49 protein-coding genes are annotated in these 48,619 nt (G+C 59.5%); 22 read left to right on the top strand and 27 right to left on the bottom strand.

Annotated features, from left to right (window positions below):
* Nucleotides 1-387 precede the first annotated feature (387 nt).
* Nucleotides 388-771 carry a DUF3461 family protein gene (locus LG30_RS0118320; RefSeq protein ID WP_033132132.1) on the top strand — a complete coding sequence of 128 codons (384 nt, stop codon included), beginning with the start codon at nt 388-390 and terminating at the stop codon, nt 769-771.
* Nucleotides 772-1,021: 250 nt separating this feature from the next.
* On the opposite strand, the gene ptsG is transcribed toward LG30_RS0118320, so the two are convergent.
* The 6 genes from ptsG to LG30_RS0118290 form a co-directional block, all read right to left on the bottom strand.
* Nucleotides 1,022-2,452, bottom strand: a complete 1,431-nt coding sequence (gene ptsG, locus LG30_RS0118315) for a PTS glucose transporter subunit IIBC (protein WP_033132131.1) — start codon at nt 2,450-2,452, stop codon at nt 1,022-1,024.
* 425 nt (nt 2,453-2,877) lie between these two features.
* Nucleotides 2,878-3,852 (bottom strand): MalM family protein, encoded by a 975-nt coding sequence (locus LG30_RS0118310; protein ID WP_033132130.1) that lies wholly within the window; start codon nt 3,850-3,852, stop codon nt 2,878-2,880.
* A gap of 90 nt (nt 3,853-3,942) precedes the next feature.
* Nucleotides 3,943-5,265 (bottom strand): maltoporin, encoded by a 1,323-nt coding sequence (locus LG30_RS0118305; protein ID WP_033132129.1) that lies wholly within the window; start codon nt 5,263-5,265, stop codon nt 3,943-3,945.
* A 522-nt stretch (nt 5,266-5,787) separates the two neighbouring features.
* Complete coding sequence (locus LG30_RS0118300) at nt 5,788-6,228, bottom strand: flavodoxin (RefSeq protein WP_033132128.1); 441 nt, start codon at nt 6,226-6,228, stop codon at nt 5,788-5,790.
* Between the two features lie 175 nt (nt 6,229-6,403).
* Nucleotides 6,404-7,150: a tRNA pseudouridine(65) synthase TruC gene (gene truC / locus LG30_RS0118295; protein WP_033132127.1), complete on the bottom strand. Its 747-nt coding sequence runs from the start codon at nt 7,148-7,150 to the stop codon at nt 6,404-6,406.
* 100 nt (nt 7,151-7,250) lie between these two features.
* Nucleotides 7,251-7,586 (bottom strand): YqcC family protein, encoded by a 336-nt coding sequence (locus tag LG30_RS0118290; protein ID WP_033132126.1) that lies wholly within the window; start codon nt 7,584-7,586, stop codon nt 7,251-7,253.
* Nucleotides 7,587-7,794: 208 nt separating this feature from the next.
* On the opposite strand from LG30_RS0118290, the gene LG30_RS0118285 reads away from it, so the two are divergent.
* The 5 genes from LG30_RS0118285 to LG30_RS0118265 all read left to right on the top strand — a co-directional run bounded on the left by LG30_RS0118285 (nt 7,795) and on the right by LG30_RS0118265 (nt 10,693).
* Nucleotides 7,795-8,823 carry a DUF3549 family protein gene (locus tag LG30_RS0118285; protein WP_033132125.1) on the top strand — a complete coding sequence of 343 codons (1,029 nt, stop codon included), beginning with the start codon at nt 7,795-7,797 and terminating at the stop codon, nt 8,821-8,823.
* Between the two features lie 79 nt (nt 8,824-8,902).
* The gene (locus LG30_RS0118280; protein WP_033132124.1) at nt 8,903-9,199 is read left to right on the top strand and encodes a DUF3301 domain-containing protein; all 297 of its coding nucleotides are present in this window, start codon (nt 8,903-8,905) and stop codon (nt 9,197-9,199) included.
* Between the two features lie 68 nt (nt 9,200-9,267).
* Entirely contained in the window at nt 9,268-9,510 is a 243-nt protein-coding gene (locus LG30_RS0118275) for a DUF2789 domain-containing protein (protein ID WP_033132123.1), read from the top strand.
* A gap of 88 nt (nt 9,511-9,598) precedes the next feature.
* A complete protein-coding gene (locus LG30_RS0118270; RefSeq protein ID WP_033132122.1) occupies nt 9,599-9,898 on the top strand; it encodes a hypothetical protein in 300 nt (99 codons plus the stop codon).
* 9 nt (nt 9,899-9,907) lie between these two features.
* On the top strand, nt 9,908-10,693 hold the full coding sequence (locus LG30_RS0118265; RefSeq protein WP_033132121.1) for a Zn-ribbon-containing protein: 786 nt from the start codon (nt 9,908-9,910) through the stop codon (nt 10,691-10,693).
* 113 nt (nt 10,694-10,806) lie between these two features.
* On the opposite strand, the gene syd is transcribed toward LG30_RS0118265, so the two are convergent.
* On the bottom strand, nt 10,807-11,355 hold the full coding sequence (gene syd, locus LG30_RS0118260; RefSeq protein ID WP_033132120.1) for a SecY-interacting protein: 549 nt from the start codon (nt 11,353-11,355) through the stop codon (nt 10,807-10,809).
* A gap of 90 nt (nt 11,356-11,445) precedes the next feature.
* Here syd and queF point away from each other — a divergent pair, with 90 nt between their 5' ends.
* The 7 genes from queF (at nt 11,446) to LG30_RS0118225 (ending at nt 20,607) form a co-directional block, all read left to right on the top strand.
* A complete protein-coding gene (gene queF, locus LG30_RS0118255; protein ID WP_033132119.1) occupies nt 11,446-12,294 on the top strand; it encodes an NADPH-dependent 7-cyano-7-deazaguanine reductase QueF in 849 nt (282 codons plus the stop codon).
* A 195-nt stretch (nt 12,295-12,489) separates the two neighbouring features.
* Nucleotides 12,490-14,760 (top strand): tetratricopeptide repeat protein, encoded by a 2,271-nt coding sequence (locus LG30_RS0118250; RefSeq protein WP_033132118.1) that lies wholly within the window; start codon nt 12,490-12,492, stop codon nt 14,758-14,760.
* A gap of 84 nt (nt 14,761-14,844) precedes the next feature.
* Nucleotides 14,845-16,452, top strand: coding sequence for a GGDEF domain-containing protein (locus tag LG30_RS0118245; RefSeq protein WP_033132117.1), 1,608 nt, complete (start codon nt 14,845-14,847; stop codon nt 16,450-16,452).
* A 147-nt stretch (nt 16,453-16,599) separates the two neighbouring features.
* Nucleotides 16,600-17,955, top strand: a complete 1,356-nt coding sequence (ppnN, locus tag LG30_RS0118240) for a nucleotide 5'-monophosphate nucleosidase PpnN (RefSeq protein WP_033132116.1) — start codon at nt 16,600-16,602, stop codon at nt 17,953-17,955.
* A gap of 127 nt (nt 17,956-18,082) precedes the next feature.
* Entirely contained in the window at nt 18,083-18,892 is an 810-nt protein-coding gene (gene xni / locus LG30_RS0118235) for a flap endonuclease Xni (protein WP_033132115.1), read from the top strand.
* A 144-nt stretch (nt 18,893-19,036) separates the two neighbouring features.
* On the top strand, nt 19,037-20,044 hold the full coding sequence (locus LG30_RS0118230; protein WP_033132114.1) for an isocitrate dehydrogenase: 1,008 nt from the start codon (nt 19,037-19,039) through the stop codon (nt 20,042-20,044).
* Nucleotides 20,045-20,163: 119 nt separating this feature from the next.
* Nucleotides 20,164-20,607, top strand: a complete 444-nt coding sequence (locus tag LG30_RS0118225) for a hypothetical protein (RefSeq protein WP_033132113.1) — start codon at nt 20,164-20,166, stop codon at nt 20,605-20,607.
* A gap of 212 nt (nt 20,608-20,819) precedes the next feature.
* On the opposite strand, the gene rlmM is transcribed toward LG30_RS0118225, so the two are convergent.
* From rlmM to dinB, 6 genes are all read right to left on the bottom strand, one after another.
* Nucleotides 20,820-21,914 carry a 23S rRNA (cytidine(2498)-2'-O)-methyltransferase RlmM gene (gene rlmM, locus LG30_RS0118220; protein ID WP_033132112.1) on the bottom strand — a complete coding sequence of 365 codons (1,095 nt, stop codon included), beginning with the start codon at nt 21,912-21,914 and terminating at the stop codon, nt 20,820-20,822.
* Entirely contained in the window at nt 21,907-22,305 is a 399-nt protein-coding gene (locus tag LG30_RS0118215) for a DUF423 domain-containing protein (RefSeq protein ID WP_033132111.1), read from the bottom strand. Before LG30_RS0118215 ends, rlmM begins: the two co-directional genes overlap by 8 nt.
* A gap of 31 nt (nt 22,306-22,336) precedes the next feature.
* Nucleotides 22,337-22,957 carry an alpha/beta fold hydrolase gene (locus LG30_RS0118210; protein WP_033132110.1) on the bottom strand — a complete coding sequence of 207 codons (621 nt, stop codon included), beginning with the start codon at nt 22,955-22,957 and terminating at the stop codon, nt 22,337-22,339.
* Between the two features lie 39 nt (nt 22,958-22,996).
* Nucleotides 22,997-23,917 carry a transcriptional regulator GcvA gene (locus LG30_RS0118205; protein WP_033132109.1) on the bottom strand — a complete coding sequence of 307 codons (921 nt, stop codon included), beginning with the start codon at nt 23,915-23,917 and terminating at the stop codon, nt 22,997-22,999.
* 283 nt (nt 23,918-24,200) lie between these two features.
* Nucleotides 24,201-26,342 (bottom strand): methyl-accepting chemotaxis protein, encoded by a 2,142-nt coding sequence (locus tag LG30_RS0118200; RefSeq protein WP_033132108.1) that lies wholly within the window; start codon nt 26,340-26,342, stop codon nt 24,201-24,203.
* Between the two features lie 67 nt (nt 26,343-26,409).
* The gene (gene dinB, locus LG30_RS0118195) at nt 26,410-27,462 is read right to left on the bottom strand and encodes a DNA polymerase IV (protein ID WP_033132107.1); all 1,053 of its coding nucleotides are present in this window, start codon (nt 27,460-27,462) and stop codon (nt 26,410-26,412) included.
* A gap of 202 nt (nt 27,463-27,664) precedes the next feature.
* Here dinB and LG30_RS0118190 point away from each other — a divergent pair, with 202 nt between their 5' ends.
* A complete protein-coding gene (locus tag LG30_RS0118190) occupies nt 27,665-27,871 on the top strand; it encodes a hypothetical protein (RefSeq protein ID WP_033132106.1) in 207 nt (68 codons plus the stop codon).
* 80 nt (nt 27,872-27,951) lie between these two features.
* Here LG30_RS0118190 and nqrM read toward each other — a convergent pair whose 3' ends face one another.
* The 9 genes from nqrM to LG30_RS0118145 all read right to left on the bottom strand — a co-directional run bounded on the left by nqrM (nt 27,952) and on the right by LG30_RS0118145 (nt 35,791).
* Nucleotides 27,952-28,176 (bottom strand): (Na+)-NQR maturation NqrM, encoded by a 225-nt coding sequence (gene nqrM / locus LG30_RS0118185; protein WP_033132105.1) that lies wholly within the window; start codon nt 28,174-28,176, stop codon nt 27,952-27,954.
* An 11-nt stretch (nt 28,177-28,187) separates the two neighbouring features.
* Nucleotides 28,188-29,225 (bottom strand): FAD:protein FMN transferase, encoded by a 1,038-nt coding sequence (locus tag LG30_RS0118180; protein WP_033132104.1) that lies wholly within the window; start codon nt 29,223-29,225, stop codon nt 28,188-28,190.
* A gap of 3 nt (nt 29,226-29,228) precedes the next feature.
* A complete protein-coding gene (gene nqrF, locus LG30_RS0118175; RefSeq protein WP_033132103.1) occupies nt 29,229-30,452 on the bottom strand; it encodes an NADH:ubiquinone reductase (Na(+)-transporting) subunit F in 1,224 nt (407 codons plus the stop codon).
* A gap of 17 nt (nt 30,453-30,469) precedes the next feature.
* The gene (gene nqrE / locus LG30_RS0118170; RefSeq protein ID WP_005330713.1) at nt 30,470-31,066 is read right to left on the bottom strand and encodes an NADH:ubiquinone reductase (Na(+)-transporting) subunit E; all 597 of its coding nucleotides are present in this window, start codon (nt 31,064-31,066) and stop codon (nt 30,470-30,472) included.
* 3 nt (nt 31,067-31,069) lie between these two features.
* Nucleotides 31,070-31,702 carry an NADH:ubiquinone reductase (Na(+)-transporting) subunit D gene (locus LG30_RS0118165; protein ID WP_005330711.1) on the bottom strand — a complete coding sequence of 211 codons (633 nt, stop codon included), beginning with the start codon at nt 31,700-31,702 and terminating at the stop codon, nt 31,070-31,072.
* Nucleotides 31,695-32,483, bottom strand: coding sequence for a Na(+)-translocating NADH-quinone reductase subunit C (locus tag LG30_RS0118160; RefSeq protein WP_033132102.1), 789 nt, complete (start codon nt 32,481-32,483; stop codon nt 31,695-31,697). The genes LG30_RS0118165 and LG30_RS0118160 overlap by 8 nt, the downstream gene beginning before the upstream one ends.
* Nucleotides 32,473-33,702 carry an NADH:ubiquinone reductase (Na(+)-transporting) subunit B gene (locus LG30_RS0118155; RefSeq protein WP_033132101.1) on the bottom strand — a complete coding sequence of 410 codons (1,230 nt, stop codon included), beginning with the start codon at nt 33,700-33,702 and terminating at the stop codon, nt 32,473-32,475. Before LG30_RS0118155 ends, LG30_RS0118160 begins: the two co-directional genes overlap by 11 nt.
* Before the next feature lie 3 nt (nt 33,703-33,705).
* Nucleotides 33,706-35,049 (bottom strand): Na(+)-translocating NADH-quinone reductase subunit A, encoded by a 1,344-nt coding sequence (locus LG30_RS0118150; protein ID WP_033132100.1) that lies wholly within the window; start codon nt 35,047-35,049, stop codon nt 33,706-33,708.
* Nucleotides 35,050-35,482: 433 nt separating this feature from the next.
* Nucleotides 35,483-35,791: a BolA family protein gene (locus tag LG30_RS0118145; RefSeq protein ID WP_033132134.1), complete on the bottom strand. Its 309-nt coding sequence runs from the start codon at nt 35,789-35,791 to the stop codon at nt 35,483-35,485.
* Between the two features lie 209 nt (nt 35,792-36,000).
* On the opposite strand from LG30_RS0118145, the gene LG30_RS0118140 reads away from it, so the two are divergent.
* The 6 genes from LG30_RS0118140 (at nt 36,001) to LG30_RS0118115 (ending at nt 41,189) form a co-directional block, all read left to right on the top strand.
* Nucleotides 36,001-37,140, top strand: a complete 1,140-nt coding sequence (locus tag LG30_RS0118140; protein WP_033132099.1) for a methyltransferase — start codon at nt 36,001-36,003, stop codon at nt 37,138-37,140.
* 24 nt (nt 37,141-37,164) lie between these two features.
* A complete protein-coding gene (locus LG30_RS0118135; protein WP_033132098.1) occupies nt 37,165-37,740 on the top strand; it encodes a YajG family lipoprotein in 576 nt (191 codons plus the stop codon).
* A 14-nt stretch (nt 37,741-37,754) separates the two neighbouring features.
* Nucleotides 37,755-38,306 (top strand): peptidylprolyl isomerase, encoded by a 552-nt coding sequence (locus tag LG30_RS0118130; RefSeq protein ID WP_033132097.1) that lies wholly within the window; start codon nt 37,755-37,757, stop codon nt 38,304-38,306.
* Between the two features lie 115 nt (nt 38,307-38,421).
* Nucleotides 38,422-38,748: a hypothetical protein gene (locus LG30_RS0118125; RefSeq protein ID WP_033132096.1), complete on the top strand. Its 327-nt coding sequence runs from the start codon at nt 38,422-38,424 to the stop codon at nt 38,746-38,748.
* 85 nt (nt 38,749-38,833) lie between these two features.
* On the top strand, nt 38,834-40,225 hold the full coding sequence (locus LG30_RS0118120; RefSeq protein ID WP_033132095.1) for an AmpG family muropeptide MFS transporter: 1,392 nt from the start codon (nt 38,834-38,836) through the stop codon (nt 40,223-40,225).
* A gap of 157 nt (nt 40,226-40,382) precedes the next feature.
* Entirely contained in the window at nt 40,383-41,189 is an 807-nt protein-coding gene (locus tag LG30_RS0118115; RefSeq protein ID WP_033132094.1) for a nucleoside-specific channel-forming Tsx family protein, read from the top strand.
* Between the two features lie 132 nt (nt 41,190-41,321).
* Here LG30_RS0118115 and LG30_RS0118110 read toward each other — a convergent pair whose 3' ends face one another.
* The gene (locus tag LG30_RS0118110; RefSeq protein WP_033132093.1) at nt 41,322-41,804 is read right to left on the bottom strand and encodes a YajQ family cyclic di-GMP-binding protein; all 483 of its coding nucleotides are present in this window, start codon (nt 41,802-41,804) and stop codon (nt 41,322-41,324) included.
* A gap of 201 nt (nt 41,805-42,005) precedes the next feature.
* Here LG30_RS0118110 and LG30_RS0118105 point away from each other — a divergent pair, with 201 nt between their 5' ends.
* Both LG30_RS0118105 and LG30_RS0118100 read left to right on the top strand, forming a co-directional pair.
* Nucleotides 42,006-42,953, top strand: coding sequence for a ketopantoate reductase family protein (locus LG30_RS0118105; protein ID WP_033132092.1), 948 nt, complete (start codon nt 42,006-42,008; stop codon nt 42,951-42,953).
* A 161-nt stretch (nt 42,954-43,114) separates the two neighbouring features.
* Nucleotides 43,115-43,675, top strand: coding sequence for a DJ-1 family glyoxalase III (locus LG30_RS0118100; RefSeq protein ID WP_033132091.1), 561 nt, complete (start codon nt 43,115-43,117; stop codon nt 43,673-43,675).
* Between the two features lie 25 nt (nt 43,676-43,700).
* On the opposite strand, the gene LG30_RS0118095 is transcribed toward LG30_RS0118100, so the two are convergent.
* From LG30_RS0118095 to tssI, 4 genes are all read right to left on the bottom strand, one after another.
* Nucleotides 43,701-44,384, bottom strand: coding sequence for a DUF2931 family protein (locus tag LG30_RS0118095; RefSeq protein WP_033132133.1), 684 nt, complete (start codon nt 44,382-44,384; stop codon nt 43,701-43,703).
* Entirely contained in the window at nt 44,384-46,384 is a 2,001-nt protein-coding gene (locus tag LG30_RS0118090) for a phospholipase effector Tle1 domain-containing protein (protein WP_033132090.1), read from the bottom strand. Before LG30_RS0118090 ends, LG30_RS0118095 begins: the two co-directional genes overlap by 1 nt.
* The gene (locus tag LG30_RS0118085; protein ID WP_033132089.1) at nt 46,384-47,181 is read right to left on the bottom strand and encodes a DUF4123 domain-containing protein; all 798 of its coding nucleotides are present in this window, start codon (nt 47,179-47,181) and stop codon (nt 46,384-46,386) included. The genes LG30_RS0118090 and LG30_RS0118085 overlap by 1 nt, the downstream gene beginning before the upstream one ends.
* 2 nt (nt 47,182-47,183) lie before the next feature.
* Nucleotides 47,184-48,619, bottom strand: a 1,436-nt coding sequence (gene tssI, locus LG30_RS0118080) for a type VI secretion system tip protein TssI/VgrG (protein ID WP_033132088.1), incomplete at its 5' end; no start/stop codon positions are given.

Below are 48,619 nucleotides of genomic sequence, written 5' to 3'. Positions count from 1 at the left end.
TGAGCAGTGGGAAGAGAGACAGTAGATGCTGAAAGGCTTGGGTATCCATGATGGTGGCCTTCAGGGTGATGACCTACTTCAAGGTTAGCCTTTCAACACGTAATTGGGACAGAGCCTTTTTTATGGCCGCCCCTCTGGACCCGCGGCCCAAGCCGTCGGCATCAATGCCCTGCTACGCTCCATCGACGAGTCATCTGCAGCTGATGCGGCTGAATGAAAGAAGGCGCCTGACGGTGCCTTTTTCTATGCCAGCACTCGCATCAACAGGCGCGGACAAAACAAGGGGCCTTTTGGGCCCCTTTTGATTTTGGCGCCCCTGTCACAGGCAAGCCACAGTGACTCGGTTAAGATAGATGGGTCAGGATCGTTTCAAACCGAGGAAGCCCGATGTACGAGAATCTGAAGAGCCTGGGGATCCAGGAACCCACCTCAGTGGACAGCTATACCCTGCGCCAGGAAGCCAATCACGACATCCTCAAGATCTACTTCAAGAAGCAGAAGGGTGAATTCTTCGCCAAGAGTGTCAAGTTCAAGTACCCGCGCCAGCGCAAGACCATGCTGATCGACTCGGGCACCCACGAGTACAAGGATGTCACCGAGATCAACGCCAACCTCAAGTACGTGGTGGATGAGCTGGACAACCTGACTCAGGGCGTGCACGTCCAGGCTGACCCGGACATCAAGCAGAAGATATTGCGTGACCTGCGCCACCTGGAGAAGGTGGTACAGAACAAGATCAGCGAGATAGAGCGGGATCTGGAGAAGTTGTAGATCTCACCTCATTGCAAAAAGGCGCCATCAGGCGCCTTTTTTAGCACTAAAAGCAGTGAAACCCGCCACTACATTTAACATAAGCAGTTTATTTATCCGTCTCCAGCGAGACTTGAGGCCCTGCCGGGCCCATGTCTACACAGTATCAATGCCGGGATTATCTCCCACCACTGGTGCCAGGCCCGGATGACGCCCAGCAAAAAGGGAGGCTTGCGCCTCCCTTTTCGGAACTCTCGATGTCAGGCAACTATCAGTTGCTCTTCATCCAGATGTCCATTTCGGTTTTCAGGTTGTCGGACTTGGTACCGAAGATGGCTTGTACGCCGGAACCGGCCACGACCACACCGGCAGCGCCCAGCTTCTTCAGACCAGCCTGGTCAACCTTGGCCACGTCCTTCACACCGACACGCAGGCGGGTGATGCAGGCGTCCAGGGAGGCGATGTTATCTTTACCACCGAAGGCAGAGACCAGGGCAGCAGACATCTCGTCCTTGCTCTGAGTGGCAGTCGCTTCTTGGGTTTCGTCTTCACGACCCGGTGTCTTCAGGTTCATGGCACGGATGACCACGGTGAAGACCACGTAGTAGAGGACGGCATAGACCAGACCCAGACCCACCAGCAGCAGCATGTTATCGGCACGGGGTGATTGCACCACGAAGTCGATGAAGCCGTTGGAGAAGGTGTGACCGTGTACGATACCCAGGGAGTTGGTCAGCACATAGGCCAGACCCGCCAGCAGGGCGTGGATTGCGTACAGTACCGGGGCCACGAACAGGAAGGAGAACTCGATAGGCTCGGTGATACCGGTCAGGAAAGAGGTCAGGGCGGCAGAGGCCATGATACCGACGATCTTGGCACGGTTTTCCGGCTTGGCAGAGTGCGCGATGGCAAATGCAGCGGCAGGCAGACCGAACATCTTGAACAGGTAGCCACCGGCCAGCTGACCGAAGCCGTTACCGGCAGCGCGGGAAGCGTCATCAGCCGTCAGGAAGCAGGTCATGATACCGTGTACGGTTTCACCGGCACCGTTGACACAGGTACCCGCCTGGTAGAAGAAGGGGACGTTCCAGATGTGGTGCAGACCGAACGGGATCAGGGAGCGTTCAACCACGCCGTAGATACCGAAGGCCAGTACCGGGTTCTGGTTGGCAGCCCAGTCGGAGAAGGCGGCGATAGCGCCACCCACTGGCGGCCAGATCACGGACAGGATGACACCCAGACCGATGGAAACGAAGCCGGTGATGATGGGCACGGCGCGTTTGCCGGCGAAGAAGCCCAGATACTCTGGCAGCTGGATCTTGTAGAAGCGGTTGAAGGCCCAGGCGGCGACACCACCGGCGAGGATACCACCCAGTACACCGGTATCGATCTTCTCCACACCCATCACAGGTGCCATCACGCTCAAGGTCGCGGTCATGATGCCGTAGCCTACGATGGCAGACAGACCGGATACACCGTCGTTATTGGTGAAGCCAAGGGCCACGCCCACGGCGAACAGCAGGGCCATCTGACCGAATACGGAACCACCGGCTTGCTCCATCAACTGGGAAACAATTTCCGGCAACCAGCTGAAGTGGGCAGCACCCACCCCCAGCAGAATACCTGCAACGGGCAAGACCGATACTGGCAGCATCAGCGCCTTACCGACCTTTTGCAGATTAGCGAAAGCATTTTTTAACATGTGTGCGCTCCTGAATGGATTTTCCGTAAGCGGCTCGGTGCAATTGAGAGATGACAGCGTTCATCATCCGGCTTTGTGCCGAGTCGACCCGGGTTTACTTATTTTGACCAGCTGAATATAACCCAGCAGTATTGGAATTTCTTCCATCAGGCAGAAGGGAATAATGAATTTGGAGGGGAGATCACAAGATAATAAGAAGAGGTTTATTTGCGCAGATAACGGATATTATTTCTCAACATCATCTTATTACGAATAAACAAGAAGTGCTGTTTCGCATTGTATTTTAAAGAATCACAACAATACCAAAGGAAACTCATCGTAACATAACGTAACGCATTGCTATTTTCTATAACCTAGTCTACCGATTAAAAAGGCCTCCAACAAGGAGGCCTCAAATAAATATTAGACAATATAAATACGGCTATTTAATTTTTCTGTGAACGTTTCACCGCATCAATAAAGACCGACTTCGCCTTGGTCGAACCGGCTCGCTCCGCTTCATTGACCAGCTGCATCGCCTTGTCGATATCCCCGGCCTTCACTGCCTTCTCGATCTGGCTGTTGTAGAAGGCTTCGGTCTCGCTCAGCATGGCCGGCGCCGGTTTGCTGGGGGCGGCTGCGACAACCGAAGTCGTCGCGGCAGTCGCGGCTACGGCGGTCGCAGCAGGTTTGGCCTGACTCATCTCCACCTTGTCGGAGTATTCAGGTTTGAACACGGCTTCCAGACCCTGCCCCTTGGCCATGTCGACGACCTTGATCTGGACCAGACCCCAGGGAGAGTGCGGGATGACGGGATCCTTGATATCCGGCTCCACCGTGCCATTCGCGCGGGCAAACGCCTTGGCCGGGTGCAATATGGTGGTGCTGCCAGCGAGTTCATCGGCCGGGGCATAGACCACCATGTAGGTTTCGGTGGCCGGGTTGCCCGGCATGCTGCGATCGACGAACACCTTGCCTTCAATCCTGTCGTTGTCGAGCAGGTAGGCCGGCTGGTAGGTGAAGACAGATTCACCCAGTACACGGGTCACCTTGAACTGGGCATCCAGTATGACCACCTTGGGGATCAGCACCGTCTTGCTGACTTGAGAGGCAAGAGTGATAGCCAGGTTGCCGGTATTGACGGGCAGACGATAGGCAGCAAAGTAGCTCATCCCCTCGTCAAATTGGTAGCTGGGCTGCTTGCCATCGATGGCAAGCAGCGTCTCCCCTTCGGGCAGAGAGACATAGTTGAATTCGTTGAAGCCCTTGCAGCAGCTCGTAGTCTGAGAGAGCGCCTGCTTGGCTTGGTCGGCATTGCTCAGGATGGAGGCATGCTCTTGCATCGGCACGACCATGCTACCGGAACAGCCGGCCAACAGCGCGGTAACCACGGCCGCGATAGACATCTTTACCAGTTTCATTCTTCTTATCTCCATAACCCGGTTGCCAAATCCAGCAAAACAAAACTGCCCCCATAAGGGGGCAGTGACTAACTTAACTGAAGATACTGCTTACCACCAAGCTTCCGCTTGCACACCCACTTGCCAGGTGTCATTGGAAGTGCCGCCTTCGAAGCTGTTCTTGCTACCAGTGCTATCGGCTTCGGTGTCAGCCAGATAGGAGGCGAACACACGGATTTCCGGACGGGCCCAGAAGCTGGAGCCGGCAGACCAGGCTTGAGCCAGGGTCAGCTTGTAACCACCATCCTTGTCGCTGCCGCCACTGGTATAGCTGGTCTTGTCCTTGAACACACCACCTTCGAAGATGGTCTTGTTGAAGTCATCCCACTTGTACATCGGGCGGATAACGGCAGAGAAGGTTTGAGTCTCGTCGTGACCATCCCACATCTCGTTGCCTACCCCGTAGACCAACTGGTGACCCATCTCCCAGGAGTTACCCATCGGGATGACACCCCAGTTGATGAGGCGGTAGCCATCGGCACCGGATTTGGCTTCGGCACCGTACCAGGAGCCATCACCGTAGAAGGCCATGGTCTTGGAGTAGCCTTCGGTACCGTACTGCAGCACGGTCTTGTTGAAGCCACCGAAGATGCCTTGGGTCAGTTCGGCGGTCAGCATGACGCCGTTCTTCATGTTGTCGTTTTTCAGATCTTTCTGGGCTTCGGTCTCATTGACCAGCGCATACATGGCGCCCACTTCCAGAGAGCCGTCTTGCCACAGCGGGATGCCGGCATAACGCACGTCCAGGGTGTTGACGTTCAGATCTTCGTTCTTCTGGTACACGCCAGGGCTGGTTTGGGTGTACTGACCGAATACGTCGGCAGCGCTACGGTCGTTGCGAACCCAAGCGAAGGAGAGCTTGCCAGGACCGGCCTGGATGCCTTCGATACCGGCACCGGCACCGGAGATGTTCCAGTAGTAGAAGTCAGAGATGTGGATGTCGTGACGTTGATAGTAACGCTTACCAGCCCAGAGGGTAGCTTCCGGCGCGAAGCCCAGCAGGCCCTTGGCTTGTACGTTGAACTGACGCAGCGCAAACTCGGAGTCACCGTTGCACTGTTTGGCGTCAAAGTTACAGACGGTACCTGTGCCTTCCCAGTCATTGGAACCGTTGGAAGTCATGGCGAACATGGAGTCTACATAGAAGGTCTTGCCATCTTTGTTGAAGACTTCCTGACCCAGTTGCACTTCGCCATAGGTATCATTTTCGTTACCCAGACGGCCAACCTTGTTGACGTTGTATTTCACCATGTCACCGTCGCCGGAAACACCGACACCGGAACGGAAGTAGCCGTGGAAATCAACGGCGAAGGCGGCTTGTGAAGCCAGGGCAGCGGTTACTGCTGCTGCGATCGGGAGCCACTTTGCTTTCATTTTCATTTTTCCTTATTCCCGCTGGGAGTCTGATCCTGATATTCAAGTTCTTATCACCGTAAAAACGTTTGGGTGATAACCGAGGTCGATTATAAGTAGCTCATTTCGCGACAAACATGAGCTGATTCACAAAACGGCGACAAATTGCCCGCCCCAGCCAGCACGGGCACTCCATGAATGTAAAACCAATAAAACACGCAATCATCAACCAACATTACCCATTAATGAGAAATAAAAAACCCATGAAAAGGCTTTCCGACATTAATTTGCGATGGAGATTAAGTGGCAACCAGGTTATTCCATGACGAAAACATGACTGAAATCGCTTTCACTGCGGAACTTTTAATTTTCTGATTTGTCGCACCGTCGATTAATAACGGGCTTGGAGGGAGTGTTTTACGCATAGAAAATAACCTGACAAAGTGCAGGATATATTTCCAAATCAGGCTGCGTGAGCCCAAAAATAACTATCCCCCGTTGGCAAGCCAAGGGGGGATAATTTGAAATACCGGGATGAAAAATTTACAGCGTATTTTCCCAGTGCCTAAGCCAGGTAAGCGCCGCAACTTCGGGCTCGTCTTCCACCGTCGCGTCTATCTCCAGACGCTCTACCAGAGGCTCGGCGGCCAGTTCCTGCAGCAATTCATCGAGCCTGCGGCCTGCCCCGCAGAAATGCTCATAGCTGCTATCTCCCATGGCGATGAGGGCATAGCGCCAACCCTTCATGTAGGGGGCGCGATCGGCAAGGGCGCTGGCAAAGGATTGCAGGTTGGGGGGGATGTCCCCCTGCCCCGTGGTCGCCGTGATCAGCAGCAAGAAGCGGGATGAGTCGATGTCTTCCAGCTCTGCCTCATCGAAGATCCGGCAGACATGGCCTTTTCCCTGCAGGTGGCGGCTCAAGGTCTCGGCCACCAGCATGGCCGAACCGTAGACGGTGCCGACCAGGATATCTATCTCGGCCATCAGCGCCACCTCAGGCAACCAAGGCGGCGCTGGGGCGACCACATGCTCAGGCTTGCGATCGCGGGAAGACGGGGGCTTGCTAGTGGGGTATCTCTTTGAGCCATAACCTGTTCCTCTGACTGGCGTGGCCTACAGCATGCCACAGTCGGGTCAGAGGAAACAGACGATGGGATGGCTAGAGCGCGTAATCGCTCTCGCTGGCGGGCCAGCCCAACTTGGCAAACAGGCTCAACACCTCCGGTCCGAGCGGAGCCTGGATCCGCATCGGCACCTTGAGCACCGGGTGCTCGAAACTTAAACGGTGGGCCACCAGCAACAGCCGCTCACAGCCATAGTGCTCGCGAAAGAAGCGGTTATGACGGCCATCACCGTGGGTGGTATCACCGACGATGGGGTGGAACAGGTGATCGAGATGGCGACGCAACTGATGCTTGCGACCGGTCTTGGGGAAGAGCCTCACCAGGCTGTAGCGACTGGTGGGATGCTTCTTGGAGACCGCATGGGGCAACTCGACCCGATGCAGGCGGCGAAACGCCGTCACCGCTTCCTGGGCCGGGCGATCCGGGTTGCTCATGGCATCGGCGATCTTGTCCAGCTGCTCTTTGAGCGGATAGTCGATGAGGCCCTGCTCGGGCGCCCAGCCACGCACCAGCGCCAGATACTCCTTGTGCACCCGGCGGGCGGCAAACGCCTCGGTCAGGGTGCGCGCCACCGCCGGGTCCAGTGCAAACAGCAGCACCCCCGAGGTGGGGCGATCGAGCCGGTGCACGGGGTAGACGTGGCGACCGCCGATGAGATCCCGGGTCATCTGCATGGCGAAGCGGGTCTCGGCCTTGTCGAGCCAGCTGCGGTGCACCAGCAGACCGGACGGTTTGTTGACCGCCACCAGCCAGTCATCCTGATAGAGCAAGGTTAACTTCATAATTACACCACCACGTTGCCAATATACAGCATATTATTTCGGCGACGTCGCAAGGGGCCGGCTCTCTCCGCCATCCGGCGCCGATCGGGGGCCGTCGGCATCATTGCGCCACTATCTTGCCGGAGAGCAGCAGATCGAAGCGCGCGATGAGTCGCAGCAACCCCGCCACCTCGGCCAGCTCTTCCTTATAGACTTCGCTCGCCATGGGGTAGAGAGAGACGCTGGTCGGCAAGGGGGCCTGCAGCAGCACCAACTGTTCCATGCGCGGGATCAGCACGAACTGCAACCACTGATCGAAGCTCAGGGTATCGACGCAAAAGGGCAGCTCGCTTGCCAGTGCCTCGGCGCCCGGATGGCCTGTTTGCCAGCGATCGAGGCGTTGCAACTCGGCGGTGAGTTCACCCAGCAGGTTGGCTACCAGCAAATATTGATTCATCTCGTCCTCTTCTCTCATCGTTAGGCCCCACGCTGCCGGGCAGGCGCCGCCATGCTCATCAAACTGCGTGTCAAAAAGGGGCGCTACTATACACCGCCCCCCCGATGGCTGCCATGGCGCCGTCACTTGTGCTCCCCCGGGCCTCATCGCTGGCTATCTGATGGCGCGCCCTTATAATCGCCGACATCACCCTTAGCCGGACCCTCTCATGTCTGACATCAACACCTTGACCGAATTCCTGACCCAGGCCGACACCCAGTTCCAGCTGTTTGACATGGGTCGCCAGGTACGCCCGCTGGCCAGCGATCTCTTCACGCGCATCGAGCAGCAGCAGGAGCCCTACCCCTGGCCCCTGCAACAGCATGCCTGGCTCGGCGTGCACTTCTTCCAGCCAAGCGATGCCAAGCACTACCTCTGGTTCCTCAAGTTTGCGCTCGATGAGCGTGGCCTGCTGATGGGCGCCGGCCCCAAGCACTTCATGGATCAGGTGATAGAGACCCTGGGCTACAAGCTCACCGGCGAGCTGGATGAGGAGAAGGCCGGGCGGCTGGCCGACAATCCTTACACCTTCCGCCCGGCCGAGGCCAAGATGGCCAGCCTGCATGCCAAGCTGGCCCGCCAGCTGGAACAGCCGCCCTCAGCCTACTACGACGCCCTGTGCCTCTACCTGGCGGCGCCCGGTGAAGAGGGTTGGCAGAGCCTGGGATTGCAAGGCTTCGCCGACTTGGCCGAACGCCTGCAGGACGAGCGCAATCTGGCGCTGGTATGCAAGGCACTGCCCAAGCTGCCCCAGGCCCCGCTCTATGCCCTGTGCCAGAGTCTGGAAAACGCCCCCCTCCCCCCGGCGCTGCAGGGGGCGCTGCTCGAGCGCATCGGCAAGGAGCAGGAATGTGGTGAACCCAATGCCGAGACCCTGGCCTATCTGTGCCGGGCGCTGGCCTCCTGCAACGGCAACGCCCTGCGCACCAACAAGCTGCTGACCCTGTTGCAAACCCAGCCGAGCCCGGCCCTGCTGCTCGCCATCGCCGGCCGACTCTGGCCCGATCTGAAGTCACCCACGCTGCTCAGCCTGTTCCTGGAGCAGCTGGCGCTGCAGCCCGGCCAGTTCTTCAATCAGGTCTTTGCCGAGCTGGTGACCCTGCCGGCCCTGCGCGATGATATGCTGGCGAGATTGCGTGATCCCAAGCGCAGCGACGCGCTCGGTCAGGCCATCGGCCGGCTGTTCGCGTCGGCATAATGAACACGGTGGCGCCTCGACCCGATGAGCCACCGCAAACCACCGTCCCAGACCCTCATCTCACAGAAGGAGCCCGTTGATGGGAGAAATGCTCGGAATCTTGTTGCTGATCCTCATTGGTGGGACCTTCTGGCAGCAACGTCGTCAGGCCGAAATCGCCTGGCAATACATGCGACGTTACTGCCAGCACCACGATCTGCAACTGCTCTCCCTCGCCCGCACCCACCGTGAGCTGGGGCACCGCCCCTTGCGACTGCTGACCTATTACCAGTTCGAGTTCTCAAGCGATGGTGAGAGCCACTATCAGGGTCAGCTCTGCATGCAGGGGTTCCACGTTGCCGGCGTCGAGCTGCCGCCCCATCGCTTGCCCTCCTAGCTCAGCCTTGGGGGCAAAGGGATCAGGCTGACTATAATTCTCGAAAAGCCCCTTCAAGGAGAGACGAGATGGAATTGCTGACCCACGACATGCCCGCCCTGTTTGCCCAGCTGGGACTGGCCAATGACGCATCGAGCGTGCACCGTTTCATCCATGAGTACCATTTGGACTCTCACACCCTGCTGCCCGAGGCGGAGTTCTGGAACCCGGCCCAGGCTGGCTTCCTGCGAGATGCCCTCAGCAATGACGCCGACTGGTCGGCAACCATCGACCAGCTGGATGTGCTGCTGCGTCAAGCCAACTGCAACTGAATCACACCTTCCCTCGCTTTCCAGACAGAAGCGGTTTGGGTAAGCTCTGGGGCCCAGCAAGACAGTCGCATCTGCGCAGGAGCCCCTCATGTCTGCCCAAGAGATCATCCGCATCGCCAACGAACTGAGTGCCAAGGGGATCACCCCCTCCACCGCCATGGTCAAGGCACGCCTCAGCCAGCCCGTGCCCATGGCCGAGCTGCTCAAGGTGCTGAGCCAGTGGAAACAGCAGCCCCAGCCCACCGAGCCAGTCCCGGCCACGACGCCCAGCACAACCAAGACACCGGCCGATGCCGTCAACCTGCAGCAACTGAGCGAGCAGCTCAACAGGCTCGAGCAGAAGGTGGATCGCCTGACCGCCCTGCTGCTCCAGCGCCAGCCGGACTGACGCGCCGCCATGCATATCCTCGAACTGCATTTTGAATGTTACCGCGACACCTCCCTTGGCGAGGCCGAGCGGGCCATAGTCAACTACCTCGACATGCTGCGTTATCAGGGCCAGATCCTGGGGCGGGAATTTCCCACCAGCATGCAGGAAGGCCATTTCATCAGCCGGGTGGTCTGTCCCGAGCAAGACAGCCTGCACCCGGACAATCAGAGCGAGCAGGTCGCGCTGGCCGAGCAGGGCCTGCATCAGGCGGGCCTGTTGGCGCCCAAGCTGCACCTGCAGGGCATGGATCTGCTCTCCGACAGTACGGATCCTTGCGGCCACACAGGTGAGCGCCCGAGCTGGATGCTGCTCTACACCAGCTTCCTGCACAGTTGTTCGCCCCTGCGCTGTGGCGATCATTTCGCCCCCATCCCGCTCTACCGGCTGCCCGCCGTCGCCAACGGCGATCACAAGCAGATCATCAAGTGGCAGGAGGACTGGGAGGCCTGCGATCAGTTGCAGATGAACGGCTCCATCGCCGAACACGCCGTGCTGCACGAGATCGGTGAGGTGGGCAGCCGCCTGCAGCGCCGGGGCAGCGATCTGGTCAAGCGGCTGGAAGCCGTGAGCGGCATCCCGACTTACTACTATCTCTATCGGGTTGGCGGCCTGAGCAAGGCGGCGGAGCAGGCTCGCCCCTGCCCCGGCTGTGGTGGCGACTGGGCGCTCGCGGCCCCGCAGCACGAGATCTTCGACTTCAAGTGCGATCCCTGCAGGCTAGTCTCCAACCTCTCCTGGGATTTCAAGGATTGAGACACTGCGTTCGCGGCCATCGAGCGGCGATATAAAAGCGCTCGTGGCCATGGAACGACGATATAAAAAAGAAGGGCCTTGCCATCTGGCAAGGCCCTTCTGCTATTGGAGTCTCACTGAGGCAGGGTTTCCAGCCGTGCGAGGAAGGCGGGCAATGAAGGGGCCAGCACCAGCCGACGGCCGGAGTCGAGCCATTCCAGCCAGACTTGCCCGCTCTCGTTGTCGAGGGATATCAGCGTCATCTCGTTGCGGGTGGTGGCGATGAAGATCGACGGCGAGCGCTTGAGTTTGCGCAGCATCAGCAGGTGGCCGATGAGGTTCTCCCTGAGCAAGTCCAGATCGGCCTCGTTCCACGGCAGGATGAGCTCGATGCGCAGCCCCTTGTACGAACAGGGGATGGGGCGACTGAACCAGTGGCCAAACAGGGCAAGGGCGGCGGGGTGTAGCGTCAACTCCAGCGCATCGGCCATGGCGCCGAAATCCGCCGGCTCGCTGCGCTGGTAAGGACGCCAGGCCACCTTGCCTTCCTTGGGCTCATCCAGCTCGCAGGGAGAGCGCCATCCCTGTTCCCACTCGCACAGGGGCAGCCCTCGCCTCGCCTCGCCATCGCGCTGCCAGCGTAAAAAAAACTGCTCAAGGGCAGACAAGACTTGATCCGACATCGAAATCCCCCACAATAACGGCCCAAAATAGCCGCAAGTTCGAACGCAAAATCCGGCTATTGCACCATCAAACAGCTGAGCAGACAAGCAATGAGCAAACAAGAGAGATACGCCGGCGCCAGCGCGCTGCAGGGCCTGAGCCTGGGCCAGCAATCGGCCTACATCAGCCAGTACAGCCCCGAGCTGCTGCAACCCGTGCCACGCAGCCTGAACCGTGACGATCTCGGCCTTGGCGAGGCGCTGCCTTTCCAGGGTTGTGACGTCTGGACGCTGTACGAGCTCTCCTGGCTCAACGCCAAGGGCAAGCCCATGGTGGCGGTTGGCGAGGTGTCGGTACCAGCGCAGAGCCCGAATCTCATCGAATCCAAGTCATTCAAGCTCTACCTCAACTCCTTCAACCAGACCCGCTGCGACTCGCTGGCGGCGGTGCAGGCCCTGTTGGTCAAGGATCTGAGCGCCTGTGCCGGGGCCGAGGTCGGCGTCAACCTGTTCACCCTCAGCCAGGCCCCCCACCAGATAGCGACGCTGCCGGGGGAGTGTATCGACGAGCAGGATCTCGAGGTCGACAACTACGAGTTCGACCAGACCCTGCTGCGGGGGGCGGCGGGCCCCGAGGTCGTGGAAGAGACGCTGCACAGCCACCTGCTCAAGTCCAACTGCCTGGTCACCAGTCAGCCGGACTGGGGTTCCCTGGTGATCCACTATCGCGGCCCGCGCCTCGATCGGGAGAAACTGCTGCGCTACCTCATCTCGTTCCGCCAGCACAACGAGTTCCACGAGCAGTGCATCGAGCGGATCTTCATCGATCTCAAGCACTTCTGCGGCCCAAGCGAGCTGACCGTCTATGCCCGCTACACCCGCCGCGGTGGACTGGACATCAACCCCTTCCGCAGCGACTGGGAGCCGGTTCCCGCCAACCTGCGCCTGATCCGCCAGTAAACACCGGCGCCGTTGGCAAGCGTGGGTCTGGCCGCCATTGCCATCGCCCACTTGGCCATAGTGCCCAATCTGTCGGCCAACGCTGTGCGCCGCTGACGGCAGTGGGCCCGGCCCTTCCAATCTATTGAGTAAACTCTGGACGCGCAGGGGTGGGCTTGGATAACATGCCAGCACTCCTGTGGCGTTCTTAATCCAATGAATCAACTGTTTTTTCTGGCAATGATGATGTCCTCCCTGTCGGCTCCGGATCTGGATCTGGCCAAGGAGCAGTTGTCTATCGATCTGCAGCAGGCACAGACCCTGGTACTGACCGATCCCGTCAGATGTGTCCAGATCGCCACCGCCTTCCTCGAACGTACCGCCAATAATCCCAAGCAAATCATCAGCAACCGCCAGGAATATGGCTACAGAGAGCCGATCCTGAGCTATGGCACGGCCACCCAGGCCACCGGCGCCTACCTGCTCAAGGGGGAGTGCCTGCAGCAACTGGGGCAATCCAAGGCGGCGCAGGAGTCCCTCGAGCAGGGCATCGCCATGGCCGAGAAGGAGCAGCAGTTCGAGCTGCAGGCCCACGGCCTCTACCTCAAGATCCGCAGCCGGAACATGCAGGAGCGATCCCACGGGGCCAGTGCCATCCTGCTCGACGAGCTGGACAAGCTGCTGGCCAACCCGAGCCTCAAAGAGAGCCAGTTGCAGGTATACAGCCGTCTGCTGCACGTCAACGCCAGCATGGAGGGGCTACAGTTCGAGGCGGCCAAGCGCCAGCTGGCAGAGAGTCACAAGTGGGCCGAGCAGGGCAACAATCCCCTGTCCCTGGCCTGGGTCAGTGCCGTCGGGGGGGATCTCTACCATGCCCTCGGTCAGCCACAGCTCGCCCTTGGCGAATACATCGATGCCCAGCAGCAAGCCAGGGGCCTGCAAGACCCGCTGTTCCTCGGCCTGCTGTCAAACCAGATGGTCAGCCTCTATCAGGAGGAGCAGGAGCCGCAGAAGGCGCTGCAATATGCCAATGAGGCGGCCAACTACTTCCACGCGCTGGGCAATCCCTCCCTGCTCAGCGATGCGCTGATCGTGCTCGCCCGCCTCAACCGTGATCAGGGCGAGATGAACATGGCGCTGGTCTACTTCTTCAATGCCCTGGACTTGCTCGACGAGGGCAACAACCGCATCCGCATCGCCAACCTCAAGTACGAGATTGGCAAGACCTACTTGCTGACCGGCAACCTGACCCTGGCCCGCAACTACCTCAATGCCGCGCGCCAGTCCAACGAGCTGGGGGATGACAAGGAGTCGCTGATCGACACCCTGCTGCTGCTCGGGGAGCTGCATCTCAAGCAGCAGGAAGCGGGGATCGCCATTTTGCAGTTGGAGAATGCCCTGACCCTGGCGAACCGGATTGGCGACATCCGGCGCCAGTTCGAGATCTTCCGCCTGCTCTCCATCGCCTACGAGCAGAAGGGCTATATCAAACAAGCCCTCGACAGCTACAAGAGTTTCCACCAGCGCAGCGAGCTGGTGCGCCAACAGCAGCTGGATCTGGAGCAGGAGACTGTCCGTGACAACTACGCCCAGGTGGAGCGGACACAGCAGGTCAAGGAGCTGGAGCAACGGCTCGATATCAGCCAGCACCAGCAGGATCGCTATCTCTGGTCCAGCGTCAGCACCGGCCTGTTGCTGGCCCTCTTCATCTACCTGTTCTTCACGCTCTGGCTCAAGCTGCGGGTCGCTCGTCTCAATGCCAAGCAGCTGAAAGAAGCCGTGCTGGTCGAACCGCGCAGCGGGCTGGCCAACTGGCAGCGGCTGATGAGCCGCTGGCCGCGGGAGATGGCCAAACGCCAGCAGCAATCCGAGCGCTGGTATCTGAGCGAGAGCCCGACCAGCGAATTTGACGACAAGTTGCACTATCTGCTATTTCGGGTGCCTTTCCTGGTCAACAGCCTGGAACGGCATGGTTATCAGGTCAGCCGCGAGATCGAGCAGGCCTTCGGCGACTACGTCAACCAGCTGACTCCACAAGATGGCCGCATCTACGATCTGCGTGAAGGACACCTGCTGTATGTGGTGCCACAACGCCACGTGGCGCAGTTGCATGAGCTGGCGCAGGAGCTGCTCGATACCCTCGCCGCCTTCCCCTGCGATTACCCCCTCGACAGGCATATCAGCCTCGGCATCGTCAGCCACCCCTTCTTGCCGAAAGCGGCGATGGCGCTCGATCATCATGGCCTGTTCGATCTCTGCTACCTGGCGCTGTCAGGGGCCATGCAACTCAGTGAAAAATACCGCCAAAGTGTCTGGCTGGAGCTGGCCGCCATCGATTGCCAGCAAGCCGCGTTTTTTAATGGCGATGTGTGGCAATGCTGCTTGATGGCAATTGACAAGGGGCTGGTAAAAGTAAATTCTTCTCATGAAAAGCAATGGGTTAACTGGCTTGTGCTTTCACGGACGAAAGTGCCGGATAACATGTGATAAAAGGTACTCAACGGGGTCTTTCATTGGCTTACTGTTGCGGGACGACACAAAAACGATAATGACAACAGGGCGACCTGAACAATGAATGATATCGCTGCCGTAACAGGACAACTGGCAAGACTCAGGGAATCCCTTCAGCAAAAACAGCAGGAGCTCGAGGACATGGCCACGTTCTCCGATGCTGAACGTACCCGTAGCGTCCAGTTTATCGGCAAGCTGATGCAGGCCTGCCGTGGTCACGACCGCGAGCTGGACAGCCGCCTCGCCAAGCTCAAGCAGAAACTCGATGGCAATCCTCCGCTCTCGTCCCTCGACGGGGATCTGGCCGTCATCGAGAAGCTGTTGCAGCAACACGGCAATGCGCTGGAAGAGTCCATCGGCCTGACCCGGGCCGCCATCGAACTCGGCAGCAAGCAGCTCAAGTCGCTCAAAGGCTTCCCGGACGATAGTCGTCGCTCGCTCAAAGAGTTTCTCGCCAGCCCCGAAGGCTATGGCATTGGCGATCACCAGAAGAAGGTGATCCGTCTGCTGGAGTTCTACCAGCAGGCCATCAAGATCCAGCTGCTGCCGACCCAGCCCCTGCTCAGCCAGCCACCACCCCGGCTGACCGGCACGGATCTGGCTCCGTCGGAGGTGGCCGCCTCGTTTGACGTCAAGGCCCATGCCCAGATCGCCGACGAATTGCAGCGACTCATCACCGAGCTCGACTTCGCCGGCGCCGTCGGCGAGAGCCTGGCGGACATCCGCCGCCAGTTGCTCACCGGCATCACGCCGCAGCTGCTGGCCGAGATCTGCCTGCAGATCATCGAACTCATCATCGAGGGCACCCGGGAGGAGCGCAAATCGTCCCAGGCCTTCCTCAGCACCCTCAACGAGAGTCTGTCCGCCGTCCATTTCAACTTCACCGAATCCCTCGACGAGGGGCGGGCGTTGCAAAATGCCACCCACCTCAGCGACCAGGCGCTGACACGGGAGCTCGAGGCCATCGATCGCACCCTGATCACCCATGACTCCTCCATCGTTCTGAAAGACACCATCTGCAGCCACGTGGACGCCATTCGCCGCCTGCAGCAGGACAGGGAGGCCATGGCCGGCCGTGAACGTCACCTGCTAACCCATCTGTCCAACATGGAGGCCAAGCTGCGGCTGATGAAGGAGGAGACCGCCGAGTACAAGAAGCGGCTCACCATTCAAAAGCACAAGCTGTTCCTCGACAGCCTGACCCAGGTGCACAACCGGGCGGCGCTCGACGAGCGGCTCGAGCTCGAATACAAGCGCTGGCTGCGTTACAGCACCCCTCTCTGTCTGGCCATCATCGACATCGATCACTTCAAGAACATCAACGACAACTACGGCCACATGGCCGGCGACAAGGCGTTGAAGGTGGTCGCCAAGGCGCTGCAGAGCGCCCTGCGCGACACCGATTTTATCGCCCGCTTCGGCGGTGAAGAGTTCGTGGTGCTGCTGCCAAACATCAACCCGGACAAGTACCAGAAGCCGTTGGAGAACCTGCGCCAGACCATCAAGAGCATCCCGTTCCGGTTCCGGGATGCCAAGGTCGAGATCACCATCTCCATCGGTGCCACCCTGTTTCGCGAGGGGGACCACACCACGGATGCGTTTGAGCGCGCCGACAAGGCACTCTACAGCTCCAAGCACCTGGGTCGGGATCAGGTCAATCTGGCCTGAGCAACGGCTAAAAAACACGCAAACGCACCCGCCCCCTATTCCCCTTCCCTACCCCTTGCCTCTACTATCGAAATCGAGGGATGTCACGGCATCCCGTTTTCTCCCCAGGGAAAGCACAACGATAACAAGACGAGTGAAGGGGAACTTATGATTACGCACATCAATCCTGTCGGCAGCATGGACTTGCTGTCTCAACTCGAGGTGGACCGCCTCAAACAGACCGCCTCCAGCGATATCTATCAACTGTTTCGCAACTGCTCGCTGGCGGTGCTCAACTCCGGCAGTCACACCGACAGCTCCAAGGAGATACTGGAGCGCTTCAAATCCTTCGACATTCATGTGATCCGGCGCGAACGCGGAGTCAAACTCGAGCTGTTCAACGCCCCCGAGCACGCCTTCGTCGATGGCGAGATCATCCGTGGCATTCAGGAGCACCTGTTCTCCGTGTTGCGGGACATCCTCTACGTCTCGACCCAGCTGGAGTCGAACCGTCTGGTCAACCTGACCAGCTCCACCCACATCTCCAACGTGGTGTTCGCCATCTTGCGCAACGCCAAGGCGATCCTGCCGGGGGCGGATCCTAACCTGATCGTCTGCTGGGGCGGCCACTCCATCAACGAGATCGAATACCAGTACACCCGCTCGGTGGGCAGTGAGCTTGGGCTGAGGGAGCTGAACATCTGCACCGGCTGCGGGCCGGGCGCCATGGAGGGCCCCATGAAGGGGGCGGCCGTCGGCCACGCCAAGCAACGGGTGCGCAACGGTCGCTACATCGGTCTGACCGAGCCTTCCATCATCGCCGCCGAACCCCCCAACCCCATCGTCAACGAGCTGGTGATACTGCCGGACATCGAGAAGCGACTGGAGGCCTTCGTGCGCCTGGGTCACGGCATCATCATCTTCCCGGGTGGGGTCGGCACCGCCGAGGAGCTGCTCTATCTGCTCGGCATCATGATGCACCCGGCCAACGAACGCCAACCCATCCCCATCGTCCTGACCGGGCCCAAGGAGAGCGCCGACTACTTCCGCGCCATCGACGACTTCGTCAAGGCCACCCTGGGGGAACCGGCCACCCGCCTCTACCGGATCATCATCGGCGATGCACCGGAGGTGGCCCGGGCCATGAAGGAGGCGATGCCCAAGATCCGCGAATACCGCAAATCGGTCGGGGATGCTTACTCCTTCAACTGGTCCCTCAAGATAGAGCCGGAGTTCCAGCTGCCGTTCGAGCCGGATCACGCCAGCATGGCCAGCCTGGATCTGCACCGCAACCAGCCGCCCCAGCTGCTGGCAGCCAACCTGCGCCGCGCCTTCTCCGGCATAGTCGCGGGCAACGTTAAGGAAGGGGGCATCCGCGCCATCGAGAAGAAGGGGCCGTTCAAGTTGCACGGCGACAAGGAGCTGATGCACCTGATGGACAGACTGCTGGAGAGCTTCGTCAAGCAGCAACGGATGAAGCTGCCCGGCACCCAGTACATCCCCTGTTACGAGATAGTGAAATAAACAGCGGCACAGGAACACAAGCCGAAGATGATGACGAGAGGGGCCAAGAGGCCCCTCCTCTTTTGTCGGCAAGCCGCGCGTCCCTTGTTACAATGGACCGTCCCGACCGCCAGGAGCCCTCCCTTCCATGCAAAACCCCAGGCCACAGCTGCTTATCATCGATGCCCTCAACCTCATCCGCCGTCTGCACGCGGTCCAGGTCCAGCAGGCGCTGACCCCGGCTCAGGCGCTGATCGCCACCCGCGCCAACCTCATCAACACCTGCAAGAAGCTGCTGGCCAACAGCGAGCCGACCCACGCCATCGCGGTGTTTGATGGGGAGGTGCACAGCTGGCGCAAGGAGGTTTACCCGGCCTACAAGGAGGGACGCACCCCCATGCCAGAAGAGCTGCGCGACGGGCTGGCCGAATTGCAGGATGCCTTCTGGGAGTGCGGCGTGGACGCCCTGCTCTCCCAGACCGACGAGGCGGACGATCTTATCGCCACGTTAGCCAGTGGAATTGCCCAGCACGACGCCAGGGCCACCATCATCTCCACCGACAAGGGGTTCTGTCAGCTCCTCTGCCCGCAGATCCAGATCCGGGACCATTTCAACAAACGCTGGCTGGATGCGGCCTTCGTCCAGCAGCAATATGGCGTGACCCCGGCTCAACTGGTGGATTTCTGGGCCCTGACCGGCATCGGCGGCTCCAACATCAAGGGGGTGCCGGGAATTGGCCCCAAGACGGCCACAACGCTGCTGTTGCAGCACGGCACCCTGGCCGCCCTGCTGAGCGCCTGCGAGCAGGAGGACGCCACCAAGCCCCTGCTCAAGCTGCGCCAGCACAGAGATGAGGCACTGCTGGCCCAGCGGCTGGTGCGGCTGCAACGGGATATCCCCCTGGGTTTCAACTTGCGGGAGATCCGCTATCCACCCCAGCCGGACAGGGCCGAGTGAGGCGGCCAGCATAACCCACATCCTGCGCGCATCTTTCTGTTGACATAAATGGGAAACATGTAAAGAAACATGGAGAATGTGGTGCAAAAATGGTATAAAACCGCCGAATCCTCCCCCTCTGTCCCCTAGAAGTGGATACGCCTCATGTCAAAAAGAAAGATTACCGTCATTCCGGGCGACGGCATCGGCCCCAGCATCATCGAATCCGCCATCCAGATCCTCAAGCACGTCGGTTGTGATTTTGACTACGACTATGCCGATGCCGGTCTGGTCGCACTGGAGAAGCACGGCGAGCTGTTGCCGCAAAGCACCCTCGACCTGATTGAGAAGAACAAGGTCAGCCTGAAAGGCCCGCTCACCACTCCGGTCGGCGGCGGCTTCACCTCCATCAACGTCTCCCTGCGCAAGAAGTTCAACCTCTACGCCAACGTGCGCCCTGTCATCTCCTTCAAGGGCACCAAGAGCCGTTACGACAACATCGACATCATCACGGTGCGTGAAAACACCGAAGGCATGTACTCGGGTGCGGGTCAGAAGCGCAGTGATGACAACCAGAGCGCCGAGGCGATGAGCATCATCACCCGTGACGGCGCCGAGCGCATCGTCACCTTCGCCTTCGAGCTGGCACGCCAGGAAGGGCGCAAGAAGGTCACCATCATCCACAAGGCCAACATCCTCAAGTCCACCTCGGGCCTGTTCCTGGAAGTGGCGCGGGAAGTGGCAGCCCGCTATCCGGACATCCAGAACGAAGAGATGATCGTCGATGCCGCCTGCATGAACCTGGTGATGTACCCGGAGCGCTTCGATGTGATGGTCACCACCAACCTGTTCGGTGACATCCTTTCGGATCTGTGCGCCGGTCTGGTGGGCGGGCTGGGCATGGCGCCCGGCGCCAACATAGGTGAAGGGGCCGCTATCTTCGAAGCGGTGCACGGCTCGGCGCCTGACATCGCTGGCAAGAACATCGCCAACCCCACCTCGGTGATCCTCGCCGCCATCCAGATGCTGGAATACCTGGGGATGCAGGACAAGGCCGAGCGCATCCGCGAGGCGGTGCGTGCGACCATCGAATCCGGCGATCGGGTCACCCGGGATCTGGGGGGCACCGCCTCCACCAGCGAATTTACCCAGGCCATCATAGACCGTCTGTAAATCACAGCTAACATCATGATTTTAAAAGGGAGCTTAGGCTCCCTTTGTTTTATATCGGATCCCCCTACCCCCCCTGTCAGATGAATACTATGTTCATAAGGAGGATAAGGAGATCCACTATGCGTGCTACGTTCATCTTGCTGGTATTCAGCAGCGCTGCCATGGCATTGGACAGGCCCATCGACAATGCCTGGTTGACCCCCCCGCCCCAGAGCGCACAACCGGCCAAGCAGGTCTGGCAATCCAATATCAATACCAACGACCTGCTCAAAGCCCCCAAACAACTCTCCTTCGGGGTGGACATCATGACCGACAGCAACGGCGCCCGCAGCATCACCCCCTACCAGAAACTGAATATTACCGCCGAGAAGAGCGTCAGCCTCTCCTTCGAACAGCACAAACCCAGGATCAAGTTCAACGCCGGCGGCATCAACACCGCGATCAAGCTGAGGGGCGACGGGGTCAAGATGCAGTTCAACCCGACCGACAGGACCATTCCCCTGCAGGTGGAACTCAAGGTCACGAATGACGAGTCCAAGGTCACCTTCGATTACCGTTTCTAAACCGTCTGAAATGCAAAAAACCGGACTGGGTTAACCCGTCCGGTTTTTTGATGCCGCGACAACAGCCGGGATAACCCTGCTATTACGCCCTGGGCTCCAGCTTGGAGACCCGGTCTACGGCTGTAGACGTGCGCTTTACTCTGCGAGTTACGCCCTGGGCTCCAGCTTGGAAACCCGGTCTACTGCTGTAGACGTACGCTTTATTCTGCGAGTTACGCCTTGGGCTCCAGCTTGGAGACCCAGTACTTGTTGTAGACGTGCACCGTGATCTCTTCGCGATCGTGATAGAGCTGCTTGGCCTGGATCACGAACGCATTGTCGATCTCCTTGAGCAGACCACGCAGCACCTCGATATTGTGTACCGCCTCGGCGTAGCGCTTTTTCATCGGCAGCTTGAGGTTGAACATCGCCTCCTGGCAGTCGTTCTCGCGGAACCAGTCGGCGATCATGTGGGTCACCCGCGCCGGCTTCTCCACCATGTCACACACCAGCCAGTAGATGTTCTTCTTGCTGGGCCGCCAGACGAAGCCATCATCGCGGATATGCCTGACCTGGCCTGTCTCCATCAGGGAGGGCGCCATGGAGCCGTTGTCCACCGCGGTCACCATCATGCCGCGGCGCACCAGCTGATAGGTCCAGCCACCCGGGCAAGCGCCCAGATCGACCGCCTTCATGCCGGAGGTGAGGCGCAGTTCCCACTCTTCCCGTGGCACGAATACGTAGAAGGCCTCTTCCAGCTTGAGGCTGGAGCGGCTCGGGGCGTCCGCCGGGCAGCGCAGACGCGGGATGCCCATGTGGAATTCGGAGTTGTTGAACGAATAGGAGTAACCGATCAGCAGGTGATCGTTGGCCATGAAGAAGGCGTGGAACACCGGACGGTGCGGCGTCTCCTTCTTGGTCAGCAACTCGTTGCTGCGCAGCGCCTGGCGCAGCGGCACGGTGAACTTGCGGCAGAAGGCCGACAGCTCTTTCGCCTCGTTGGTGTCGGCCGTCTCCACCCGCAGATCGCCGCAGATGGTATAACCGGCGGCCGCCTCCAGGATGGGGGAAATTCGATCGGAGAGATCCAGATCCTTCAGCTCATGGGTCACCACCAGCATCTGGCGAATGAAGATCAGCTCCTTGAACGGCAGCTTGCGGGCCAGCAGATCCGCCTGCTCCTCGTCATACAACTCGAAAATCACATAACCGCTGTCGTCCTTGACCCGGGCGAAGCCGTAGCACTGCATGTTACTGGCACGCTCGGTGATCTCTGCCGCCGCCTCTTTCTCAAAACCGGGGCGGCAATAAAGCAGCAGATTATTCATTTTTTCCTCCAAGACGACAGCCAGCCCATATCAGAGCCGCCCATCCCAACATAAAACAGAGGCCACCGGCTGGGGTAATGAGCCCCAGCCCCTTGCTGCCGAACAGCACCATGGCATAAATACTGCCGGAGAACCCGAGGATCCCCAGCACAAAGGCGGTGCCGGCAAAGGTGATAACCTTGCCGCGCACACCGCACCAACCCAGCACCAGCAGGGCCAGTGCGTGAAAAAACTGATATTGCACGGCGGTATTGAACGCCGCCAGTAGCGCAGGCGTGATGCCGCTCGCCGCCAAGCCATGGGCGCCGTAGGCCCCCAGCAGGGTGCCCGTCAGGCCGAAGAAACCGGCAAGCACCAACCAATGCCGCTGAACATCTCGATGGATCTGCATCCTTAGCTCCTCGTTGTCTCGCCCAAGGCCCTCAGGCCCCGGCCTCGGCGATAAAACCCCTCATCCGATCGGCCGCCTGCTGCAGATTCTCCTGTTCGCTCACGCCGCTCGCCTTTCGTGGCTTGAAGCCATGATCGCCATCGGTCAGCCAGTGGACCGATACAGCGGGTGAGAAGGGGAAATCGGCCAGTTCGGCGCGGGTACCGAAGGTGTCGCGCTCCCCCTGCAACAGCAGGGTTGGCGTCTTGACTTGCTTGAGCACCTCGCCCCGCCAGCTGTCGGGCTTGGCCGGGGGGTGGAAAGGATACCCGAGAATGAGCAATCCTGCAGCATTCATCTCATCACAGATCTCGGCGGCCATGCGCCCGCCCATGGACTTGCCCGCCACAAACAGCCGGGGGTGGGCAAATTCCCGCACCCGCTCGCGCCAATGATCGAGCAACACCGGCTGCCGGTCCGGCGGCCTGCGCTTGCCATCCAGGGCCCGCTTGCTCATGTAAGGAAAGTTGAAACGCACCACCTCGATCTGCGGCCCCGCCAACAGCCGTGACAGTTCTGCGAGGAAGGCATGTTCCATGCCAGCACCGGCGCCGTGGGCCAGCAGAATGCGAGCGGGGGCGTCGCTCGCCCCCTCCCTTATCACCTCAGTCATGATGTCCTCTCTCACCCAATCGCTTCCGCCCCTCAGGCCTCATGCATCGGCGAGCCGTGCCCGGCGACGAGCCTCTTCCTGCTCCACCAGCTCCAGCATCCAGTCACGGAAAGCCACTATCTTGCCCTGATCGGACTGCTGCTCCTGGCACACCAGATAGAAGGCGTTCTTGCTGACCAGCACCTGCTCGAACGGGCAGATGAGCCGTCCCGCTTCGATCTCGGGCTGGGCCAGCACACTGTGGCCGAGCGCGACGCCCTGGCCGTGGATCGCCGCCTGGATCACCATGGTCGAGTGGCTGAAGATGGGCCCCTGATTGACGTTCGCCGCATCGATGTCGAGCTGGCGGAACCAGGCCTTCCAGTCGCGGCGGGAGGTGTCGTGCAGCAGGGTGTGACGAGTCAGGTCCTCCGGCGTGCGCAGCGGCTTGGGGCCCGTCAGCAGCAGCGGGGCGCAGACCGGGATCAGGTATTCGGTGTGCAACTTGTCGCAGCGCAGTCCCGGCCAATTGCCGCGGCCGTAATAGATGGCCACGTCCACGTCGTCGGTCAGCGATCCCTCATCCAGATCCACCGCCTTGATCCGCACGTCAATGTCCGGATGACGCTCGCTGAACCTCACCAGCCGGGGCACCAGCCACTGAATGGCAAAGCTCGGCTGCAGGCTGACAGTGAGCGCCCCCTTGGCGCTGCGCGCCAGCAGCTTGTCGGTCGCCTCCGAGATGGAGGCGAAGATGTCCTTGATGTCGAGGAAGTAACTCTGCCCCTCCTCGGTCAACAGCAGAGAGCGGTTCTTGCGGCGAAACAGCTTGATGCCGAGATACTCTTCCAGCGCCTTGATCTGGTGGCTGATGGCGGCCTGCGTCACGAACAGCTCTTCCGCAGCCCGGGTGAAGCTTAAGTGACGAGCCGCGGCTTCAAAGGCCTTCAGTGCATTGAGCGGGGGTAAACGACGAGACATGGGATCGGCCGACGATGAGTTTTTCTAATGGTGCGCATTATAAATTGTCGGTTGCGGGCCGACCAGTGAATAAACATAATTCGCCACGCAATTCGTTGCCATATGGCTCACACTTTTTCTTCCATGTTGGTTTACATGTGATTTTTGTGAGTGGGCCGGCAAAGATTGTGGTGTTGTGTTTCTTCCTCTGCGGGAAGAAAGGGCTAAATCGGACCGATTTAACCCAGTCTGTCATCTGAATGTGTTTGGCGCCTCCGGTTGGATGGCGCCTTTTTTCTCATCCCTACACCCTGAACTGTCCCACCAGTTGCTGCTGCTTGTCCGCCAGCTGCGACAACTCGCGCCCGTTTTCAGCGGACGTCGCCGCCTCGGCCCTGATGGTGTGGCTCACATCGCGGATGTTGCTGACGTTGCGGTTGATCTCGTCCGCCACCCCGCTCTGCTCCTGGGCCGCCCGGGCGATCTGCTCGTTCATCTGGTGGATGGTGGCCACCGCATGGATGATCTGCTCCAGCACGCTGACCGACAGCTCCACTTTGGTAAGCGTCACATCGGCCTGACTGTGGCCCGTCATGATCGCCTTGACCACCGCCTCGGTGCCCGACTGCAGCTGGCCGATCAGGGTCTGGATCTCGACGATGGCATTCTGGGTGCGACCGGCCAGGTTGCGTACCTCGTCCGCCACCACCGCGAAGCCGCGCCCCTGCTCACCGGCCCGCGCCGCCTCAATGGCCGCATTGAGCGCCAACAGGTTGGTCTGCTCGGCGATGCCCTGAATGACGGCGAGGATGTCGTTGATGTTGTCGCTGTTGGCGGCCAGGCGCTCCACCACCGGCTTGGCATCGCTGATGACCGTCATCAGTCGGGACATGGCCGCTTGCGTGTCCGCCACCACGGACTTGCCCTCCTGGGCCGCCGTGTCGGCCTGATTGGCTGCGTTCACCGCCGAGCTGGCGTTGCCCGCGACCTGCAGGGCGGTGGCACTGAGCTCCTCGAACGCGGTCGCCACCAGGTCCACCTCCTGATATTGGGCCTGCATGCCGGCGCTGGTGCGCTCGGCCCCGTGCGCCGCCAGCACGGCGCTGGCTCTGGTGCCCGCCACGGTATCGATCACCTGGCTGATGGTGGACTGCAGCTTGTCCAGGAAGTTGTTGAACCACCTGGCCAGCTCGCCGATCTCGTCGTCCCGCTGCAGAACGATGCGCTGGGTCAGATCCCCCTCACCGCTGGCGATGTCCTTGAGGCGGGCCACCATGGCACGGATGGGCGCGACGATGCGCTGCGCCATCAGCCAGATGCAGAGCAGCCCCAGCAACGAGATGGCGCCGCCGATGAGCAGCTGCGTCACCACGCTGCGCTGGGCCTGATCCTCGAGATCCCCCTGCAACTGCAAGGCGGAGGCGAGCACCACGGCGCGGGGCAGCTCGATATAGATGCCCCACTTGTGATCGGTGCCGCGCATGCTGACCGGCACGAAGGTCTGCAGCAAAGCGCCGTCGGGGCTCCAGCGGGCGACCAGCTCCCCTTTCGCGAGCCAGCCATTCAGATCCGCCGCCAGCCCTTGCTCCTGCTGGCCCAGGGTGTTGCCAAGGGGGATCTTGAACCCCTCGACCCCGGCCACCCGGCCCTCGTGGCTGAGCAGCAGCACCTTGCCTTGCCCGCCGTAGAGAGCCTTGTCCATCTCCAGCACCAGGGTCTGCAGCCTGGCCAGCGAGATATCGACCCCGACCATGCCGAGCAGCTTGCCCTGATCCAGCAGGGGGGCGGTGACCGAGGTCATCAGAACCTCCTGGGTGCCGACCTCGTCGAGATAGGGCTCGAGCAGGCAGAGCGCGCCGGTGCGAATGCTGCACTTGTACCAGTCGTTCTTGGCGCCGCCGTTGGCGGCCGGCTTGTCGTCGGCCAGCGTCGCTTCGTCCATGACTTCCAGCGTCACCTTGCCATCGACCCTGGCCCAGTAGCTGGAGAAGCGCCCCTTGTCGTTGGCCCCGAGCGCCGTCGAGCCCTGGTAGTTTTCGTCCTCCCCGTCGAGCTGGTTCGGTTCGAAGATGCCATAGACCCCGAGCAGATTGTCCGACGACTCCGCCGCATCCTGCAGCTGCTGGTTCACGGCGCCACGCAGCGCCTCGGAGTGGACGAAGTTGTCGGCCGCATTCTTGCGCTGGAACAGAATGCCCTCGGCCAGCAGGGTGACCCGGAAATAGGCTTCATCGAGGTAGCTGGTCACCCGAGCCGCCTGGGTGGCCCCCATGGCCTGCATCCAGTTTTCTGCCGCGTGCTGCGCCTCCAGGGTGGTGGAGGTGCGCACTTGCTCCTGCATGCGGGCCGCATTGAAGAGGGATGAGGCAACCAGTGCACCGGCACTGGCCAAGAGACAACAACCGGCGATCAGGGTGATCCGTCCCTGAACAGAGAGAGCACTCATGCATGATTTCCTAACGTCTACAGATGTGATCATCTGTATCGGTTTCGGATACAAAAACTTAACTAAATCAGCTGAGATCCAGACTAAGTTGGTTGATTTCCCCGGCACCGGGCAGGCCCACCACCAGACCCAACAGGCGAATGGGTTTTCCTTGAGCCCGTTGTAACCCCTCGTGCAGCAGATCGTGGAACAACCCGGCCTGATAGCCACCCCGTCGATAGACGGTGGTCTGCTGAAAATCGGCAAACTTCAGCTTGATCCCCTGCCCCATCAGCGCCTCGGCGGGACAGGCCCGGGCGAAGCGCAACTCCAGCTCGGGGATGAGCTGGCTCAGCACCCGCCAGCAGGCATCTTCATCCAGCACATCGCTGGCGAGCGTGGTCTCCACCCCGACAGTCTTGCGCACCCGCTCGGCCTGGACCGGCTGCTCATCATGTCCCCAGATACGTCCGGTCAGCATCTCCCCCAGCTTGCCGAAGCGGGCGATCAACTCTTCGCGGCTGATGGCCCTGGCATCCTCGCAGGAATAGAGCCCCTGGGACTCCAGCCGCTCTGCGGTCTTGCGGCCGATGCCGGGCAGCTTGCCGAGGGGCAGTTGGCGCACGAACTCATCCACCTCGCCCGGCGTTATCACGAACAGGCCGTCGGGCTTGCGCTGTTCGGAGGCGAGCTTGGCCAGAAACTTGTTCGGTGCCACCCCGGCCGAGGCGGTCAGCCCCAGCTCGCTGACGATGGCGGCGCGGATCTCGGCCGCCATCAGAGTGGCACTGCCGCCGCAATGGGGGCTGTCGGTGACGTCGAGGTAGGCCTCATCGAGGGAGAGCGGCTCCACCAGCTCCGTGTAGCGCAGGAAGATGGCGCGCAGCTGGCGTGAGACCTCCTTGTAGACGGCCATCCGGCCGGGGATGAGTACCAGCGGCGGGCAGAGCTTCATGGCCAGGGCGCTCGGCATGGCGGAGCGTACCCCGAAGCGGCGCGCCACGTAGTTGCAGGTGGAGATGACGCCGCGCCTGTCCGAGGAACCGCCGATGGCCAGCGGCACCTCCCGCAGGGCCGGGTTGTCCCGCATCTCCACCGCGGCGAAGAAGCAGTCCATGTCGATGTGAATGATCTTGCGCATGCCAGAGTCTGTTGAGCTGTCGGCGCCTGCCGCGTGGTTGGGTGCACCCGCCGCTGTCATGACGAGGCGGCAATACTACTGTATGAATAACCAGTCAAGACCCCATGCTACCCCAGCCCTGCTATTTCTGCCAGTCACGGCGGGTGTGGCTTGCACATAGACTCCTAAGGCACCGTCACTATGAGACTCAAGGAGGAGAGAGATGAAGGCAATCTGGCTGGGGCTCTGCCTGCTACCGCTGCTCGGCATGGCCAAGGATCATCCGACCGCCGAATGCAGCTGGCTGTTCAAACGCATCGAGCTGCTGGAGAAAGCCATCAAGAAAGGGGACGAGCTGAATACCAAGGAGGAGCTGGCGCGCTGGAAGGTCGAATTTCGCAAGAAGTCCTGCCAGCAATACGACTACTGAGGCCATAAAAAAGCGAGCCGACCCTTGATTCAACACATGGGTCGGCTCGCTTGCATCAGGCATCCGTGACCAGCGCAGAGTCAGATGATGCGGTTCTCGGTCAGCATCTTGCGACGGGCCTCGGCCTTGGCCATCTTCTTCTTGCGGTTGTCGCAGGGCTCAGGGCAATCACACTCCTTTTCGATCCCGATGGTGCCCAGGCCGCCACAGGAGCCGGAGATGGTCTTCTTCTGGAAGATGTAACCGATGGCCATGGCCACCACCACCGCCAGAAATACCCCGAAGGTAATCAGAAAAATCTGCATGTCATGAGCCCTTACTTTTTCACTAAATAGGGTTTGAAGGCATCCGAGTAGGCTTCCTCGAATCCCTCGTCCGTCTTGGTGATGGTGAAGATCGCGATGCCCCGCTCCTTGGCATAGGCCAGGCTCTTCTCGGGCCCCATCACCATGAACACGGTCGCCAAGCCGTCTGCGGTCATGCAGGAGGGATGGATCACGGTCACCGACACCATACGATGCTGGATAGGCTTGCCCGTCAGCGGATCTATGGTGTGGGAGAAGCGCTTGCCATCCATCTCGTAGTAGTTGCGATACTCACCCGAGGTGGCTACGCCATTGGCCCCCGGCAGGATCACCTCTTGCACCGAGCCGGCGTTGGCGGTCGGCTTCTCGATGGCGACGCGCCAGGGGTGGCCCTTGCCGTTGACGCCACTGATGCGCAGCTCACCGCCGATCTCCACCAGGTAGTTGCGCGACCCCAGGGATTCCAGGTACTCGGCCACCTTGTCCACCCCGAAGCCCTTGGCGATGGCGGAGAGATCCACGTAGAGATCCGGAATGTCCTTCTGCAGGGTGTCGGCATCGGCCGAGGTGATCACGTGCAGGTTGCCCAGCCCCGTCTTCTGACGGGTCTGGCTGATCAGCTCGTCGGACGGCACCCTGGTCGGTTTGGCGTCCGGCCCGAAGCCCCACAGATTGACCAGGGGGCCCACGGTGACGTCCAGCGCCCCGCGGCTCTCGCGGCCAATGTGAATGGCCTCGGTCACCACCCGCGCGGTGTCGCGGGAGACCACCACCGGGGTACTGCCCTTGTGCTGGTTGAAACGCGACAGCTCGGAATCCGGGCGATAGGTGGACATCTGATCGTTGACCCGCTCCAGCAGGACATCGACCTCGGCCTGAAGCTTGGGAGCATCCTTGACGGCGTCATCCGCCACCTTGATGGAGTAGTAGGTTCCCATGGTGCTGCCGGTGATGTGGATCTCCGGCTTGGGCTGGACCGCTTCCTGACCGCACCCCGTCAAGAAAAAGGCTAGCCCGAAGGCTAGCCAGGTCTTTACAACACTGTGCATGGATTAACCACCAAAGTCATCCAGGAGGATATTTTCGTCTTCAACACCGAGGTTTTTCAGCATGTTGATGACGGCAGCGTTCATGACGGGAGGTCCACACATGTAGAACTCGCAATCTTCCGGCGCCTCGTGGTTCTTGAGATAGTTCTCGAACAACACGTTGTGGATGAAGCCGGTGTAGCCATCCCAGTTGTCTTCCGGTTGCGGATCGGACAGGGCGACGTGCCACTGGAAGTTGTCGTTCTCGGCGGCCAGCATATCGAAGTCTTCGACGTAGAACATCTCGCGCTTGGAACGGGCACCGTACCAGAAGCTCATCTTGCGCTTGGTCTTCAGGCGACGCAGCTGATCGAAGATGTGGGAGCGCATCGGCGCCATGCCCGCACCACCGCCGACGAACACCATCTCGGCGTCGGTATCCTTGGCGAAGAACTCGCCGAAGGGACCGGAGATGGTCACCTTGTCACCCGCCTTGAGGTTGAAGATGTAGGAAGACATCTGACCGGGAGGGGCGGTCCAGTTGCTGGGCGGCGGGGTCGCGATCCGCACGTTCAGCATGATGATGCCGAACTCTTCCGGATAGTTGGCCATGGAGTAAGCACGAATGATCGGCTCGTCCACCTTGGACTCCAGTTCGAAGATCTTGAAGCGATCCCAATCCCCGCGATATTCCTCTGGAATATCGAAGTTTTTGTAGTGCACATGATGTGCAGGGGCTTCGATCTGGATATAACCACCAGCGCGGAACGGCACGCTCTCGCCGTCCGGGATCTGCAGCTTGAGTTCCTTGATGAAGGTGGCCTTGTTGTCATTGGAGATGACGGTACAGTCCCACTTCTTCACCCCGAAGATCTCTTCCGGCAGCTCGATGTCCATGTCGCCACGCACAGTGACCTGACAGGCCAGACGCTCGCCGTGACGGGCCTCGCCCTTGCTGATGTGATCGAGCTCGGTCGGCAGAATATCGCCGCCGCCGGCTTTCACCCGCACCTTGCACTGACCACAGGAGCCACCGCCGCCACAGGCGGAGGAGACGAAGATACCGCTGCCGGCCAACACGCCGAGCAGCTTGCCACCCGCCGGGCTGGTGACAGCCTTGGCCGGGTCGCCGTTGATGCTGATTGTCACGTCACCGGCGGTCACCAGCTTGGACTTGGCGAACAGAATGACTGCTACCAGGGCCAGCAGGATCACGGTGAACATGACCACACCCAGAATAATTTCCATCTATATTTCCTTTCCGATTACAGGGAAATACCAGAGAAGGACATGAAGCCCAGCGCCATCAGACCCGCGGTGATGAAGGTGATGCCCAGACCACGCAGGCCTTCCGGAACATCGGAGTACTTCATCTTCTCGCGGATCCCTGCCATCGCCACGATGGCCAGCATCCAACCGGCACCCGAGCCCACGCCATAGACCACAGACTCCACGAAGTTGTAGTCACGCTGCACCATGAAGGAGACGCCACCGAAGATGGCGCAGTTCACGGTGATGAGCGGCAGGAAGATACCCAGGGCGTTGTAGAGCGCAGGGAAATACTTGTCCAGCGCCATCTCCAGGATCTGCACCAGCGCCGCGATCACCCCGATGAAGGTGATGAAGCTCAGGAAGCTCAGATCCAGGCCGGACACCAGGGCGCCATCTTTCAGGACGTAGTTGTAGATCAGGTTGTTGGCCGGCACGGCCACGGTCTGTACCACAATGACGGCGATACCCAGACCCATGGCCGTCTTGACCTTCTTGGACACCGCCAGGAAGGTACACATCCCCAGGAAGAAGGAGAGCGCCAGGTTTTCGATGAAGATCGAACGAATCAACAGACTCAGATAGTGTTCCATACCTTAATCCTTTGCCTCCACCTGCTTGGGATCCTTGGTGCGAACGCCCCAGATGATCAGACCAATGATGAAGAATGCACTCGGCGGCAGCAGCAGCAGGCCGTTAGGCACATACCAGCCACCATTGTTCACCAGCGGCAGCAGCTCGATACCGAACCAGGTGCCGGAGCCCAGGATTTCACGCACGGTGGCCACGACCAGCAGCACGGCGCCGTAACCCAGACCGTTGCCGATACCGTCCAGGAAGGAGGGCAGCGGGGCGCTCTTCATGGCGTAGGCTTCGGCACGACCCATCACGATGCAGTTGGTGATGATCAGGCCCACGAACACCGACAGTTGCTTGGAGATGTCATAGGCATAGGCCTTGAGCACCTGGTCAACCACGATAACCAGCGAGGCAATCACCGCCATCTGGGCGATGATCCGCACGCTGTTCGGGATCTGATTGCGGATCAGGGAGATGAACAGGTTGGAGAAGGCGGTGACCGCGGTAACGGCCAGCGTCATCACGAACGCCGTCTTCATCTGGCTGGTAACGGCCAGCGCGGAACAGACACCCAGCACCTGCAAGGCGATGGGGTTGTTGCCGAGCACAGGCGTCAACAGCAATTTTTTCATTTCGCTCTTGTCAGCCATTGTTGATTTCTCCTGCACGAACCTTGGCCAGGAAAGGACCAAAGCCCTTGGGTCCCATCCAGAAGTCAAACGTGTGCTGTACGCCATTGCCGGTCAGGGTCGCGCCGGACAGGCCATCGATGTCATGCTCGGAACCAGCCGGAGCATGCCCCTTGATCACTCGCAGTGCGGGCTGACCGTCTTGATCGAACAGCTTCTTGCCGACGAACAGTTCACGCCAGGCCGGATTCTCGATCTCGCCGCCCAGACCCGGTGTTTCGCCGTGGTCATAGTAGGTGATGCCCTTGATGGTCTGGCCATCGGCCGCGACCGCCACGAAGGCGTACATGGTGGACCACAGACCCTGGCCGTAGACCGGCAGTATGATGTTGTCGACCTTGCCCTCTGCATCCTTCGCGAAGAACACCGGCACCAGCCTGGAGATCTGGCGCAGGCCAGCCTTGTCGTCGGCCGGGGCCAGACGGATGTTCTTGGCCGGATCCTTCGCCGCCAGCTTGGTGTCGAAGTTGTCGGCATCGCCGTCAACGAACTCACCTGTGGTCAGGTCGACCAGGCGCGCTTCAATCTTGTTGCCATACAGCTGGGCCAGATCACGCTTGGCCACGGAGCTGACATCGACACCGGCAACGGACAGGATGTTGCTTTGCTTGTCCAGCGCCCTGTTTTCCAGCTGAGCCGGGCGCAGCCCCACGGCGGCCACGGAGACCACGATGGAACAGACCAGACACAGACCGGTCACCACGGTGAGGGTGCCGATGGTTGAGTCTTTATTAAACGCCACGTGCGATCCTCCGCTTGATGTTCGCCTGCGCCACGAAATGGTCAAACAAGGGGGCAAACAGGTTAGCAAACAGAATGGCCAACATCATGCCTTCCGGGAACGCGGGGTTCACTACCCGGATCAGCACTACCATGACGCCGATGAGGGCGCCGTACCACCACTTGCCCTTGTTGGTAAAGGCGGCGGAGACCGGATCGGTCGCCATGAAAGCCATACCAAAGGCGAAGCCGCCCAGCACCAGATGCCAGTGCCACGGCATGTTGAACATGGGGTTGGTGTCGGAACCTATGACGTTGAACAGCAGTGAGGTGGCCACCATGCCGATCATCACACCGGCGATGATGCGCCAGGAGGCGATCCGCATGTAGACGATCATGGCCGCACCTATGAGGATCATCAGGGTGGAGACTTCACCGATGGAACCCGGCAGGTTCCCCAGGAAGGCATCCATCCAGCTGATGGCGTCGCCGGTGGCACCGTTGATCAGCGCCATCTGGCCGCCCTGGGCCCACTGGCTCAGCGCGGTCGCGCCTGAATAGCCGTCAACGGCCACCCAGACGGCATCGCCGGAGATCTGACCGGGGTAGGCGAAGAACAGGAACGCACGACCCGCCAGGGCCGGGTTCAGGAAGTTCTTGCCGGTACCACCGAACACTTCCTTGGCCAGCACCACACCGAAGGTGATGCCGAGCGCGGCTTGCCACAGGGGCAGCTCGGGCGGCACTATCAGGGCGAACAGGATGGAGGTCACGAAGAAGCCTTCGTTGATCTCGTGCTTGCGCACCATGGCGAACAGCACTTCCCAGAAGCCACCGACCAGGAACACGGTCAGGTAGATGGGCAGGAAGTGGGCCGCACCGATCAGCATCTTGCTGCCGATGCCGGCCACGGCCGGATCCAGCGAGGCACCCAGCAGGGTCGCGATGGTGTATTGCCAGGTATCGGCACCGGCCGCGCTGCCCAGATGGGCAATGGCGGCGATGGACTGGTTGCCGACGTTGAACATGCCCCAGAACATGGCCGGGAACACGGCCAGCCACACCATGATCATCATGCGTTTCAGATCGATCGCATCACGGACGTGGGCAGCATTGCGGGTCACGGACCCGGGGGTATAAAACAGGGTATACGCCGCCTCGAACAGGGCATAGTACTTGGCGTACTTGCCACCCGGCTCGAAGTGATGTTCCAAATTTTCAAGAAGTTGCTTGAAACTCATCGCTTAACCTTCCAGTTCTATCTTGGCCAGGCACTCACGCAAGACTGGGCCGTACTCTGTCTTGCCGGGGCAGACGAAGGTACAGAGCGCCAGATCTTCCTCATCCAGCTCCAGGCAGCCGAGCGACTGTGCGCTGTCGGTGTCGCCGGAGACCAGATCCCGCAGCAGCAGGGTCGGCAGGATGTCGAGCGGCATCACGCGCTCATAGTTGCCGATAGGCACCATGGAGCGATCACTACCGTTGGTGGTGGTAGTGAAGTTGATGAGTTTGCCCTTCATCAGATGAGAGAGGGTGGTACGGGTGATGGAGAACTTGTCGGCGCTGGGATTGACCCAACCCAGGAACTCTTTCTCACGGCCTTCGCCCAGCACGCTCACCTGATTGTGGTAACGACCCAGGTAGTCATGGACCCCTTCGGCCTTGGCACCACTCAGGATGGAACCGGAGATGACACGGTTTTCATCCGCGCGCAGCTCGTTGTTGGTCAGCTGGCTGATGCAGGCGCCCATGCGGGTGCGCAGCAGGCGTGGCTTGACCACGTTCGGACCGGCCAGGGCGATCACCTTCTCGGTGAAGATCTGACCCGTGGTGAACAGCTTGCCGTAGGCGATCACATCCTGATAGTTGATGTGCCACTGCACCTTCTTGCTGCCAACCGGATCCAGGAAGTGGATATGGGTGCCAGGCAGACCGGCGGGATGCGGGCCGACAAACACGGCTTCCTTGACTTGCGCCAGGTTGGAGTGCGGCAGACTGCCTTCACCCTTGCAGACGTGGACGCTGCCATCGGTCAGGCGGCTCAGCACGGCCAGGCCATCGAGGAAGGCCTGGGCCTGTTCCTTGATGATGAGCTCGGCATTGGCAGCCAGCGGGTTGGTGTCCATGGCGGTGACGAAGATGGCACGTGGGGCAGAGCCCACGGCCGGCACCTTGCTGAATGGACGGGTACGCAATGCGGTCCACTGACCTGATGCGACCAGGATCTCCTGCACCTTGCTGCGCTCGAGCTGTGCCAGCTCGGCAGACGCAAAGTGTTCAAAGGTTACCTGCTCGTCGGAGCCATCGATGTCGATGACAACAGATTGCAGAACACGCTTGGCACCACGGTTGATCTCAGAAACCACACCGGTGGCAGGGGCCGTGAATTTAACGCCGGGATTCTTCTTATCTTCGAAGAGCTCCTGACCTTTAATGACGCGATCACCTACTTTGACGAACATAGTAGGACGCATCCCCACGAACTCTTCGCCGAGTGTAGCAACACGGGTGATGGCCGGGCCATCGTAGATTACTTGCTCCGGAGCACCCAGCACGGGGATGTCCAGTCCTCTTTTAATTGTAATCATACTCACTTGCACTACCGTTAAGGGAAGACAGGTTGGCGCCGGGAACAGATCCCGACGAGTTGTTGAATGAGCCCGTCAAGGTCGCGACAAATTGTCGGGAAAACAAACAAATCAGCAACATACAGGTTCATTCAAAAGCGCTTGAGTTTACCACCTTCGGCAAGTTCGTCGCCACGCAAAATGGGGAAAACCCCCGCGCTATCACAAAATTAACCTCTAATGAATATTTGTGGTCCGTCGTTGTAACCCGTGGTTTTAAAGGATTTTTCGCTCAAATACCCCAATAGGGGTACTTTGAGGGAGAGGAAACCATTGATTAGAAAAAATAATCCTCATCCAGGCCCGCTCTCTCCAACTTCCAGGCATCTGGGAATTGGAAATGTAGGTAATTTGTTAACTGGTCGAGGATTAAGTAATTAAAAGGTAAAGGAGCTCAGGCGAAGGGGGATTTGCTGACACAGCTCGGCGTCTTGGGGGCCTGTTCCCGTTGCTGCCATTCAGCGTCGGTATAGGTATGCAGCGCCAATGCATGGATAGCCCCAGCCAATTCTTCGGCCAGCACTCCATTGACCTGACGATGACGCCCCAGCAGGCGCTGACCCTCGAATGCCTGACTCACCACTATCACCTTGAAGTGGCTCTCGGAGCCCGGCTCCACCCTGTGCATGTAGCTCTCGTTGATCACCTCAAGGTGACTGGGGGACAAGGCGGCGGCCAGCTTGGCCTCGATCTGTTGTTGCATGCTCACGGTAAAAACTCCCTCGATGGATATGTGGCCATTGTAGCCAGGGTTGCGCGCCGGATACATCAACCCCGTGGGAAATTGGGCGGTGTTCAGAGGTGCACCAGGCTGGTGAAATTCTTTGCCGCCGCTAGAATAGCGCCACTTTATCTGTCCGCCAGGCAACACCCGGTGGGCACCTCTCTTCGCAACAGGTTGGACTCTCTCTTATGCAAACCCTGCTCGACACGGCCCATTGTCGCCTGACCCTCTATCGTTACCCGCGGCAGAGCCAGGATCCCCTGCAGGCCTGGGATGCGGCGGACGAGTACCTGATCAACGAGCTCGCAGAGGCGCCGCTCGAGCAGGACGGCCCCGTCATCATCATGAACGATGGCTTCGGCGCCCTGGCCGCCTACCTGCACGCTCATGCGCCCATCTGTGTGAGCGACTCCTATATCAGCGAGCGAGCCATCCTGGCCAATCTGATCGAGAACGAGCTGGATCCCGCACAGGTCTCCCTGCAGGATGCGCTGGCGCCATTGCCCGCAGCCCCCGCGCTGGTGGTGATCAAGGTCTCCAAATACCAGGCGTTGCTGGAACAACAGCTGCTGGCGCTGCGCCAGGTGGTGACACCGGCGACCCGCATCCTGGCCGCCGGTAAGGCAAAAGATATCCATAGCTCGACCCTCAAGCTGTTCGAGAAATACCTGGGAGCGACCAGAACCTCGCTCGCCTGGAAGAAGGCGCGCCTCATTTATTGCATCATTGACGACGCGGCCGAGCGCCCGGCGCCGGACAACCCCTTCCCGACGGTCTGGCCGCTGGAGGGCACCGACATGCTCATCCACAACCACGCCAACGTCTTCTCCCGCACCAGCCTGGATATCGGCGCCCGCTTTATGCTGGATAATTTACCGATCCATAGCGCGCGCAAGGTGATAGACCTCGGCTGTGGCAACGGCGTGCTGGGGCTGGCACTGCTGGCACGGGACAGCGAGGTGGAGGTGACCTTCATCGATGAATCCTATATGGCGGTCGCCTCGGCGCAGCTGAACGTCGAGCACAATCTGCCGGATGCCCTGCCCCGCGCCCACTTCATGGTCAACAACTGTCTCGACGACGTGGCGGTGGGGACGGCGGACCGGATCCTCTGCAACCCCCCCTTCCATCAGTTGCAGGCGATCACGGATCACATCGCCTGGCAGATGTTCACCGATGCGCACAGGGTGTTGCCTCAGGGGGGGGAACTCTGGATAGTAGGCAACCGCCATCTGGACTATCACAACAAACTCAAGCGCTTGTTTGCCAACGCACAAGTGGTTGCGTCGAACAGCAAATTCGTTATTTTGAAAGCCATCAAACGCTAAAGATAAAGCTAAAGGAAACCCACGATGAAAAAGTCACTCTTGCTGCTGGCCGCCCTGATGCTGGGTGGTTGTGCCACTCACTGGCCGGAGACCGCCATGCTCAATCCGCAGGTCATCCCCTCCAACCAGCAGTACTACTCCGGCAACAGGATCACCATGGAAGGGGTGGACAAGCGTGAAGCCGCCTATGTCTTCTCCATCAAGAAGAAAGAGAAGGCCGCCGTGCTGGTCAACAGTGAGCAGCCCCTCAACAACCTGCTGGCCGAGAAGCTGGCAGAAGGCCTGCGCAGCCAGGGGCTGGAAGTAGGCAACAGCGGCACCACCAACCTGACCCTGGCCATCTCCACCGCCGCCGTCAACGTGGAGGAGAAAACCTTCACCTACGTCACCAAGTCCAGGGTCAGCCTGCAGGTGATCGCCGACTTCCAGGGCAACAAGCTGACCAAGCAGTTCAACATGTCGTCCAGCAAGGAAGAACCGGGGGAGCCGAGCATGGCCGATCTGGAATCCACCCTGAACCAGCAGCTTGGCAGTCTATTGCAGCAGATCATGGCAGACGAGGCGCTGCGCGGTTATCTCAAGGGCCAGCCAACGAGCTGAGCGAGGACAGATAGATGAAGAAACTCTGGTTACTGGCCATGCTGATCGCCCCGCTGGCGTTCGCTGGCCCCAAGGTCAGGATGGAGACCAACCACGGCAACATCGTGATCGAGCTGGCCCCCAAACAGGCGCCGCAGACGGTGAAGAACTTCCTGCGTTACGTGGCGGATGGCAGCTATGACGGCAGTCTGTTCCACCGCGTGATCCAGAACTTCGTGGTGCAAGGGGGCGGATACAATCAACAATTCCAGCCACTGCCGACCTTCGAACCCGTGGTGAACGAGTCCAGGGGCGGCCTGCCCAACAAACGTGGCAGCATCGCCATGGCGCGCACCCAGGCGGTAGACAGCGCCACCCGCCAGTTCTACTTCAACCTGGTGGATAACGACAATCTCAACGCCAATGCCGGCGCCGGTTACACCGTATTCGGCCAGGTGGTGCAGGGCATGGAGGTGCTGGACAAGCTGGCGCAGGTACAGACGGGCTACAGCTCCATCCTGCGTGCCAACGACGTGCCGACCAGCCCCATCATCCTGAAAAAAGTGGTGTTGCTGGCAGACAAATAACGGGGTTCGGATCACATTCCGCCGCATCCCTGCCAAGATCGCCGGCGCCCCTTTCTATACTCTGGCCTTGCCCCATTTCCGGGGCATGACCCAGAGGAGAAAGAAGGAGGCTCCGGTGATCTATCGCGACTACATAGCCCAACACGCCATCCCGCTGGCCCGGGCGGTTCGCCACTTTCTGGCGCGGGAAATGCCCTATCGACAGCTGGAAGATATGAGCTGGCAGCTCCTCTCCCACTGGCAAACTCTGCCTCACATCCCCGACAAGCAACCGGCCAGCACACAGGAGGCCGTCTTCTGGCACCTGCTGCACAGCCTGCATCAGTGGGACGAACAACAGCTCATCACCCATGCCTGGCTGCGCTTGCAGCTGATGGCCTGCGCCAGCTTCCTCACGGCGGAAGGCCCCTGCCCGCCTCATTGCATCGGCTCACGCCCCTGAAATCCTGATGGCCGTACTCGGCTTGCCTTGGCTATCCCCCGCGAACCTGACAAAATGACCCCCTTTTCCCAGAGGAGTCAGGCATTTGAACACTCTCCGCCCGCCAAGCCGCCTTACCAGTTGGCGAGATGCCCTCGCCGTCTATCTGGAGGGGCGAGTGCTCACCCTGTTTGCCATGGGCTTCTCCTCCGGCCTGCCGCTGCTGCTGGTGTTTGGCACCCTCTCCTTCTGGCTTCGTGAGGCCGATGTCAGCCTGACCGACATCGGCTACATGAGCTGGGTGGCGCTGGCCTACGGCTTTAAATGGGTGTGGTCGCCGCTGGTCGACCGGCTGCCGCTGCCGCTGCTCTCCCGCCTGCTGGGGCGCCGCCGCAGCTGGATGCTGCTCTCCCAACTGCTGGTCGCCCTCTCCCTGGTGGGCATGGCCTACTGCGATCCCAAGACCCAGCTCGCCCAGCTCGCCCTGTTCGCCCTGCTGGTGGCCTTCTTCTCCGCCACCCAGGACATCGTCATCGATGCCTACCGCATCGAGTCGGCACCGGAGCGGCTGCAGGCGGCCATGGCGGCCTCCTACATGACGGGTTACCGGCTCGCCATGATCATGGCGGGGGCGGGCGCGCTGGCGCTGGCGGCCTGGCTTGGCAGCAACAGCGGTTATAACTACCGCGGCTGGCAGCTCACCTACCTGCTGATGGCGGGACTCATGTCCCTCGGCGTCATCACCACACTGCTCAGCCACGAGCCGGATATCGACCTCCATCGCCAGAACGAGCAGCAAATGGAGCGCAAGGCGCTGCTGCTCGAGCGGGGCTGCCCCAAGACCCTGGCCGGGCTGGGCGCCTGGACCTATGAGGCGATCTGGTGTCCCTTTGCCGATTTCTTCCGCCGCCATGGCGGCTCCGCCCTGCTGATCCTCGGGCTCATCGCCTGCTATCGCATCTCGGATGTGGTGATGGGGGTGATGTCCAACAGCTTCTATGTGGACTTGCAGTTCAGCAAGACGGAAGTGGCCACCATCACCAAGGTGTATGGCGTCATCATGACGCTGGTGGGGGCGGCCCTGGGGGGGGTATTGGTAATGCGCTTCGGTACCCTGCGCATCCTGTTTCTCGGCGCCGTGCTCACCGCCAGCACCAATCTGCTGTTCGCCCTGCTCAACCAGGTTGGCCACGATCTGGAGCTGCTGACCCTGATCATCTCGCTGGACAACCTCAGCGCGGGGATCGCCACGGCGGCCTTCGTGACCTATCTGTCGAGCCTGACCAACGTCGCCTTCTCGGCCACTCAGTACGCGCTGTTCAGCTCCATCATGCTGCTGCTGCCCAAATTGCTTGCGGGTTTTTCCGGCCACTTCGTCGAGCAGTTTGGCTACAGCAGCTTCTTCATTGGCACCAGCCTGCTCGGCATTCCGGTGATGGTGCTGATCATCATGGTTTCCAAACGGCACAATCATTTGTTACCACAACCGAACAAATAGCAAGCGTTTGCGCGATTTGAGGGGTGATTAGATTCACAAATCCTGACAAAGTTCCCTGGCTCTTGTTTATCCGTTGAAATTAATTGGCTAGAATCCCTCCCGCTCCTTGTGGGCAGGCTACGGAAAACCTCAACTAAACACACAAGAGACCAATAAAATGGCCAAATTTACCAAGACTCTGATCGCTGCCGGTCTGCTGGCTGCATCCGCCACCCCGGCCTTCGCTGCCGACTACAGCGGCGACATCCACAAGAACGACTACAAGTGGTTCCAGTTCAACGTCATGCACACCATCGATCAGATGCCCTACAGCGAGTCTGAAGGTGGTTACAACGATACCTACTTCGAAATGGAGTTTGGTGGCCGCTCTGGTATCTTCGATCTGTACGGTTACGTCGACGTCTTCGACATCTTCCAGAACAACAGCGACGACAAGCACAACCAGGACAACCTGTTCATCAAGTTTGCACCGCGTATCTCCATCGACGGCATGACCGGCAAAGATCTCTCCTTCGGCCCGGTGCAAGAGCTGTACATCGCCAACCTGATCAACGTGGGTGGTCCGGATGGTCTGTTTGAAGCCATGACCGGTCTGGGTGCCGACGTACAGGTGCCTTGGTTCGGCAAGGTTGGCATGAACCTGTATGCCCGTCACGTCAACGAAGGCAGCGGCGAGCAGGGCTGGAACGGCTATCAGTTCTCCATGAACTGGTTCAAGCCTTTCTACACCTTCTCCAACGGCAGCTTCATCGCGTATCAGGGTTACCTGGATCACCTGTTTGATGCCAAGGACACCTCCACCGACGGTACCGCCATGTTCAACGGCCTGTACTGGCACTCCGACCGCTACGCCGTCGGTTACGGCCTGAAGTACTTCAACGACATCTATGGCATCCAGAACGGCTCCTACGGCCTGAAGACCACTGGTTTCGGTCACTACTTCTCCGTTACCTACAAGTTCTAATCGAACGGGTATCGCGGACACAAAAAACCGGAGCAGCTGCTCCGGTTTTTTTATGGCTCGACCATCGACGGTCTTGCCATCGAACGTCTTGCCATTGAACAAGGGGGAGGGCCGAACCCTCCCCGCCAGCGATCAATCACGGAAATTCTGGAACTGCATCGGCTGACCCAGCTCGGCCCCGCGCACCAGCGCCATGGCCTCCTGCAGATCGTCACGCTTCTTGCCGGTAACACGCACCTCATCGCCCTGGATGGCGACCTGCACCTTGATCTTGGAGTCCTTGATCAGCTTCACCAACTTCTTGGCGATCTCCTTCTCGATCCCCTGCTTGAACTTGACGTTCAGGTGGAAGCGTTTGCCGGAGTGAACGCTGTCACCCACGTCGATGGAATTGCCTTCGATGTTGCGCTTGAGCAGGGCTCCGCGCAGGATCTCGACCATCTGCTTGAGCTGGAAATCGGCATCGGCCTCCAGTTTGACTTCTTCTTTGTTCAATTCGAAGCTGGCTTCAACACCACGAAAATCGAAACGGGTCGCCAGTTCACGATTGGCGTTATCGACGGCGTTCAACACCTCGTTCATTTTGACTTCAGAGACAATATCGAATGACGGCATGTCAGGGCTCCTCAAGTTGCGCTTATAGGGGGGAAAATCTACCAGAAAACCGGCAAATTTGCTGATTTCGATGGGGTTGCTCTGCTAGAATCCCCTGCGCACAGGAATGGCGAGACCCGATAGTGTCCGCCAAGCGACATCTCACTTATCCCAGGTAGCCGGTTGATCGGATTGCGACCACTACCCTGATCGAGTCTCTCCATGCCAAGCGGATCACGCGACAACAACCTTGAAAAAAGCCGACACCCCTCTTCTCCTCAATGGACATTACTGGGCTGCGGTGCCTTGGGTGGCGTGTTCGCTTCCCTGCTGACCCTGAGCGATCAACCGACCCGCGTTCTGCTGCGCGATCGGCACCGCGCCACCCTGCATCCCGGCATCGACTTCACCTCCCTCGAGGGTCATACCCAGTTGCTCGCCATCGAACGGGGCTTCGTCAGTCAACCCGGCAAGATCAAGCGACTACTGGTAATGACCAAGGCCAATCAGGTCGTCCCCGCCCTGGCGCCGCTGGTGGGCAAGCTGACAACAGACACCCCCATAGTGCTGCTGCACAATGGCATGGGCATCGCCGAGCAGGTGGCACAGCTGTTCCCCCATAACCCGGTGATCGCTGGCGTCACCAGCCACGGCGCCATGCAGAACGGTCACTTCGTGTTTCGCCATACCGGCAAGGGCGAGACCTGGCTAGGCCCGGTCAACGAGGCAGCCAAGGCCCACGCCGGCCTGGTGGACGAGCTCGCAACTGCTCTCGGTCAGGCCGGCTGGGATGAGCAGATCCTGACCCGTCAATGGCAGAAGCTCGCCATCAATTGCGCCATCAATCCGCTGACGGCACTCTATAAACTCAAGAATGGCGACTTGGCCGGCCCGCGCTTCGCCGATGTCCTGCAGCAAGTCTGTGTGGAAGTCGCAGATGTGATGCAAGCCGAGGGCCAGCCCACCAGCAGCGATGAGCTGCTGCGCCGGGTGATGATGGTGGTGGAGCTCACCGCCGACAATTACTCTTCCATGTATCAGGACATGGATCTGGGCCGAGAGACCGAGATCGAGGCCATCACCGGTTTCCTGCTGGCGCGCGCCGCCGGACACGGCATCGCGGTGCCGGTCAATCAGGGGCTCTATCAGGCCATCAGAGAGAAGAGTTGAATCCAAGGATGTAAGCGAGGATGGGGTCATCGCCACCGTTTGACCCATCCGACCAAATGGCCCCATCACGGTGCCTGTCAATCAGGGCCTGTATCGGGATCCAGATATAAGAGAGGCGCCGAGCCCGGACAAGGGCTAGCCCGTACAGCGAGGAGTGCACAATGAGCGTTTTGGTATTGGTTGCCCCGGGCTCGGAAGAGATCGAGACCGTCGCCATCGTCGACACCTTGGTACGGGCTTCCATCGAAGTGGTGCTCGCCTCCTGCTGCCCGGCGGGACAGCGCCAGATCCGCGCCTCCCGCGGAGTGCAGCTGGTGGCCGACTGCCACATCGACGAGCTGACCAGCCGTGACTTCGAGGCCATCGTCGTGCCGGGCGGCCTGCCCGGCAGCGAGGTGATCCGCGATACCCCCCTCGCCATCGACCTGCTCAAGGAGCAGGCTCTGCTTGGCCGCTGGCGCGCCGCCCTCTGCGCCGCCCCCGTGGTGGTGCTGCAGCACCATCATCTGCTGGGAGATGCGCGGGTCACCTGCCACCCGGGCTTTCAGTCCAAGCTCCCTCCCGCTCAACTCAGCACAGAGCGGGTGGTGAGGGACGAGGCCCATCGGCTTATCACCAGTCAGGGCCCCGGCAGCGCCATCGAGTTCGCCCTCGAAATCGTGCGGGCATTGCGAGGTGATGATATTGCCCATGCTGTGGCTGGCCCCATGGTGATGCCATAAAAGCGAAGATTCTGGATGCAACAGACTAGTTGACTGGTTCTATATCTGTTTTGGGCTGCTTGGCGCGGTAGGCATCCATGATGGGGGCCCAATCCATGCCGAGCGGCACAGGATATTGCTTGAATAGCTCGCCATATTTTTTGTCGAAATCATCCATGCCATATTGGCGAGCTACCGGGACTTTTTTATCATACCAGTCGTCGGTCACCTCTTCGGCAATACCGCGAACAAGCAACTGATCAGGTCGGATCTTGAATCCTTGCAACAGCACTTCAAAATAACCACCTGGTGCTAATCCAAAGTAGAGCCAATGACGACGCTCAACCTTGCCATCGACCATGAACTGTTGCCCTATCCGTTGTTCCAAGTCAGCGGGCAAATCGACTTTGATACGATAGCGCTTACGATCATGAAACGAGACCATCTCAACCACAGCTTTATCAGGCACAGATACCCCATCGGTAGGGAGACCACCTCCACCAGCCCAGTAATAACGCTGTCCCTTAATGCGATCAGCTAACAGACCGCCGCCCCCACCCCCAGCTAAACGATCAGCGTACACTTGCTTTCCACCACGATAAAACTCTGTCTTGGTATTTTTAGTACTGTCGATATTACTACCCGTGCCATAAACCCAATAGATGGGCTCTACCGCAGAAACTGCCAGCGACCAAAAAAGGCTGCCCAAGATCAATAATCGTTTTAACATCATGACTTCTTGTTCCCTATCAGTTCCCGTCTCTCCTTACTGATGGTTGGCTCGTACCTATTGGTGTTAGCCGGGTTGGCAATACCTTGATTACTGGCACTATGATGCAAATAGTCACGGCGCAAGGCACGGTATATATTCGCTGATAATTTATGGGCCAAGTTATCTGCTAGCGCTTGTTTAATGGCGGATAGTGCCCAAAGCCGATCCAGAGCTTTCAAGTCAACCTCTGGCCTTTTGATTGAGAGCGGTTCAAGTTGCAATACCCGATCTTCAGGTTTCCACTCTTTAAACGGCACCCCCACTGCACGCCCTGCCTCTACCATCATATGCAGCGGGATACGAGAATATTCCCCCTCCACCACCCGATTCATCAACACTTCTACATAGACAGATTTCTTGCCGAGACCAGAGCTATTCTTCCCCTCAGGACGTCTAAAAGAGTAAGGCTTCAAGCTGATAGCCCCAACCGACGGGACTACGCCACGGGGCAAATTGGGATTAATGCGCTCTACCCACCCCATGGCTCGCTTTTCTTCGGCATAGGCCTTTGCTTGCAAATAAGCACGGCTCGCATTTTCCGGTATATCGGCGCTTTCGACACTCATAAAACGCTCCAGTTCGATGCATTCCGTCAGTGCAGGATCGCTATTGGGATTACCCAGGCTCCAGCGGCTGTAATAACCGCCCCCTATATCAGAGTGAGCCCCAGGTAGTGCCAGTTCAGTAAAATGAGCCGGTATACCGTTCTCAGCCCTACCTTCAATGATACGTGACAGTGGAAAGTGTTTACGTACTTCATCCTGCGCGGTCAGATGTACTACTCGTTGTGCGCAATCAGATTTAAGATTGACGTTGACACGGGAGTTGTAGGAGGAGACCACGGTATCGAACAGACCGACAAAGGTAAAGCGTACATCATCCCGACTAGCCCAATCAAAACCAGCCTTCAGTCGAATATCCGGATTATTGGCCATCGCCTTGGCCAAAGGGTGAGTGGCCTTCTGGTCGATCGTATTAACAAAATGGCGGGCAGCGGCAGCGCCACGGCTAAAACCAAACACATCAAACTCAATACGACCGATACTGTCGATCTCAGGCAATACCCGCCCCAGATCAAGCTGGATACTTTCAATAATCTTAAGTTCGCAAGCTAACGTCACTTTGCCAATAATGGAAGTATCTTCCCCACCAACGTCGAGATCCAATCCCTGAGTCAGGGTATCGTCCGAACGATATTCAAGGCCATTGTCTCCTGCTATTGGATCTCGAGTCCCAATACCACTGATATAACTGTGGGCCACCAGAGTACCTGCTGTGATGTCATATTGCTCAAATAACTTACCCACATTGGTCACATCATTGGCCGAACTTCCTTCGACCGGGCTTTGGCCCATCTGGCAAGCACGCAGTTCCTTCTCCCGCTGGTGCGGATCGGAGCAGGTCTCGAGCAACCACTGCTCTACCTTTTGCAACCCGGCCTGAGCATTACGGGTATTGTTACCGGTACCATCGAAGAAAACTCCAATCCGTAATACATTGATTTGATAGCCCTTAACCTCGATCACATAGGAATGTTTGGTGATAAAGCGCGGCGGTTGTGCCTGTCCGGCTTTATGTCCTTCCGGTAGTGGTTGCTCGGGGTAGGTAAGGCAGAGGTCGCCGGAGGTGACCTTGATATGCTCGCGCTTGATATCGCAGTGCCCCGGCAACTTGTCGGTATAGGCAGGAACCTCACTGATGTCCCCTTCTTTGAGCGTCTCACGGGATTGCGCCGCTTTGAGCCAGGATGGGGTCTCCAGCTTGACGGTTACCGAGCCGACCGCAAAGCCCTCAACCAGGGTCGGGCCGTCTTTCAAGGTCACTGTCTTGCTCTTGCCAGCCTCATCCGTCAGCGTTGCCTTTAGGCCTTTAAACGATCGATTATGTTCATCGCGAACGTCTACTTCTATCCAGCAGTTATAGCGTTCGCAGGGTATGCAGTGGGGATCGGAAAACATCAGCGGGCTCCCGTCAGGTCGTTATGTTTGTTCAACCAGTTTTCAATCTGCGCCAGCTCATCTTCCGTCAATACCAAGGGTACCTGGATGCTATCCAGCGGCAGTCCCACCTGTAGAGTGAGAGCCCCGGCCACGACACCATCACGAATGTCATCTTGCAATCCTGCCTGATTGGCCCGTTTAAGCAGGGGAAGAATCACATCTTCAGGGTTCGGATGACGCTCCATCATAGCCGTCATGGCCTGCCATAACCGCCGCCGCAAGATATAGGCATGTCGACTCTCGTCGTAGAGCGCAGTCAGGTGATGAGGTCGGATGTGAAACCAGGGGGTCTGTCTCGGTGGATGAAACTCGGCCCCCTGTGTGCGGGAAAACCCATCGTTATTGGCCCACAATCCGGCACAAGGACCCAAAACGGCATCGAGCTCGTCAAGCGTCATGGTCGTGAGCATCGGCAAGAAAATACGATGGTCAGAGAAACGAAACCAGACAGCCTCTCCTTCGTGGATAACCTCTATCAAGCTTCGCCAGTGGCGGCGAACCTCCTCGGCTGGCTGATCACTGATCAGATAAAAACCGCTCAGAGTTGGGTACAAGGTCACAAATTCGGCAGAGGGCTCTTGCAACAACCAGGGGCCTAGTGCGGATTGTTCAGCAAAAGGGGTTCCAGCAAACAGGGGGCAGGCTTCTCCGCTCCCCAGTTCGTAGAAGCGTTGTATCAATGTGCTGTCCGCACCGCCATCTACGATGACAAACAAGGTTCCCTGGTGCTTGGCCCGCCATTCATAAAAGTCCATGATTAACCTTCCTCGGCGAAAGGACAGGGCTTAACCAGTGGAGCCATGGACGCCATGCTCTTGAAAATGGCCGGGGCGGGCAAGGTTGCTGGCGGCGGCGCCACCACTTCAACCACGCCGGGCTGGATCGGCATCTGGCCACCCCAGCCAGAACCAGAACCCGGGCTGCCGCCGGAGTTCATCTTGATGGAACCGCCCGAAAGGGTGACACCGCTCGGGTCTAGCTTGACGAAGCTGCCGCCCACTTTCAGGGTCAACTCGGCTCCCGCCTCCATCACTATCTTCATGCCCGCCTTGTGGTGCACTTCACTGGCCGCTTCCACCAGCAGGGACTGCCCCAGCTTTTGGTGCAGACTGGCATCCACGGTCAGCGAATAATCGCCCTTGATCTGGTCCCGCTTCTCGCCGTTCACGGTGAGGTGGTCATTGGCCTTGATGCGGGTCACCCGCTCATTGTCGATGTCCCTGTGCTCGTCATGCTTGATGTGCCAGGCTGCATCATTCTCGATGAGTACGTTCAGGTCTTTCTGACCGTGGATATAGATCTCTTCCTGGCCCGCCTGGTCTTCGAAGCGCAACTCGTTGAAACCTTCCCCCTGATGGGTCTCGGTGCGCAGCACGGTGCGGGTCTTGTTGGCCGGCAACTCGTAGGGAGGTCTGTTGGTGACGTGGAAGGTGCGCCCGGTCACGATGGGCTGGTCCGGGTCCCCTTCCAAAAAGCTCACGATGACCTCATGACCAATGCGCGGGATGGCCAGCATGCCGTACTGGCCCCCCGCCCAGCCCTGGCTCACCCGCACCCAGCAGGAGCTCTGGTCGTTGGAGCTGCCATATCTGTCCCAGGGGAACTGCAGCTTCACCCGGCCGTGCTCGTCGCAGTAAATCTCCTCCCCCTCCGGCCCCACCACGGTGGCGATTTGCGGCCCGTCCACCATCGGTTTGTGGGGCGCTTCCGGGCTGCCGATGCGGGCGCGCCAGCTGGTGCTCGCCTTCACCACCGCAAATTCGTTGTGGTAGACGGTCGGGCCGCTGCCGCCCTCTTCCTCCAGCGCCTGGGGCTGTAATCCGGTGTGGCTGATGCGCACCACTTGCCAGTCGGTGTTCAAGCCGCCGTTCGGGTGCTCGGTGAGGGCAAAGGTCTGGCCCGGCAGCAGGGCCGCGCAGTTGGACTTAGCCAAGCCGGTCACCGCATCGTTGCGCAGCGCATCGAGTCGATGTTGGGCAAACGCCTTGCCGCTGCCATCCTGCTTGTAGCGGCCCGGGTAGTCGAAGTGCTGGTAGGTATCGCGCTGGTGCTCAAGCTCGGCCCCCAACTTCTTGTGAGACAGGCCATAGGCCGGGGTCTTGAAGCTGTAGTCCTTGAGCTCCACATCGCTCGGGCGCACCGCCTCCCGGTAGTGGAACTGGCGCACGTAGGGCCCTTGCTCCAGCGAGCGGT

The sequence above is a fragment of the Aeromonas aquatica genome, assembly GCF_000764655.1.
GTDB classification, from domain to species: Bacteria; Pseudomonadota; Gammaproteobacteria; order Enterobacterales; family Aeromonadaceae; genus Aeromonas; species Aeromonas aquatica.
Note: the sequence above shows the minus strand (reverse complement) of the source record. Positions and strands in the feature narration are given on the sequence as shown.

Coding starts and splice junctions, on each gene's coding strand:
- LG30_RS0118320 (WP_033132132.1), top strand. CDS start 388: ATGTACGAGAATCTGAAGAGCCTGGGGATCCAGGAACCCACCTCAGTG.
- ptsG (WP_033132131.1), bottom strand. CDS start 2,452: ATGTTAAAAAATGCTTTCGCTAATCTGCAAAAGGTCGGTAAGGCGCTG.
- LG30_RS0118310 (WP_033132130.1), bottom strand. CDS start 3,852: ATGAAACTGGTAAAGATGTCTATCGCGGCCGTGGTTACCGCGCTGTTG.
- LG30_RS0118305 (WP_033132129.1), bottom strand. CDS start 5,265: ATGAAAGCAAAGTGGCTCCCGATCGCAGCAGCAGTAACCGCTGCCCTG.
- LG30_RS0118300 (WP_033132128.1), bottom strand. CDS start 6,228: ATGGCCGAGATAGATATCCTGGTCGGCACCGTCTACGGTTCGGCCATG.
- truC (WP_033132127.1), bottom strand. CDS start 7,150: ATGAAGTTAACCTTGCTCTATCAGGATGACTGGCTGGTGGCGGTCAAC.
- LG30_RS0118290 (WP_033132126.1), bottom strand. CDS start 7,586: ATGAATCAATATTTGCTGGTAGCCAACCTGCTGGGTGAACTCACCGCC.
- LG30_RS0118285 (WP_033132125.1), top strand. CDS start 7,795: ATGTCTGACATCAACACCTTGACCGAATTCCTGACCCAGGCCGACACC.
- LG30_RS0118280 (WP_033132124.1), top strand. CDS start 8,903: ATGGGAGAAATGCTCGGAATCTTGTTGCTGATCCTCATTGGTGGGACC.
- LG30_RS0118275 (WP_033132123.1), top strand. CDS start 9,268: ATGGAATTGCTGACCCACGACATGCCCGCCCTGTTTGCCCAGCTGGGA.
- LG30_RS0118270 (WP_033132122.1), top strand. CDS start 9,599: ATGTCTGCCCAAGAGATCATCCGCATCGCCAACGAACTGAGTGCCAAG.
- LG30_RS0118265 (WP_033132121.1), top strand. CDS start 9,908: ATGCATATCCTCGAACTGCATTTTGAATGTTACCGCGACACCTCCCTT.
- syd (WP_033132120.1), bottom strand. CDS start 11,355: ATGTCGGATCAAGTCTTGTCTGCCCTTGAGCAGTTTTTTTTACGCTGG.
- queF (WP_033132119.1), top strand. CDS start 11,446: ATGAGCAAACAAGAGAGATACGCCGGCGCCAGCGCGCTGCAGGGCCTG.
- LG30_RS0118250 (WP_033132118.1), top strand. CDS start 12,490: ATGAATCAACTGTTTTTTCTGGCAATGATGATGTCCTCCCTGTCGGCT.
- LG30_RS0118245 (WP_033132117.1), top strand. CDS start 14,845: ATGAATGATATCGCTGCCGTAACAGGACAACTGGCAAGACTCAGGGAA.
- ppnN (WP_033132116.1), top strand. CDS start 16,600: ATGATTACGCACATCAATCCTGTCGGCAGCATGGACTTGCTGTCTCAA.
- xni (WP_033132115.1), top strand. CDS start 18,083: ATGCAAAACCCCAGGCCACAGCTGCTTATCATCGATGCCCTCAACCTC.
- LG30_RS0118230 (WP_033132114.1), top strand. CDS start 19,037: ATGTCAAAAAGAAAGATTACCGTCATTCCGGGCGACGGCATCGGCCCC.
- LG30_RS0118225 (WP_033132113.1), top strand. CDS start 20,164: ATGCGTGCTACGTTCATCTTGCTGGTATTCAGCAGCGCTGCCATGGCA.
- rlmM (WP_033132112.1), bottom strand. CDS start 21,914: ATGAATAATCTGCTGCTTTATTGCCGCCCCGGTTTTGAGAAAGAGGCG.
- LG30_RS0118215 (WP_033132111.1), bottom strand. CDS start 22,305: ATGCAGATCCATCGAGATGTTCAGCGGCATTGGTTGGTGCTTGCCGGT.
- LG30_RS0118210 (WP_033132110.1), bottom strand. CDS start 22,957: ATGACTGAGGTGATAAGGGAGGGGGCGAGCGACGCCCCCGCTCGCATT.
- LG30_RS0118205 (WP_033132109.1), bottom strand. CDS start 23,917: ATGTCTCGTCGTTTACCCCCGCTCAATGCACTGAAGGCCTTTGAAGCC.
- LG30_RS0118200 (WP_033132108.1), bottom strand. CDS start 26,342: ATGAGTGCTCTCTCTGTTCAGGGACGGATCACCCTGATCGCCGGTTGT.
- dinB (WP_033132107.1), bottom strand. CDS start 27,462: ATGCGCAAGATCATTCACATCGACATGGACTGCTTCTTCGCCGCGGTG.
- LG30_RS0118190 (WP_033132106.1), top strand. CDS start 27,665: ATGAAGGCAATCTGGCTGGGGCTCTGCCTGCTACCGCTGCTCGGCATG.
- nqrM (WP_033132105.1), bottom strand. CDS start 28,176: ATGCAGATTTTTCTGATTACCTTCGGGGTATTTCTGGCGGTGGTGGTG.
- LG30_RS0118180 (WP_033132104.1), bottom strand. CDS start 29,225: ATGCACAGTGTTGTAAAGACCTGGCTAGCCTTCGGGCTAGCCTTTTTC.
- nqrF (WP_033132103.1), bottom strand. CDS start 30,452: ATGGAAATTATTCTGGGTGTGGTCATGTTCACCGTGATCCTGCTGGCC.
- nqrE (WP_005330713.1), bottom strand. CDS start 31,066: ATGGAACACTATCTGAGTCTGTTGATTCGTTCGATCTTCATCGAAAAC.
- LG30_RS0118165 (WP_005330711.1), bottom strand. CDS start 31,702: ATGGCTGACAAGAGCGAAATGAAAAAATTGCTGTTGACGCCTGTGCTC.
- LG30_RS0118155 (WP_033132101.1), bottom strand. CDS start 33,702: ATGAGTTTCAAGCAACTTCTTGAAAATTTGGAACATCACTTCGAGCCG.
- LG30_RS0118150 (WP_033132100.1), bottom strand. CDS start 35,049: ATGATTACAATTAAAAGAGGACTGGACATCCCCGTGCTGGGTGCTCCG.
- LG30_RS0118145 (WP_033132134.1), bottom strand. CDS start 35,791: ATGCAACAACAGATCGAGGCCAAGCTGGCCGCCGCCTTGTCCCCCAGT.
- LG30_RS0118140 (WP_033132099.1), top strand. CDS start 36,001: ATGCAAACCCTGCTCGACACGGCCCATTGTCGCCTGACCCTCTATCGT.
- LG30_RS0118135 (WP_033132098.1), top strand. CDS start 37,165: ATGAAAAAGTCACTCTTGCTGCTGGCCGCCCTGATGCTGGGTGGTTGT.
- LG30_RS0118130 (WP_033132097.1), top strand. CDS start 37,755: ATGAAGAAACTCTGGTTACTGGCCATGCTGATCGCCCCGCTGGCGTTC.
- LG30_RS0118115 (WP_033132094.1), top strand. CDS start 40,383: ATGGCCAAATTTACCAAGACTCTGATCGCTGCCGGTCTGCTGGCTGCA.
- LG30_RS0118110 (WP_033132093.1), bottom strand. CDS start 41,804: ATGCCGTCATTCGATATTGTCTCTGAAGTCAAAATGAACGAGGTGTTG.
- LG30_RS0118105 (WP_033132092.1), top strand. CDS start 42,006: ATGCCAAGCGGATCACGCGACAACAACCTTGAAAAAAGCCGACACCCC.
- LG30_RS0118100 (WP_033132091.1), top strand. CDS start 43,115: ATGAGCGTTTTGGTATTGGTTGCCCCGGGCTCGGAAGAGATCGAGACC.
- LG30_RS0118095 (WP_033132133.1), bottom strand. CDS start 44,384: ATGTTAAAACGATTATTGATCTTGGGCAGCCTTTTTTGGTCGCTGGCA.
- LG30_RS0118090 (WP_033132090.1), bottom strand. CDS start 46,384: ATGTTTTCCGATCCCCACTGCATACCCTGCGAACGCTATAACTGCTGG.
- LG30_RS0118085 (WP_033132089.1), bottom strand. CDS start 47,181: ATGGACTTTTATGAATGGCGGGCCAAGCACCAGGGAACCTTGTTTGTC.